This window comes from Nonomuraea sp. NPDC049486, from assembly GCF_040676925.1.
Lineage (GTDB): Bacteria > Actinomycetota > Actinomycetes > Streptosporangiales > Streptosporangiaceae > Nonomuraea > Nonomuraea ferruginea.
Window position 1 is genome coordinate 166,435 of the sequence record NZ_JBFAPV010000002.1, and the last position, 56,130, is coordinate 222,564.

At 72.7% G+C, this 56,130-nt stretch carries 51 protein-coding genes, 1 pseudogene and 1 riboswitch (2 of these 53 cut by a window edge); of the genes and pseudogenes, 29 read left to right on the forward strand and 23 right to left on the reverse strand.

Features of this window, described 5'->3' with window-relative positions:
- Positions 1 to 668, reverse strand: partial view of a DEDD exonuclease domain-containing protein gene (locus AB0K05_RS05695; RefSeq protein WP_364226979.1) — the beginning only. 1,057 nt of this gene lie to the left of the window's left edge; 668 of the gene's 1,725 nt are visible here — the first part of the coding sequence; its start codon is at positions 666 to 668; its stop codon lies beyond the left edge, outside the window.
- Between the two features lie 85 nt (positions 669 to 753).
- Between AB0K05_RS05695 and AB0K05_RS05700 the strand changes: the two genes are divergently transcribed.
- The 3 genes from AB0K05_RS05700 to AB0K05_RS05710 all read left to right on the forward strand — a co-directional run bounded on the left by AB0K05_RS05700 (position 754) and on the right by AB0K05_RS05710 (position 5,380).
- Entirely contained in the window at positions 754 to 2,262 is a 1,509-nt protein-coding gene (locus AB0K05_RS05700) for a serine/threonine-protein kinase (protein WP_271277926.1), read from the forward strand.
- Positions 2,252 to 3,703 carry a serine/threonine-protein kinase gene (locus AB0K05_RS05705; protein ID WP_364226982.1) on the forward strand — a complete coding sequence of 484 codons (1,452 nt, stop codon included), beginning with the start codon at positions 2,252 to 2,254 and terminating at the stop codon, positions 3,701 to 3,703. The genes AB0K05_RS05700 and AB0K05_RS05705 overlap by 11 nt, the downstream gene beginning before the upstream one ends.
- 192 nt (positions 3,704 to 3,895) lie before the next feature.
- Complete coding sequence (locus tag AB0K05_RS05710) at positions 3,896 to 5,380, forward strand: hypothetical protein (RefSeq protein ID WP_364226985.1); 1,485 nt, start codon at positions 3,896 to 3,898, stop codon at positions 5,378 to 5,380.
- Here AB0K05_RS05710 and AB0K05_RS05715 read toward each other — a convergent pair.
- The 5 genes from AB0K05_RS05715 to AB0K05_RS05735 form a co-directional block, all read right to left on the reverse strand.
- Entirely contained in the window at positions 5,377 to 8,367 is a 2,991-nt protein-coding gene (locus tag AB0K05_RS05715) for an FtsX-like permease family protein (RefSeq protein WP_364226988.1), read from the reverse strand. The genes AB0K05_RS05710 and AB0K05_RS05715 overlap by 4 nt on opposite strands.
- Positions 8,364 to 9,176 (reverse strand): ATP-binding cassette domain-containing protein, encoded by an 813-nt coding sequence (locus tag AB0K05_RS05720; RefSeq protein ID WP_364226991.1) that lies wholly within the window; start codon positions 9,174 to 9,176, stop codon positions 8,364 to 8,366. The genes AB0K05_RS05715 and AB0K05_RS05720 overlap by 4 nt, the downstream gene beginning before the upstream one ends.
- Entirely contained in the window at positions 9,173 to 9,817 is a 645-nt protein-coding gene (locus AB0K05_RS05725) for an ATP-binding cassette domain-containing protein (RefSeq protein ID WP_364226994.1), read from the reverse strand. The genes AB0K05_RS05720 and AB0K05_RS05725 overlap by 4 nt, the downstream gene beginning before the upstream one ends.
- Positions 9,818 to 10,020: 203 nt before the next feature.
- The gene (locus tag AB0K05_RS05730) at positions 10,021 to 10,407 is read right to left on the reverse strand and encodes a hypothetical protein (protein ID WP_271277920.1); all 387 of its coding nucleotides are present in this window, start codon (positions 10,405 to 10,407) and stop codon (positions 10,021 to 10,023) included.
- Between the two features lie 32 nt (positions 10,408 to 10,439).
- Positions 10,440 to 10,949 (reverse strand): PH domain-containing protein, encoded by a 510-nt coding sequence (locus AB0K05_RS05735; RefSeq protein WP_271277919.1) that lies wholly within the window; start codon positions 10,947 to 10,949, stop codon positions 10,440 to 10,442.
- Positions 10,950 to 11,061: 112 nt separating this feature from the next.
- Here AB0K05_RS05735 and AB0K05_RS05740 point away from each other — a divergent pair, with 112 nt between their 5' ends.
- The 8 genes from AB0K05_RS05740 to AB0K05_RS05775 all read left to right on the forward strand — a co-directional run bounded on the left by AB0K05_RS05740 (position 11,062) and on the right by AB0K05_RS05775 (position 20,147).
- Positions 11,062 to 12,270, forward strand: a complete 1,209-nt coding sequence (locus AB0K05_RS05740; protein WP_364226998.1) for a histidine kinase — start codon at positions 11,062 to 11,064, stop codon at positions 12,268 to 12,270.
- 46 nt (positions 12,271 to 12,316) lie between these two features.
- Entirely contained in the window at positions 12,317 to 12,985 is a 669-nt protein-coding gene (locus AB0K05_RS05745; RefSeq protein ID WP_364227001.1) for a response regulator transcription factor, read from the forward strand.
- Positions 12,986 to 13,281: 296 nt separating this feature from the next.
- Entirely contained in the window at positions 13,282 to 14,604 is a 1,323-nt protein-coding gene (locus tag AB0K05_RS05750) for an NYN domain-containing protein (protein ID WP_148032793.1), read from the forward strand.
- An 84-nt stretch (positions 14,605 to 14,688) separates the two neighbouring features.
- Positions 14,689 to 15,663 carry an NlpC/P60 family protein gene (locus tag AB0K05_RS05755; protein ID WP_364227005.1) on the forward strand — a complete coding sequence of 325 codons (975 nt, stop codon included), beginning with the start codon at positions 14,689 to 14,691 and terminating at the stop codon, positions 15,661 to 15,663.
- A 310-nt stretch (positions 15,664 to 15,973) separates the two neighbouring features.
- Positions 15,974 to 16,140, forward strand: a riboswitch (cyclic di-AMP (ydaO/yuaA leader).
- Positions 16,141 to 16,201: 61 nt separating this feature from the next.
- Entirely contained in the window at positions 16,202 to 16,750 is a 549-nt protein-coding gene (locus AB0K05_RS05760) for a C40 family peptidase (RefSeq protein ID WP_261808682.1), read from the forward strand.
- Positions 16,751 to 16,834: 84 nt separating this feature from the next.
- Entirely contained in the window at positions 16,835 to 17,656 is an 822-nt protein-coding gene (locus AB0K05_RS05765; protein WP_364227008.1) for a hypothetical protein, read from the forward strand.
- Positions 17,653 to 19,065: a M48 family metallopeptidase gene (locus AB0K05_RS05770; protein ID WP_364227011.1), complete on the forward strand. Its 1,413-nt coding sequence runs from the start codon at positions 17,653 to 17,655 to the stop codon at positions 19,063 to 19,065. The genes AB0K05_RS05765 and AB0K05_RS05770 overlap by 4 nt, the downstream gene beginning before the upstream one ends.
- On the forward strand, positions 19,062 to 20,147 hold the full coding sequence (locus AB0K05_RS05775; protein ID WP_364227014.1) for a glycosyltransferase family 4 protein: 1,086 nt from the start codon (positions 19,062 to 19,064) through the stop codon (positions 20,145 to 20,147). The genes AB0K05_RS05770 and AB0K05_RS05775 overlap by 4 nt, the downstream gene beginning before the upstream one ends.
- Before the next feature lies 1 nt (position 20,148).
- Here the strand turns inward: AB0K05_RS05775 and AB0K05_RS05780 are convergent, their stop codons facing one another.
- The 4 genes from AB0K05_RS05780 to AB0K05_RS05795 all read right to left on the reverse strand — a co-directional run bounded on the left by AB0K05_RS05780 (position 20,149) and on the right by AB0K05_RS05795 (position 25,152).
- Entirely contained in the window at positions 20,149 to 21,066 is a 918-nt protein-coding gene (locus tag AB0K05_RS05780) for a carbohydrate ABC transporter permease (RefSeq protein ID WP_148032789.1), read from the reverse strand.
- The gene (locus tag AB0K05_RS05785; RefSeq protein ID WP_219544658.1) at positions 21,063 to 21,935 is read right to left on the reverse strand and encodes a sugar ABC transporter permease; all 873 of its coding nucleotides are present in this window, start codon (positions 21,933 to 21,935) and stop codon (positions 21,063 to 21,065) included. The genes AB0K05_RS05780 and AB0K05_RS05785 overlap by 4 nt, the downstream gene beginning before the upstream one ends.
- The gene (locus tag AB0K05_RS05790) at positions 21,935 to 23,218 is read right to left on the reverse strand and encodes an ABC transporter substrate-binding protein (protein ID WP_364227019.1); all 1,284 of its coding nucleotides are present in this window, start codon (positions 23,216 to 23,218) and stop codon (positions 21,935 to 21,937) included. Before AB0K05_RS05790 ends, AB0K05_RS05785 begins: the two co-directional genes overlap by 1 nt.
- A 167-nt stretch (positions 23,219 to 23,385) precedes the next feature.
- Positions 23,386 to 25,152 carry an AMP-dependent synthetase/ligase gene (locus tag AB0K05_RS05795; RefSeq protein WP_364227022.1) on the reverse strand — a complete coding sequence of 589 codons (1,767 nt, stop codon included), beginning with the start codon at positions 25,150 to 25,152 and terminating at the stop codon, positions 23,386 to 23,388.
- A gap of 138 nt (positions 25,153 to 25,290) precedes the next feature.
- Here AB0K05_RS05795 and AB0K05_RS05800 point away from each other — a divergent pair, with 138 nt between their 5' ends.
- From AB0K05_RS05800 to AB0K05_RS05830, 7 genes are read left to right on the forward strand one after another with little or no spacing between them, the layout of a single operon-like run.
- Positions 25,291 to 26,058: a metallophosphoesterase gene (locus AB0K05_RS05800; RefSeq protein ID WP_271275367.1), complete on the forward strand. Its 768-nt coding sequence runs from the start codon at positions 25,291 to 25,293 to the stop codon at positions 26,056 to 26,058.
- 48 nt (positions 26,059 to 26,106) lie between these two features.
- Complete coding sequence (locus tag AB0K05_RS05805; RefSeq protein ID WP_271275366.1) at positions 26,107 to 26,544, forward strand: SRPBCC family protein; 438 nt, start codon at positions 26,107 to 26,109, stop codon at positions 26,542 to 26,544.
- Position 26,545: 1 nt separating this feature from the next.
- Positions 26,546 to 27,727 carry an ArsA family ATPase gene (locus AB0K05_RS05810; protein WP_148032783.1) on the forward strand — a complete coding sequence of 394 codons (1,182 nt, stop codon included), beginning with the start codon at positions 26,546 to 26,548 and terminating at the stop codon, positions 27,725 to 27,727.
- Positions 27,728 to 27,765: 38 nt separating this feature from the next.
- Complete coding sequence (locus AB0K05_RS05815; RefSeq protein WP_364227027.1) at positions 27,766 to 28,203, forward strand: hypothetical protein; 438 nt, start codon at positions 27,766 to 27,768, stop codon at positions 28,201 to 28,203.
- Between the two features lie 15 nt (positions 28,204 to 28,218).
- The gene (locus AB0K05_RS05820) at positions 28,219 to 29,151 is read left to right on the forward strand and encodes an ROK family glucokinase (RefSeq protein WP_364227030.1); all 933 of its coding nucleotides are present in this window, start codon (positions 28,219 to 28,221) and stop codon (positions 29,149 to 29,151) included.
- 5 nt (positions 29,152 to 29,156) lie between these two features.
- Positions 29,157 to 29,855, forward strand: a complete 699-nt coding sequence (locus AB0K05_RS05825) for an endonuclease/exonuclease/phosphatase family protein (protein WP_271275365.1) — start codon at positions 29,157 to 29,159, stop codon at positions 29,853 to 29,855.
- 38 nt (positions 29,856 to 29,893) lie between these two features.
- A complete protein-coding gene (locus AB0K05_RS05830; RefSeq protein WP_261808681.1) occupies positions 29,894 to 31,006 on the forward strand; it encodes a hypothetical protein in 1,113 nt (370 codons plus the stop codon).
- Here AB0K05_RS05830 and AB0K05_RS05835 read toward each other — a convergent pair.
- Both AB0K05_RS05835 and AB0K05_RS05840 read right to left on the reverse strand, forming a co-directional pair.
- The gene (locus tag AB0K05_RS05835) at positions 31,003 to 31,464 is read right to left on the reverse strand and encodes a hypothetical protein (RefSeq protein WP_148032779.1); all 462 of its coding nucleotides are present in this window, start codon (positions 31,462 to 31,464) and stop codon (positions 31,003 to 31,005) included. The two genes, AB0K05_RS05830 and AB0K05_RS05835, sit on opposite strands and share 4 nt — an antisense overlap.
- Positions 31,465 to 31,510: 46 nt before the next feature.
- Positions 31,511 to 32,269, reverse strand: coding sequence for an alpha/beta fold hydrolase (locus AB0K05_RS05840; RefSeq protein WP_148032778.1), 759 nt, complete (start codon positions 32,267 to 32,269; stop codon positions 31,511 to 31,513).
- Between the two features lie 148 nt (positions 32,270 to 32,417).
- Here AB0K05_RS05840 and AB0K05_RS05845 point away from each other — a divergent pair, with 148 nt between their 5' ends.
- Positions 32,418 to 33,125, forward strand: a complete 708-nt coding sequence (locus AB0K05_RS05845) for a lysophospholipid acyltransferase family protein (RefSeq protein WP_148032777.1) — start codon at positions 32,418 to 32,420, stop codon at positions 33,123 to 33,125.
- Positions 33,126 to 33,140: 15 nt separating this feature from the next.
- Here AB0K05_RS05845 and mmuM read toward each other — a convergent pair whose 3' ends face one another.
- The 4 genes and pseudogenes from mmuM to AB0K05_RS05865 all read right to left on the reverse strand — a co-directional run.
- Positions 33,141 to 33,998 carry a homocysteine S-methyltransferase gene (gene mmuM, locus AB0K05_RS05850; RefSeq protein WP_271275370.1) on the reverse strand — a complete coding sequence of 286 codons (858 nt, stop codon included), beginning with the start codon at positions 33,996 to 33,998 and terminating at the stop codon, positions 33,141 to 33,143.
- A gap of 688 nt (positions 33,999 to 34,686) precedes the next feature.
- Complete coding sequence (locus tag AB0K05_RS05855) at positions 34,687 to 37,005, reverse strand: VIT domain-containing protein (protein WP_364227036.1); 2,319 nt, start codon at positions 37,003 to 37,005, stop codon at positions 34,687 to 34,689.
- Positions 37,002 to 37,142 (reverse strand): hypothetical protein, encoded by a 141-nt coding sequence (locus AB0K05_RS05860; protein ID WP_271275371.1) that lies wholly within the window; start codon positions 37,140 to 37,142, stop codon positions 37,002 to 37,004. Before AB0K05_RS05860 ends, AB0K05_RS05855 begins: the two co-directional genes overlap by 4 nt.
- 789 nt (positions 37,143 to 37,931) lie before the next feature.
- Positions 37,932 to 38,186: pseudogene (locus AB0K05_RS05865) on the reverse strand (MerR family transcriptional regulator); the annotation flags it as partial.
- Between the two features lie 89 nt (positions 38,187 to 38,275).
- Here AB0K05_RS05865 and AB0K05_RS05870 point away from each other — a divergent pair.
- The gene (locus AB0K05_RS05870) at positions 38,276 to 38,743 is read left to right on the forward strand and encodes a DNA starvation/stationary phase protection protein (protein ID WP_148032775.1); all 468 of its coding nucleotides are present in this window, start codon (positions 38,276 to 38,278) and stop codon (positions 38,741 to 38,743) included.
- Positions 38,744 to 38,888: 145 nt separating this feature from the next.
- A complete protein-coding gene (locus AB0K05_RS05875) occupies positions 38,889 to 39,911 on the forward strand; it encodes an alkaline phosphatase PhoX (RefSeq protein WP_271275363.1) in 1,023 nt (340 codons plus the stop codon).
- On the opposite strand, the gene AB0K05_RS05880 is transcribed toward AB0K05_RS05875, so the two are convergent.
- Positions 39,875 to 40,492: a TetR/AcrR family transcriptional regulator gene (locus AB0K05_RS05880; RefSeq protein ID WP_364227040.1), complete on the reverse strand. Its 618-nt coding sequence runs from the start codon at positions 40,490 to 40,492 to the stop codon at positions 39,875 to 39,877. The genes AB0K05_RS05875 and AB0K05_RS05880 overlap by 37 nt on opposite strands.
- A gap of 93 nt (positions 40,493 to 40,585) precedes the next feature.
- On the opposite strand from AB0K05_RS05880, the gene AB0K05_RS05885 reads away from it, so the two are divergent.
- A complete protein-coding gene (locus tag AB0K05_RS05885) occupies positions 40,586 to 42,754 on the forward strand; it encodes an MMPL family transporter (protein WP_271275361.1) in 2,169 nt (722 codons plus the stop codon).
- Here AB0K05_RS05885 and AB0K05_RS05890 read toward each other — a convergent pair.
- Positions 42,711 to 43,634, reverse strand: a complete 924-nt coding sequence (locus tag AB0K05_RS05890) for a helix-turn-helix domain-containing GNAT family N-acetyltransferase (protein WP_219544647.1) — start codon at positions 43,632 to 43,634, stop codon at positions 42,711 to 42,713. The genes AB0K05_RS05885 and AB0K05_RS05890 overlap by 44 nt on opposite strands.
- 30 nt (positions 43,635 to 43,664) lie before the next feature.
- Between AB0K05_RS05890 and AB0K05_RS05895 the strand changes: the two genes are divergently transcribed.
- Positions 43,665 to 44,576: a beta-propeller fold lactonase family protein gene (locus AB0K05_RS05895; protein ID WP_271275360.1), complete on the forward strand. Its 912-nt coding sequence runs from the start codon at positions 43,665 to 43,667 to the stop codon at positions 44,574 to 44,576.
- Here the strand turns inward: AB0K05_RS05895 and AB0K05_RS05900 are convergent.
- A complete protein-coding gene (locus AB0K05_RS05900; protein WP_148032770.1) occupies positions 44,573 to 45,298 on the reverse strand; it encodes a Clp protease N-terminal domain-containing protein in 726 nt (241 codons plus the stop codon). The two genes, AB0K05_RS05895 and AB0K05_RS05900, sit on opposite strands and share 4 nt — an antisense overlap.
- Positions 45,299 to 45,329: 31 nt before the next feature.
- Positions 45,330 to 46,796, reverse strand: coding sequence for a glycerol kinase GlpK (gene glpK / locus AB0K05_RS05905; protein WP_271275359.1), 1,467 nt, complete (start codon positions 46,794 to 46,796; stop codon positions 45,330 to 45,332).
- Positions 46,797 to 46,912: 116 nt separating this feature from the next.
- Between glpK and AB0K05_RS05910 the strand changes: the two genes are divergently transcribed.
- Positions 46,913 to 47,938, forward strand: coding sequence for a 6-phosphofructokinase (locus tag AB0K05_RS05910; protein ID WP_148032768.1), 1,026 nt, complete (start codon positions 46,913 to 46,915; stop codon positions 47,936 to 47,938).
- Between the two features lie 148 nt (positions 47,939 to 48,086).
- Here AB0K05_RS05910 and AB0K05_RS05915 read toward each other — a convergent pair whose 3' ends face one another.
- Positions 48,087 to 48,914 (reverse strand): MHYT domain-containing protein, encoded by an 828-nt coding sequence (locus AB0K05_RS05915; protein WP_364227047.1) that lies wholly within the window; start codon positions 48,912 to 48,914, stop codon positions 48,087 to 48,089.
- 216 nt (positions 48,915 to 49,130) lie between these two features.
- Here AB0K05_RS05915 and thiI point away from each other — a divergent pair, with 216 nt between their 5' ends.
- The gene (gene thiI, locus AB0K05_RS05920) at positions 49,131 to 50,327 is read left to right on the forward strand and encodes a tRNA uracil 4-sulfurtransferase ThiI (protein WP_148032766.1); all 1,197 of its coding nucleotides are present in this window, start codon (positions 49,131 to 49,133) and stop codon (positions 50,325 to 50,327) included.
- A 35-nt stretch (positions 50,328 to 50,362) separates the two neighbouring features.
- Here the strand turns inward: thiI and aroF are convergent, their stop codons facing one another.
- The gene (gene aroF / locus AB0K05_RS05925) at positions 50,363 to 51,394 is read right to left on the reverse strand and encodes a 3-deoxy-7-phosphoheptulonate synthase (RefSeq protein ID WP_271275357.1); all 1,032 of its coding nucleotides are present in this window, start codon (positions 51,392 to 51,394) and stop codon (positions 50,363 to 50,365) included.
- Positions 51,395 to 51,642: 248 nt separating this feature from the next.
- On the opposite strand from aroF, the gene AB0K05_RS05930 reads away from it, so the two are divergent.
- The 3 genes from AB0K05_RS05930 to AB0K05_RS05940 all read left to right on the forward strand — a co-directional run bounded on the left by AB0K05_RS05930 (position 51,643) and on the right by AB0K05_RS05940 (position 54,228).
- Positions 51,643 to 52,239: a molybdopterin-dependent oxidoreductase gene (locus AB0K05_RS05930; protein ID WP_219543360.1), complete on the forward strand. Its 597-nt coding sequence runs from the start codon at positions 51,643 to 51,645 to the stop codon at positions 52,237 to 52,239.
- Positions 52,240 to 52,294: 55 nt separating this feature from the next.
- Complete coding sequence (locus AB0K05_RS05935; protein WP_148032763.1) at positions 52,295 to 53,422, forward strand: histidine kinase; 1,128 nt, start codon at positions 52,295 to 52,297, stop codon at positions 53,420 to 53,422.
- A gap of 65 nt (positions 53,423 to 53,487) precedes the next feature.
- Positions 53,488 to 54,228 carry a LytTR family DNA-binding domain-containing protein gene (locus tag AB0K05_RS05940; RefSeq protein ID WP_148032762.1) on the forward strand — a complete coding sequence of 247 codons (741 nt, stop codon included), beginning with the start codon at positions 53,488 to 53,490 and terminating at the stop codon, positions 54,226 to 54,228.
- 524 nt (positions 54,229 to 54,752) lie between these two features.
- On the opposite strand, the gene AB0K05_RS05945 is transcribed toward AB0K05_RS05940, so the two are convergent.
- A complete protein-coding gene (locus tag AB0K05_RS05945) occupies positions 54,753 to 55,595 on the reverse strand; it encodes a deoxyribonuclease IV (RefSeq protein WP_271275356.1) in 843 nt (280 codons plus the stop codon).
- A 158-nt stretch (positions 55,596 to 55,753) separates the two neighbouring features.
- Here AB0K05_RS05945 and uraD point away from each other — a divergent pair, with 158 nt between their 5' ends.
- Positions 55,754 to 56,130: the 5' portion of a 2-oxo-4-hydroxy-4-carboxy-5-ureidoimidazoline decarboxylase gene (gene uraD, locus AB0K05_RS05950; RefSeq protein WP_271275355.1), read on the forward strand. 133 nt of this gene lie beyond the right edge of the window; the window shows 377 of its 510 coding nt (coding positions 1-377); the start codon lies at positions 55,754 to 55,756; the stop codon falls past the right edge of the window.

The following is a 56,130-nucleotide window of genomic DNA, read 5'->3' on the forward strand; positions in this document are numbered from 1 at the left end:
ACGCCGGGCGCGTGCGGCACCGACTCGGCGAGGTGGCGCTTGCTCTGCTGCTCGGGCGTGGGGGCGCGGACGAACGACTTGAGCTCCTCCAGCGTGTGGACCTGGAAGGAGCCGGCCCGCTCGATGAGCCCGTGGAGCACGTCGACGGTGGCCCTGGCGTCGTGGAGCGCGCGGTGACACGGCTCCGTCGAGGCGCGGAAGAAGCGGGCCAGCGTGGACAGCTTGGCGTTGGGCGTCTCGTCACGGGTCAGCACGCGCCGGGCCAGGTCGACCGTGTCGACGACCGGGTTGGCCGGCGGGGGATAGCCGTGGGCGGCGCAGGCGGCCTTGAGGAAGCGGGTGTCGAAGCCCGCGTTGTGGGCGACGAGCGTGGCCCCTCTGATGAACTCCAGGAAGCTCGGCAGCACGGCCTCCACACGCGGCGCCGCCATGACCATCGCGTCGGTGATGCCCGTCAGCACCGAGATGAACGGCGGGATCGGGCCACCGGGATCGACCAGGGTGGAGAACTCGCCCAGCACCTCGCCCGCCCGGACCTTCACCGCGCCGATCTCGGTGATCTTGTGCTCGGCCGGTGACCCGCCGGTGGTCTCGAGGTCGAACACCACGAAAGTGACTTCGCTCAGCGGGGTGCCGAGCTCGTCGAGAGTGCCTTGAACGGGATCCACGAACCAAGACCATAGAGAGGGCCACCGACAGTTGCGGAGCCGAACGAATAACTATTCGGCCTGTTCCTTCGTTACGCTTCCCCTTGTGTCCCAGGAACGACTCGCCCGCCGTTACCTCCTGCTGCGGCCGCTCGGCAGCGGCGGCATGGGCCGGGTCTGGCTGGCCAGGGACGAGATGCTCGACCGCGAGGTGGCCGTCAAGGAGCTGACGCTGCCCGAAGGGCTGCCCCCGCAGGAGCGCGCCGAGCTGATCGCCAGGGCCGCGCGCGAGGCGCAGGCCACGGCCCAGCTCCGTCACCCCGGCATCGTGGCGCTGCACGACGTGGTCGTCGAGCACGACCGCCCCTGGCTGGTCATGGAGCTGCTGCGCGGCCGCACCCTGGGCGACGCGGTGCGCGAGCACGGCCCCATGCCGCAGGAGTACGCCGCCAGGATCGGCGCCGAGATGCTCGACGCGCTGTCCGCGGCCCACGCCCGCGGCCTCCAGCACCGCGACGTCAAGCCCGGCAACGTGTTCCTGACCGACAGCGGCAGGGTGGTGCTCACCGACTTCGGCATCGCCCGCCAGGAGGGCCAGGCGACGCTCACCGAGCAGGGCCTGATGATCGGCTCCCCGGGCTTCATCGCGCCCGAGCGGCTGGAGGGCGACCCGGGCGGCCCCGCCAGCGACGTGTGGTCGCTCGGCGCGACCCTGTTCACCGCGGTGACCGGCGCCCCCGCCTACGGCGGCACGGCGGCCGAGCGCATCCGGGCGACGCTCACCCGGCCGGTGCCGCACGCTCCCGGCCCGCTCGGCCCGGTGATCGCCGCCATGATGGCGCCCCATCCGGCCGCCCGCCCGCCCGCGCCGCAGCTGATCCAGGCGTTACGCCAGGTCGCGGCCGGTCAGCAGGCGCAGCTGCCCGCCCACCACGAGGCCACGACGCCCGTGCGGGTCAGGAAGCGCGGCAGGCCGCTGCTGTGGGTGGCCGTCGCCGCGGTCGCGGCCGTGGTGGTCGCCGCCGCCACGACCACCGTCCTGCTGATGCGCGACCGGGCCTCGGGCGGTGTCCCCGAGGCGTTCACCGCGCCGATGGACGTGTGCTCGCTGCTCGGCGAGGAGGAGGTCGGCCTCTTCCTGCGCACCCAGCAGCCGCCCAAGGCGACGCCCGGCTCCGACGAGGTCGGCCCCCGCTGTCAGTGGCCGATCCAGGGCAGCGGGGTGGAGCTCCAGGTGCAGAAGGACTCCGACACCCGGGACCCGTGGGCGATGACCCCCGAGACGGCCCGCACCCTCTTCGCCAACCAGCGGCGCTGGTGGGACACCCACGACAAGCTCGACTGGACGTGGCCCGAGATCGGGACCAAGGCCAGCGTCCCGGTGACCCGCACCCCCGTGCGGACGATCGCCGGCGTCGGCGAGGAGGCGTTCGCGTTCGAGCTGAAGGGCGGCACCGGCCGCATCCACACCGCCATCGTCCACTACCGCCTGTCCAACCTGGTGGTCTTCGTCGGCTACACGGCGCTGTCCGAGCGGCTCGGCGACGAGGACATCAAACAGGCGGCGGTCAAGGCCGCGCAGGCGACCGAGCGGGCGTTGCGCCATGCCGGTTGACGCCTACCTGCTGGCCGGCCGCTACCGGCTCGTGGAGCGGCTCGGCGAGGGCGGCGCCGGCACGGTGTGGCGAGCCCGCGACGAGACGCTCAACCGCGAGGTCGCGGTCAAGCAGGTGCGGATCCCGCCCCGGCTGACCCCGGCGCAGCGGGCCGAGTTCGCCGACCGGGCGATCTACGAGGCGCGGGCCGCCGGGCGGCTGCGCGACCCGGCCATCGTCGTGATCCACGACGTGGTGCTGGAGGCCGACCAGCCCTGGATCATCATGGACCTGGTCACCGGCCGCTCACTCGACCAGGCGATCAAGGACTTCGGTCCGCTGCCGCCGCCGAGCGTGGCCCGCATCGGCCTGAGCGTGCTGTCCGCACTGCAGGTCGCCCACTCGTACGGCATGGTCCACCAGGACGTCAAGCCGGCCAACATCCTCCTCGACGCCGACGGCTCGGCCATGCTCACCGACTTCGGGATCGCCGTCACCATGGGCGCCAAGGGCGACCGCTACGGCAGCGCCGGGTCGCCCGGCTACATGGCGCCGGAGCGGCTCAACGAGCAGCCGTCCGGCCCCGCCTCCGACCTGTGGTCCCTCGGCGCGAGCCTCTACACCGCCGTGGAGGGGCGGCCGCCCTTCGCACGGCCCAACCCGGCCGCGATGGCCGCCGCCGTGCTGCTGCACGACCCCCCGTTCCCCGTCAGGGCGGGTCGCGAGCTCGGCGGGCTGCTGATGGCGATGCTCGCCAAGGATCCTGCCGCGCGCCCCACCGCCGGGCAGGTCCGTCAGGCGCTGGAGCACGCCATCTCGCCGGGCCGTGCCCCCGCGCCGCCCGCGGGCCGGCGCCGGGTCCGGTGGCTGGCGCCGGTGCTGCTCGCCGCCGTCGCACTGCTCGGCACCGCGGGCTGGTACGGGTGGACGGCGCTCAACCAGGGCGAGCCGGGCCGTTACGCGGCCGCGCCCGACCCGTGCCGCCTGCTCACCGGAGCCCAGGCCGAGCAGGTGGTGGGAGGCGCCACGGGGGCGGAGAAGACCCGCGAGGGCGAGTGCCAGTGGCGTCTGCAGCAGGGCTCCCTGGTCACGCGCAGGGTGACCGTGCGCGTCTGGATCGAGCGGCCCGACGGCTCGCGCGGCGCCCCCGAGGTTGCTGCCCGCCGGTTCGACATGGAGCGCGCCAGCAGGCGGGCCGCCGAAGGCTCGGTGTTCCGCGAGCGGGTCGGCGAGGTGCGCGACGTGCCCGGTACGGGCGAGGCCGCGTTCGTGCAGTCCCGTTTCGAGCGCTACATCAACTCGCCCGATTCCGGCCGGGCCGACACCGCCGTGCTGCTGCGCGACAGCAACCTGATAGCCGAGGTGGTCTGGCACCGGACGGACGTCGGCATCGACGATCCCGCCGACGAGAAGACCGCCGTCGACGCCGCCGGGATGGTCTCGGGTGCGTTGCGAGGATGAGGTCGTTCAAGTGGCTTGCAACCGGGCTGACTAGCATGTCTCCCCGCAAGTCATGGCCAACCCCAGGAGTCACTGGTGCATCCCGGTAGCGAGAACCAGCCGCCGAACCCCTACCCGGCACCTGGCGGACCCTTCCAGCCACCGGCGGGTCCCCCGGGGCCGCACCCGCCGCCGCACCCGCCGATGCCGGTGATGCGGCAGATGCCTCAGATGCCGCAGAGCCTGCCGGGCCCGCCGCCCGGGCCGCCGCGCCCGCCCAGGCGCCGCCCGTGGCTGCTGCCGCTGCTGGCCGCCGCCGCCGTCGTGCTGGTGGGCGGGGGCGCGAGCGGCTATCTGGTGTACGGGCAGCTCTCGCGGGCGAGCGACCCCGCGCCCACGCGGCAGCAGGCGGGCCCCACCGCTTCCCAGGCGTCGGCCGGCGCGGCGGCGGTGGACGGCCCCGACGTCTGCGCGATGCTGCCCAAGGAGGAGGCCGACCGGCTGGTGCCCGGGGCGACCGTGGTCAAGGGCTCCCGGCAGCACCCGTCGGTCACCACGTTCACCTGTAACTGGGTGAACCAACGCATCTCGTACGGCGAGTTCTGGCGCAACCGCGAGGTGGACGTCAAGATCGGGCAGCACCTGGGCGACGGCGCGAAGACCGGCCGGGCCATGGCGCAGAGCTCCTACGAGTTCGACTACGGCGGCGCGAAGTACCGCGAGACGGCCAGGCCGACCCCGAAGAAGGGCGAGAAGGAACGCATCTCCCCGGTCACGGACATCCCCGGCGTCGGCGACGGCGCCTACGCCCAGTACACCTGGCGCCGCTCCGGCCAGCTGCTGTGGTACTCGTTCGGCCAGGCCTACGCCCGCGTCCACGACATGACGATCGAGGTCAAGTACCAAGCGGGCCAGCAGCGCAAGGATGCCCAGATCCTCAGCAACCAGACCACCCAGTCGATCACCGAGGAGAACGCGATCCGCGAGGTGACCGGCCTGATCAAGCACTTCGCCAAGGGCGTCGCCGACTGGAAGGCCAAGCACCCGAACGTCGTCGCCCAGCCGTACCCGACCGTCACGAGCACGCCGCAGGCCGCCCCCACCCCGACGCCGACGGAGCTGAAGATCTTCCCCGCCGCCTGTGAGTCGATCACCCGGGCCGCCACCGCGCTGGTGCCGGAGCCGGAGACCCGGGCGCGCGGCACCGAGACGGGCAACGACACCCAGACCGAGTGCCGCTGGCTCAACCGGGACGCGCCGGGCGTGGCGGGCAAGACCCGGGTCCGCAGCGTGCTGATCACCGTGCACAGCTTCACCAACCGGGCGGGCGTGGCCGACAAGACCGCGGCCGGGTCCTACTACTCGACCCAGCGCGGCCAGGACAACAGCACCGAGAACTCGTCGTTCAGCGGCATCGTGTTCGGCGACGTCCGCGACGTCGAAGGGCTCGGCGAGGCCGCCTACGGCCGCTACGTCCAGACCCGGCGCGGCGACGTGCACGCCGGCAGCGGCAGCGTGACGGCGCGGCAGGGCTCGCTGGTCGTGGTGGTCGACTACGCGGGCGCCGACCGGCCCGAGGGCAAGCCCGCCGACGCGCCCGAGGCCGAGATGCTCCCGGAGAAGGAGGCCCGTGACGGCGCGCTCACGATGGCCAAGGCGTTCCTGGCCGCGCTGGCCCAGAAGCCGATCGGCAGCTAGGCGGGGGTGTCGCGCAGGCGTTCCACCCGTACGCCGCGCAGCAGCAGCTCGGAGACCAGCAGCGCGCACAGCAGCGTGGCCGCCAGCGCGGCGCCGGTGACGAGCGCCACGGGCGCCGCCGCGACCTCGTGCGGCAGCGGCGGCGTCACCACCGGCTCGGCGAACTGCGGGATGCGGCCCAGCGCCGCCTCGGCGGCGACCAGCCCGGCCACCAGCCCGGCCAGCGTGCCGGTCACGACCGTGATCGCCTGTTCGAGCAGCAGCGACAGCCGCAGTGCCGGCGCCTTCGCGCCGGCCGCCTCCAGCGCGGCCAGCTCGTAGCCACGCCGCCGCGCCGCCGTGTGCAGGGCCAGCACGGTCCTGCCGAGCGCGAGCACGGCCGCGGCCAGCGCCGACACCAGCAGCAGCATGAGCGCCAGCCCCGGCCCCTCGGCGGCGTATCCGGCCTCCAGATCCGCGGCGCGCACCGTGGACACCACCGTCAGCCCTTCCCTGGCCAGCGCCGCCTCCAGCGCCGCGGTGCCGGACTGGCGGGTCCACACCTGGAACTGGGCCTTCTCGTCCACCCCGTACGCGATCCTGTCGGCCTGTTCGAGATCCATCAGGACGCCGGCGCCGGTGATGCCCGGCGCGGCCGCGGCCGTGACCGCGGGCCGGACGCGGTAGGCGAAGGCGTTGTCCAGCCCCGGCACCGCCTTCGCGCCCACCTCGCCGACCACGATCCCGGCGGGCTCCTGCTCGTAGGTGGCCGGCCGCAGCACCTGCATGCCCGTGTCGGACACGCCGAAGCTGCCGTCCGTCCGGCTCGGGTCCTGGTCCACCCGCCAGGCGGGCGCCGGCACCGGCTGCCAGGCGCCGTCCCGCAGCACCTCCATGCTCTCCACCCGCACCTCGACGAAGGCCCCGCCTTCCACGCTCCCCAGGGCGTTCAGGTCGGCGTGGATCCTGCGCAGCTCGCAGGGCACCTGGCGGCAGGGCAGGGGCAGGTTCCACTCGTACGCGCCGCCGGCGCCGCGGAGCTCGCCCATGGTGATCGAGACCGGGCCCACCCTGCCGGTGATCCGGAAGGCGGCCTTGACCTGCGCCGCCCAGTTCTCGGTCAGCTCGCTGTGGGCCAGCCGCAGCCGGAATCGCTCGCCGCGAACCCACACCCGGGCGGCGTCGGGGCCCGGCAGCGCGGCCATCGCCTCGGCCAAGTCCTTGCCGCCCGCCAGCTCGGGATCCCAGTGCGCCACCCGCGCCAGCCGGTCGGGGTCGGAGACCACGAGCTGCGGCGTACCCGGCATCTTGATCACCGGCGCGGCGAGCGAGCCTCCGGGGTCGGCGGCCTCGACCGCGGCGGCCAGCTCGCCAGGCTCGACCGGCTGGACGGTGATGGCGGTGGGAGCGCCGTTGTGGAAGGCCGCCACCCGCGCGTAGTCGTCGCTCGTCGCCGTCCACGCCGCCACGGCGAAGGTGGCCAGCCCGAACGCGGTGCCCAGGACGATCACACTGCCCGCCGTCACGGGACCCCTGGCCACCTGGCGCAGCGCCAGGAAGGGCCCCAGCCCGCCGCGCCGCCGGGTGAGACCGAACAGCCACCCGCTCGCCACCGGCAGCACACGGCTGGCCAGCAGCGCGACGCCGAGCGCCATCAGCCCGGGCACGGCCATCGCGCCGGCGCTCTCCCCGGAGGCATCGGTGATCACACCGGCCGCCAGCAGCTCCGTCAGCCCCAGCGCCGTCACGGCCAGCACCACCGCGTCCAGCGCCCAGCCGCGGGCGCTCCTGCGCGGCGTGCGCCGCCACTCCTCGGTGACCGGCCGGGTGGCGACGCGCCAGGCCGACGCGGTCGCGGCCAGCACCCCGCCGAGCGTGGCCGCCAGCCCGGCCGCGACCGCCGCCGGCGGGAACGTGGTGGGGACGCCCGCGGGCAGCAGCGCGCCGATCATCAGGCTCGCCGCCGCGAACCCCGCCGCGAGGCCCAGCGGCACCGCCAGCAGGAGCAGCAGCAACGGCTCGGCGAGCGCGAACCGCCACACCCGCACCCTGCCGTGGCCGCGGAGCCTGGCCAGCGCGATCTCCGGCCCCCGGGCGCGCACCAGGTCGCCGACCGTCTGGAACAGCAGCAGCCAGCCCAGCCCGACGAGCTGCGCCGCCACCAGCAGCGCGGGCACGCCCAGCGTGCCGGCGTTGGCGTTCATCGTCCGCAGCGTGTCGGCCATCCGGGAGAACACGATGGCGTCGGTGGTCCGGCCCGTGGCCTCGGCCAGCGCCTGCATCTCCGCCAGCAACGGCAGGTCCGTGCCGGTCAGCCGGTCCGGATTGACGCGGATCAGGGCGTAGTCGGTCCAGGCCTGCTCCCCGAGGCCCGAGCCGACGTAGTAGGTGACGGAGCGGGTCTCGCGCGCCGTGAACAGCGCGTCCGCCTTGTTCTGGCTGGGCTGCCCCTGCGGGTCGAACAGTGTCCTGCCGAACCAGAACGGGTCCGCGGGGTCGCCCGGCCGGTAGACGCCGACGACCTCCAGCGGGGCCGTCTCCAGCGTGGCCGAGCCCGGACGCGCGGACCGGAGCGACCTCAGGCGCACGACGTCGCCGGTCTCCAGCCCGGACGCCTCGCTGGCCATCACCTCCCCGGCGGCGGCGGGGCAGCGCCCCCGGGCCGGCTCCAGGTGCTCGCACTGGCCGTCCTGCCACACCACCGTGTACGCGCGACGGTCGTCCTGGTCGGCGCTGCCGCTGGACACCTCCATGCCGAACACCGGCGGGTCGGTGAAGCCGGCGCCCGCCGTGAAGCCGGCCACCTTGGGCTCGATAGTGCCGCCGGACGTGGTGTAGCGCCAGCCGCGGCCTTCCACCGGCGCCTCGCGTATCGCGTCGCGGACGATCGTGGTCAGCGCGCCCGCCGAGTAGATCGGCGCCACGGCGGCCGAGGCGATCGGCACGACCGCGATCAGCAGCACCACCAGGGCGAGCGTGCGGCGTTCCCACAGGCCTCGCAGGATCACGGCTCCACCCTTCGCAGCACGACCCCGTCCTCCACCGCCTCGATCCTGGCCATGGAACCGGGGGGCAGCAGGTGGTGGTACTCGGGCGGCACCTGCACCGCGCCCTCCCTGCCGACCACCACGAAGTCCTCGCCGTGACGGCCCTCGGCGCCGACCCGGCCGTCCCTGATCGTCACCGTGCGGCCCAGCGCCTCGCTGACGCCCGGGTCGTGCGTCACCACCACCGCCGTGGTGCCCTCGGCCTCGGCGGACTCCTTGATCAGATCGATCACCCGCTGCCCGGAACCGGCGTCGAGCTGGCTGGTGGGCTCGTCGGCCAGCAGCAGCCTGGGGGAGTTGGCCAGCGCCACGGCCAGCGCCAGCCGCTGCTGCTCGCCGCCCGACATCCGGCCCGCGGGCCGGTCGCCGACGTCTCCCAGCCCGACGCGGGCCAGCAGGTCACGGACCCGGCGCCGGTCGCGTTTCACCGCGCGCTGGGCGAACGCGACGTTCTGGGCGGCCGGGAGGTAGCCGATCAGGTTGCGCGACGGGTTCTGCAGGACCACGCCGATGCGCGACGCCCGCAGCCGGTCGAGCCCGCGCTGGTCGAGCCGGCCCACGTCGGTCCCGTCGAGCCACAGCCGGCCGGCGCTGGGCCGCAGCAGCCCCGCGAGCAGCCACAACAGCGTCGACTTGCCCGCGCCCGAGGGGCCCAGCAGCGCCACCGTCTCGCCGGGGTCGATCACCAGGTCGACGTCGCGCAGCGCCACCACCTCGACGTCCTGTGCCCGGTAGATCTGCACGATCCCGTCGCAGCGCACCATGCTCATCGGTGGACCGCCGCGCGCAGCTCGACGACCCGGTCGCAGCGTTCGGCCACCTCCGGGTCGTGGGTGGCGATCACCAGCGTGGTGCCGTCCGCGCCGACGGCGAGCAGCTCGTCCAGCACCACCTCGCGGTGGACCGCGTCCTGCTCGGCGGTCGGCTCGTCGGCCAGCAGCACCTTGGGGCGCAGCGCCAGCGCCCTGGCCACGGCCACCCGCTGCTGCTGCCCGCCGGACAGCTCCTCCACCAGGTGATCGGCGAACCTGGCCACCCGCAGCCGCTCCAGCGCCGCCGCCGCCAGCCGCATCGCCTCACGCGGCGGCCGGCCCGCCGCGCGCAGCGCCACCTCCACGTTCTCCGCCGCCGTCAGCAGGCTCAGCAGACCGTACGACTGGAAGACGAGGGCCAGGCCGGCCCGCAGCTCCGGCTGCTCGTCGAGCGGCACGCCGCCCACCAGGACGCGCCCCTCGGCGGGCGGCGCCAGCCCGGCCAGCGTCGTGAGCAGCGTCGTCTTGCCTGAGCCGGACGGGCCCATGAGCGCGACCCGCTCGCCCTCGTCCAGTTCGAGTGTGAGGTCGTCGATGAGTTTCCTGCCCGCGACGACGCAGGAGAGCGCGCGACAGGAGATGGCAGGTGGGGGCACCACGCGCGGATCATCCTCCGGGGGGCGGCTTGACGTCAACCGTCAACGACCTCGCAAGTCCGCTGCAAGCACGCCGCATACCGTGGTGCCGGCAGGCGACACGTGAGCCGCGCGAGCAGAGCCGCCCAGCACAGGGGCCTGGGCGGGCAGGAGTGGGGGAGCCGCGCGGCTCACCGCCGTCTCCGTCCCACCCCCTGAGCCGTGACCTACTTGTGATCTTGTGACCGTGGCCCCGGGCGCCGGATCAGGAACGGTTCCAGCAGGCCGGGGGCCGCACGCGCCGCCAGCTCCAGAACCTCGCCGCGAGCCGCGCCCGGTAGGCGTCGGCCGCCAGCCAGAGCGCGACCGGCGCCGCGGCCACCACCGCCGCCCCGAGCACCGGCCAGAACGGCCCCGCCCACCAGGTCCCCGGCGCAGGCCGCGACGACCGCGCCCGGTGGCCAGTCCAGCCCTGCCAGCACGCGCGCCGGCACCGTCACCGCGGGCACCGCGACGGCCAGGGACTTGACAGCGGCCGCCCGCAGGTTGCCGCGAGGCAGCTCCTGCCACTCCTGCCACTCCTCCTCCGGCTCGGGCACGACGGTCTCGCCCATGTCACATCCCTCCGTGCGCGCGGGCCCGGGAGTCATGTGGCGTCGCCCGGGGTGGACTGGGTGACGGCTGTCAGGCGGGCGGCCAACGAGGCGGCCACGGCCTCGTCGAGGCCCTCGATCCTGACGGCGCCCGCCGCCGAGGCCGTGGTCACCGTGACGTCCGCCAGCCCGAACAGCCGCTGCACCGGCCCCCGCGCGGTGTCGACCGTCTGGACGCGCGACATCGGCGCCACCCGCCAGGTGTGGGTCAGCCAGCCCCTGCGCGTGTAGACCGCCTCGCCGGTGACCTCCCAGCGCTGGACCCGGTAGTACGCGTGCGGTGCCACCAGAGCCACCGCCAGGCATCCCACCGCGGAGGCCGTCGCCGCCACGCCCAGCCACAACGGCCGGTCGGTCAGGAACCAGAACGCCGCGACCGCGCTCCCGCCGATCGGCAGCATGAACAGCAGCCACTGCACCGTCCACCAGGACACCGCCCGGGGATCCGCCTGGTCGCGGGGCGGGCGCAGCGCGGTCTCGCGCGCATCGACAACCACGTCCATGGCCGTCAAGGGTGGCCGAGCCCCGCGGACCCGCGCGTCGGCCCGAGGGCTCGCGCGCCATCGACTTTGGTCGCTGTTCGATCGCCATCGGTAGCGCCTAACCTCGTGAGACGTGACCCCGACGAGCGAGCCGCACCAGGAGTACCGATGGGTGCTCCCGTCCGTGCTGCTCGGCGACGGCGGCGGGGGCGGGCCGGTGCGGCGCTCCACCCGTGACTGGATCGTCGACATCGCCATGTTCCTGCTGGCCTGCGGGCTCACTCTGATGACCGCGCTGGAGATCGACGGGCCGACGCCGCTGGTGGCCGCGGAACAGGTGGTGGGCGTGATCTCCTGCCTGTCGGTGTGGCTGCGCCGCCGCTGGCCGGTCGGCCTCGCGCTCGTCACCACCGTGGCCTCGGGCTACTTCGAGATGGTCGGCGGGGCGTCCGTGGTGGCGCTGTTCACGGTGGCGGTGCACCGGCCGTTCAAGATCTCCGGCACGATCGCCGGGCTCGGGCTGCTCGTGATCGTGCCGTTCTACTTCCTCCGCCCGGACGTGGATCTCGGCGGGCCGACGTACGCGATCCTCGCCCTCGCGATCGTGCTGACCACCTTCGCCTGGGGCATCGTCGTCCGGGCCAGGCGCCAGCTCATCTGGTCGCTCAGGCAGCGGGCCGACGGAGCCGCCGAGGAGGCCAAGCGGCTGGAGCGGGAGCGGATCGCCAGGGAGATGCACGACGTGCTCGCGCACCGGCTGTCCATGCTCAGCCTGCACGCGGGCGCGCTGGAGTTCCGGCCCGGCGCGCCTCCCGACGAGGTCGCCAGGGCCGCCGGGGCCATCAGGGCCAGCGCCCACCTCGCGCTGCAGGACCTGCGTGAGGTGATCGGCGTGCTGCGTCACCACGATGCGGACGCGGAGGTTCCCGACCGGCCCCAGCCCACGCTCGCCGACCTGCCCGCGCTGGTGGCGGAGTGCGAGCAGGCGGGCATGGACGTGAGCCTGCGACTCAAGGCCGGCGAGGTGCCGGAGAAGCCGGGGCGCAACCTCTACCGCATCGTCCAGGAGGCGCTCACCAACGCGCGCAAACACGCGGCGGGCGCACCGGTCACCGTGACCGTCACCGGTGGGCCGGGTGAGGGGGTGTCGGCCGAGGTGCGCAACTGGCTGCCCGCGCGCCACGGCCCCCGCATCCCCGGCGTCCAGATCCCCGGCGCCGGGGCCGGGCTCATCGGCCTGACGGAGCGCGCCGCGCTGGCGGGCGGGCGGCTGGAGCACGGCCCGACCCCTGAGGGTGAGTACGTGGTCCGCGCCTGGCTACCCTGGCCGGCGCGGACATGACGGCGAGGGGCGGGGAGGCGCTGGTGAAGGGCTGGTGGCAGGACGGATGACGACGCCAGGGGCGCGGCCGGTCAGGGTGCTGATCGTCGACGACGACGCGCTCGTCCGGGCAGGGCTGTCGATGATCCTCGGCGGCGCCGGCGACATCGCGATCGTCGGTGAGGCGGGCGACGGCGCCGAGGTGCCGGCGATGGTCGCCCGGCACCGGCCGGACGTGGTGCTGATGGACATCCGGATGCCGGACGTCGACGGGCTGACCGCGACCGAGGCGCTGCGCGCCGCCCAGTCGCCGCCCGAGGTCCTCGTGCTGACCACGTTCCACGCCGACGCGCAGGTGCTGCGGGCGTTGCGCGCGGGCGCGGCCGGGTTCCTGCTCAAGGACATCCCGCCCGTCGAGCTGGTGGCCGCCATCAGGAAGGTGGCGGCGGGGGAGCCGATCCTGTCGCCCGCCGTGACCCGGCAGCTCATCGCCCACGTCTCCAACGGCGGCGCCGGTGGCCGCGCGGACCGGGCCAGGGCCCTGATCGGCCGGCTCAGTGAGCGCGAGCGGGAGGTGGCGCTGGCCGTGGGGCGGGGCAGGTCCAACGCGGAGATCGGGCGCGAGCTGTTCATGAGCGTCCCCACGGTCAAGGCGCACGTCTCGCGCATCCTGACGAAGCTCGAACTGAACAACAGGGTGCAGGTGGCCCTGCTGGTCTACGACGCCAGTCTCTGACGCACGTCCTGGAGTTCCAGGTTTTGCCCGGCCTTTCCCTTGCGGGCCGGTCCCGTACGGGAGTGACTCCACGCAGGTACGGGCCACACACGCACCGTCGGAACCGCTCGCCTCGTCCGGACGGCGCGAGAGGACGCGCCCGAGTTCCCGAGGAGACGCCTCGCAGGTCGGCGCTGGGGCAGGGGGTGGAAACGGCCGCGGGACCGAGCGCTTACCCGGAAAAGGATGCCCGTTACGGACAGGTACCCGGCAGCCGTACCCTTGTCTGAAAGAGCATGTCATGAAGGGACAGTGGGATGAGCTCAGCGGGTGAAGGCCTGTCTCGCCCGCTTCCCGAGCAGGTGCGACTCAACGTCGTCGACCTGGCCGCCCAGGTTCTCGGCTCGATGCCCGCCGCCGCCGTCCCGCCGCCGCTGCGCGGCATCGCCAAGTTCGATCCGCGCAAGCGTGCCCGCCTGGGTGGCGCGCCCATCGCCGCCCAGCTGGAGAACGACAAGGACTTCCGCGTGGCCGTCGCGGAGCACGTGACCGCCGGGTGGCCGGAGCTCGTCTCGTCGCTGGCCGAGGGCAACGTCCCGCCGGCCGCCGATCCCGTGCTCGTCGCCGCGGCCGCCTACCTCACCCGCCCGCCGGGGTGGGAGGAGATGATCGAGGCCGCCAGGACCGACCTGGAGAGGAACGCCGCCGCCGCCGAGGGCGCGGAGCGCGAGGAGGTCGTGTCCCGGCTGCGCGAGCAGCTCGCCGCGCAGAAGTCGGCGGCCAAGGAGGAGGTCGACCGGCTGCGCGAGCAGCTCAAGGCCGCCCGGGGGGAGAACTCCGACCTGCGCCGCAAGCTCCACGACGCCCGGGAGCGGGCGAAGGCGGCCGTGCAGCGGGCCGAGGCGATGGAACAGACCGCCCAGGACGCCAGGGCCGCGGCCACGGCCGCCGGCAGCGCCGGTGAGACCGAGCTGCGCCGGCTGCGCGAGCGCCTGGCCGACGTGGAGAAACAGCTCGAAGCCTCGCGCAGGGCCGCCCGCGAGGGGCGCAGCATCGAGGACGCCCGCATACGGGTGCTGCTCGACGCGCTGCAGGACGCCTCCGCCGGGCTGCGCAGGGAGCTGGCGCTGCCCACCACCATCTCCAGGCCCGCCGACTCGGTGGCCGCCGTCGCCGGGGAGACGCCGGGCGTGCGGGGGGTGCCGGCCCGCGCACTGGCCGACGACGACCCGCAGCTGCTCGACCAGCTCCTCGCCCTGCCGCAGGTCCATCTGATCATAGACGGCTACAACGTGACCAAGACCGGTTACGGCACTCTCACGCTGGCCGACCAGCGCAACCGGCTGATGACCGGGCTCGGCGGCCTGGTCGCGCAGACCAGGGTCGAGGTGACCGTGGTGTTCGACGGCGCGGAGCTGAACGCGCCGGTGCAGGTCGTCGCGCCGCGCGGGGTGCGGGTGCTGTTCAGCGCGCCGGGGGAGATCGCCGACGACCTGATCCGCCAGCTCGTACGCGCCGAGCCGCCGGGCCGCGCCATGGCCGTGGTCTCCTCCGACCGCGAGGTGGCCGAATCCGTCCGGCGCATGGGAGCCAGACCCGTTTCGTCTGCTTTGCTGCTGCGCAGGCTCGGCCGCGCCTAGATTACAAATCAGTGTTTGGGTGAGACCTCACCTTCCACTTCTGTACTATTTCGCCCCAGATGTATTCCCCCTGGGAGGCGAGCTGTGAGGTTGGGCCGGGCGCCACTGGCCGCGGGTCTCGTGATCGGGCTGATCACTCTCCCCACGGGAGGAGTGGCCGCCGACCCGCAACCGACGATCAGTCAGGCCAAGGCCAAGCTCGAGAAGCTCAACGACAAGGCCGACAAGGTCGTCGATCGCTACAACACGGCGACGGAGAACTACAAGGCCGCCAAGAAGCGCTACGACAAGCTCAACGCCGGCTACAAGCGCAAGCTCGCCACCGTCGCCGAGCTGCGCCAGCAGGTCGTCACGATGGCCGTCGACGGCTACAAGATGGGCCGCGACCTGACCTCGATGCCGACCATGGTGACCGCCGAGAACCCGGGTGACCTGCTCTACCAGATGGCGCTGACGGAGCGGCTGACCGCCGACCGCGCCGGCAGGCTGGCCGCCTTCGACCGGGAGAACCGCGGGCTCAAGACCGAGCGTGACAAGGCCCAGGAGGCTCTGGGCGAGGCCGACGAGGAGCGCGACAAGGTCAAGAAGGAGCGCTCCGAGATCGAGAAGCTGATCGCCCAGCAGAAGAAGCTGCTCAACCGCCTCGGGGCCTACCGCGTCGGCGACCCGAACAGCACCGGCGTCAAGTACACCGGCCCCGCCTCGGGGAGCGCGGCGGCGGTGCTCAACTTCGCGTACGCGCAGATCGGCAAGCCCTACCAGTTCGGCGGCACCGGCCCCGGCGGCTGGGACTGCTCCGGCCTGACGCAGGCCTCGTGGCGCGCGGCCGGCGTCTCCCTGCCGCGTACGACGTGGCAGCAGTGGGCCTGGGGCGCGAGCCGGAGGGTGTCGCTGGACGCCCTGGAGCCCGGTGACCTCATCTTCAGCGAGGGGCTGGGCCACGTGAGCATCTATGCGGGAAACGGCAAGATCGTGCACGCGCCGCAGACCGGTGACGTGGTCAAGGTCGTCCCGCTCTCCGCGTACGGGCGCCGGCTCGTCGGCGCGGTACGCCCGTGAGCCGCTGAAACGTCTGTGACTGATGTGACAGAAGGGCTCTGACACATCGTCAGGGCGGCAAGTGTGAGTATGGTCACATCTGGGTAACGGGACTGGCTTGCCAGCAGGGATCCGCGGGTCTGACAGCGGGCTTGTCAGATCGTCATGTGCTTACCGTGCCTTTGCCAGCCCATGACTTCAGGCGTAGGTTCTGGCGTCGCGGCGGACACTCCATGCCCGCCGCCGGCCATCGCCGCCGCGCCGCCGGCGCCGCGACGTGGACGAACAAGAATCCGCCGGTCACCGCCGCATCTCCGGGAACCTTCACCCGGGTGGTGGCCTGCCGAATCCGTGCAGCCAGGAGGCACGGAGCCGGGGAACCATAGATCCCGTCATTTCAGGGCGGGATCAGGGGTGAATCGGCGCGGCGACGCGCCGTAGGGCGACTTCCAGGCCCGAATCCGTCAGCTAACCCGGTAGGCGTTCGTGGAAGACTCAAGGAGCAATCCTGTCTACCTCCCCTAAGAACCCCCGTCTGTCTCGCCTTGCCGTCAGTGGCGTGGCGCTCAGCATGACCGTGACGGCCGGAGGGCTGGCCCTCCACGTCCCGGCGGCGCAGGCGGACACGGTGATCGCCCCGGCCGGAGCTTCGGTGACGACGGTCGAGGCCGTCAAGACCACTGCTTCCAAGAAGGCGACTTCGAAGAAGGTCCTGTCCAAGAAGCAGGCGAAGGCGGCCCGCCAGAAGGTGAAGGCCCACAAGGCCGTCGCGGTGGCCAAGAAGCAGATCGGTGACCCGTACCGCTACGGGGCCACCGGGCCGCACGCCTTCGACTGCTCAGGTCTCGTCCAGTTCGCCTGGCGGAAGGCCGGGGTCAAGATCCCGCGCGTGACGAACAGCCAGTTCGCGGGCATCAGGAAGAAGGTCTCCTACAAGAACCTGAAGCCGGGTGACCTGATGTTCTTCCGCGGGCTCGGCCACGTGGGCATGTACATCGGCAAGGGCAAGATGGTGCACTCGCCGAGCTCGGGCAAGACGGTGCGCGTCGAGAAGCTGAACGGATGGCGCAAGTCGTCGTTCGCCGGCGCGGTACGCCCCGGTCTGTGACCGATCGCGAAGGCCCCGCCCCTGACTGGGGGCGGGGCCTTCGTGATGCGTGGGACGGGCGTCCCGCCGCTAGCATCGGACAGCATGTCCGGGATCGTGGGCCGTCGAGCGGTGGTGACGGGGCTGGTCCTCGCCGTGGCCGCGGCCGGCGGGGCGGCGCCGGAGTCGTGGTCCGCCGGGGTGCCCGACGAGCTGGCCGGGGTGCGGGAGCTGTGGCGGGGCGAGCTGGGCGTCGCGCGCGGCGAGCGGGCGCTGGTCGCCGGGCAGCGGGCCGATCCCGGGCTGCTGGCCGATCTGGCGCGGCGGGCCGACGCGGCGGGGCGACGGGTGTCGGGCGTGCTGGGCCGGCCCGTGCGCCCGCTGGTGCTGGTGCCCGCGTCAGGAGAGCAGGCCGCGCGGCTGGCCGGCGTCGCCGACGTGCGCGGGCTGGCGGCGGTGGCCGACGGGCGGCGGGTGATCGTGGTGCCCGAGGGTTTCGCGCGGCTCAACCCGACCGGCAGGGACGTGGTGCTCGCCCATGAGCTCACGCACGTCGCCGCTGGCACCGACGGGCTGCCCGGCTGGCTGTACGAGGGATTCGCCGACTACGTGGCCTATCGGGACGCGGGGCTGGCGGTCACCGTGGCGGCGGCCGAACTGGCGGCCGAGGTGCGGGCGGGGCGGCTGCCGGACGAGCTGCCCGGGGCCGGTGACTTCGGCTCCCGGGGGGACGCGCTGGCGCGGGCGTACCAGGAGGCGTGGCTGGCGTGTCGGTTCCTGGCCGAGAGCGCGGGCGAGGGGACTCTGGTGAGGCTCTACCGTGATGCCCAGAGTGTCGGCACCGACCGGGCACTCGCCGCGCGGGGGCTCACGCTCGGCGGCCTGACCCGGGGGTGGCGCGCGTACGTGCGGGACCAGCTGGGGTGAGAGGACGCGAAGTGGACGACGGCCACGACAGGAACGCCGCCGCGGGCGAGCAGGCCGGGACCCGATCCGGCGGCGAATCCGCCCACGAGAACGGTCCGCGCCCGGATGACGGACAGACGCCCCCAACGGACGGCGGGCCGGAGCCCAAGGACGGTGGGGCTGGCCGGAGGGGGCGGCGGCAGGCTGGGGTGGCCGGGGTCGTGCTGGGGGTCGGGATCCTCGTGGTGGTGGGGCTGACGACGCCGTGGCAGGCGCTGCCGGGGGCGCCGGAGGTGGCCGCCGACCCGGCCGCGGACTTCACCGCCGGGCAGATCGCCCGCGCGCAGGCGTTCGACGCGGCCACCGGCATGCCCGGCTACCTGTCGCTCGGCCTGACGCTGGTGTTCGCGGGCCTGCTCGTCGCCACCCCGCTGGGCGCCAGAATCCTCGGGGTGCTGCGCGGGCCGTGGTGGGTGCGGGTCCTGCTGGGGGTGCTCGTGCTCACGGTCGTCGAGGAGGCGCTGCGCTGGCCGCTCGGCGTCTGGTTCGAGACCGTGCTGCGCGACTACGGCCTCTCCACGCAGGACTGGGCGTCCTGGACGGGCGACCGGCTCAAGAGCATCGCCATCAACACGGCTCTGCTGGGCGTGATGGTCGTGGCGGTGGTGGCGCTGGCCCGGCGGTTCAGGCGCTGGTGGATCCCCGCCGCGGCGGGGGCGTTCGCGCTCACCGTGGCGGCCTCCTTCGTCTACCCGGTGGTGTTCGAGCCGGTGTTCAACGACTTCAGGTCCATGCCCGAAGGCCCGCTGCGGACGAACCTGCTGGCGATGGCCGAGCGCGACGGGGTGCCGGTGGAGGACGTGCTGGTGGCCGACGCCTCCCGCCGCACCACCGCGCTGAACGCCTACGTGTCCGGGTTCGGCGCCACCCGCCGCATCGTGGTCTACGACAACCTGCTCAAGGCCCCGCAGCCCGAGGTCGAGCTGGTGGTGGCGCACGAGCTGGGCCACGCGGGGGAGAACGACGTGCTCTACGGCACGCTCGTCGGCGCGCTGGGCGCGGCGCTCGGCGCGATCCTGCTGTTCCTGGTCTTCGGGCCGGTACGCCGGCGCGCCGGGGTCACGTCGATCGCCGACTGGCGCGCGGCGGGCGCGATCCTGGGGTTGATGACGCTGGCGACGTTCCTGTCCGGCCCCGCGCAGAACTTCGTCAGCCGCCACATCGAGGCTAGGGCCGACGCCCACGCCCTGAACCTGACGCGGGATCCGGTCACGTTCGCCGCGATGCAAAAACGCCTGGCAACAGCCAATATTTCCGACTTGTCGCCCGATGCAGTGGAATATGTGCTCTATGCCTCCCATCCCACGGCACCGGAACGGATCGCGATGGCCCGCTCCTGGGCGAAGCTGAACGGCGTCCCCGGCCCGTGACCCGAGTCGTCTTCGTCACCAACGACTTCCCGCCCCGCCCGGGCGGCATCCAGTCGTTCGTGCACGGCCTGGCCCAGCGCACCCCGGGCGCGGTCGTCTACGCCCCCGCCTGGCGCGGGTGCGCCGAGTTCGACCGCCGTCAGCCGTACCCCGTCGTCCGTCACCCCGGGCGGCTCATGCTGCCCGTCCCGTCCGTCGCCCGTACGGCGGCCGAGCTGGTGGCCGGGCACGGCGCGGACACCGTCGTGTTCGGCGCGGCGGCGCCGCTCGGCCTGCTCGCGCCGCGCCTGCGCGCGGCGGGCGCGCGGCGCGTGGTGATGCTCACCCACGGCCACGAGGCGTCGTGGGCGAGCGCGCCAGGTTTCCGCGCGGTGCTGCGCCGCATCGGCGCGCACGCCGACGTGGTCACCTACCTGGGCGAGTACACGCGCGCGCGGCTGGCCCGGGCCATCCCGCAGGACAAGCTGGTACGGCTCGCGCCCGGCGTCGACACCGGCCTGTTCCACCCGGGGGCGGCCAAGGCGGAGCTGGGGCTGGCGGGCAGGCCGGTGGTGGCGTGCGTGTCCAGGCTGGTGCCGCGCAAGGGCCAGGACCGGCTCATCAGGGCCTGGCCGGAGGTGCTCGGCGCGGTGCCGGACGCCGTGCTGCTCCTGGTCGGCGGCGGGCCGCACCGGCGCGCGCTGGAGAAGCTGGCCGGCGGGCACCCGTCGATCGTCTTCACCGGCACCGTCCCGGCCGCCGACCTGCCCGGCTACTACGCCGCCGCCGACGTCTTCGCCATGCCGTGCCGTACCCGATGGGGCGGGATCGACGTGGAGGGGCTCGGCATCGTGTTCCTGGAGGCGGCCGCGACCGGCCTGCCGGTCGTGGCCGGCCGCTCGGGCGGCGCGCCCGAGGCCGTACGCGACGGCGAGACCGGCCTGGTCGTCGACGGCGCGGACCCGGCCCCCGCGGCCCGCGCCGTCGTCGAGCTGCTGACCCGTCCCGAGCAGGCGCGGAAGATGGGCGAGACCGGCCGCGACTGGGTCGTCGGCGAGTGGTCCTGGGACCGGGTCGCCGCCCGCTTCCACGCCCTGCTCTGATTCATCCCTTCGTCGAGCCGAGCGTCAGCCCGGCCACGAAATGCTTGTGCAGCAGCTGGAACACGATCAGCGTCGGCAGCGCCACCAGCACCGATCCGGCGGCCAGCAGGTTGTAGTCGGTGAAGAACTGGCCGCGCAGGTTGTTCAGCGCCGAGGTGACGGGCAGCTTGTCGCCCGACACCATGAGCACCAGCGCCCACAGGAAGTCGTTGTACATCCAGGTGAACTGCAGCGTGCCCAGCGCCGCCAGCACGGGCCTGCACAGCGGCAGCGTCAGCGTCCAGTAGCGGCGCCACAGGCTCGCCCCGTCGACCAGCGCCGCCTCGGAGATCTCCTCGGGGATCGTGCGCATGAAGTTCGCGATGACGAACACGCAGAACCCGAACTGGAACGCCACGTGGATCAGGATCAGCCCCAGGTACGAGTCGTACAGGGACTGCGAGTCCGACAGCCACGCGGGCAGCGGGATCAGCGTGTAGAGCGAGTACAGCGGGGTGATGAGGACCTGTGGCGGCAGCAGGTTGCCCGCGGTGAACACGATGAGCAGCGTCTTGCGGCCGGGGATGCGCGCCCGCGCGATGGCGAACGCCACGAACGAGGCCAGGAACAGCGTCAGCACCAGCGCCGGGATCACGATGATCAGCGTGTTCAGGTAGTAGCGGGGCAGCTCGGCCTGGCTCCACGCCTGCCCGTAGTAGTCGAGCGTGAGCTGCTCGGGCAGCGAGAAGTAGCCCAGGCGGGCGGTCTCGTCGTACGGGCGCAGCGACGCGTACACGGCCAGCAGGAGCGGCATCAGCCAGCCGAGGGCCACCACCGCCAGGAAGGCGTGCAGCAGCCAGCGCAGCGGCCGGGCCCCGCGCCGGGGCGGCGGCGCCGCCTCGCGTTCCGGGCTGGTGCCGACGGGCGCGGTCAGCGTCATCGTTCCTCCCTGAACAGCTGCGACAGGTAGGTGACGATGAACCCGAGCGAGATCACCAGCAGGATCACCGCGATGGCCGAGCCGAACCCGATCCGGCTGGCCTCGCCCACGATGTTCTCGGTGACCAGCACCGACAGCAGTTCGAGCCCGTTCCTGCCCTTGTTGATGGCGTAGACGATGTCGAACGCGCGCAGCGCCTCGATCACCGTGATCACCAGCACGATCACGTTGACCGGCCGCAGCGTCGGGAACACCACCCGGAAGAACGCCTGCCTCTCGTTGGCCCCGTCGATGGCGGCGGCCTCCTTGAGCGCCGGGTCCACCGCCTTCAGCCCGGCCAGATAGATGATCATGACGTAGCCGACGTGCCGCCAGGCCGCCGCCACCATGACCACCCAGATGTTGATCGACCGGTCGCCGAGCCAGTCGGCCGACAGCCCGGTGACGGCGTTCAGCACGCCGTAGTCGTGCGAGTAGACGAGCTGGGCGATGAACCCGACCACCGCCAGCGACAGCACGACCGGCATGTACAGGGCGCTCTGGTAGAAGCGCGAGCCGCGCAGCCGCCGGTCCAGCAGCACCGCGCAGAACAGCCCGAACGGGGTCGCGACCAGCCCGAGGAAGACCAGCCAGAGGATGTTGTTGCGGACGGCCGACCAGAACGGCGGATACTCGCCGGCCAGGTCGGAGTAGTTCCGCCCGCCGATCCACTCGATCGGCCCGAAGCCGTTCCAGTCGGTGGCGGACAGGGCGACGGAGGCCAGCGTGGGCCCCCAGATGAGGCCCACGTTGACGATGACGGCCACCCCCACCCCGATGACCAGCACGGTCACGTCACGGGCGGAGTAGCGACGGGTCTTGACGGTCATCAGCGGAAGATGTTGGCCTTCTGCTGTTCGATGCTCGTGAGTAAGGAGTCGATCTCGGCGGGCTTGTCGACGAACGACTGCAGCGACGGGATCATCACCGTGGAGGCGAAGTCCGGCCGCGTGTCACGGTCGAGGAACTGGGCGATGTGCGAGGCCTGCGACACCAGTTCGGCGCCGCGCTTCTGCAGCGCGCTGTAGCCGCTGGTGTCGGCCTTGGAGCTGGCCGCGAGGGTGCCGGGGTCCAGCTCGGTGGCGATGTCCTGCGACGACGCCTGGGCGAGGTGCTTGACGAGCGCCTTGGCCCCGTCGACGTTCTTGGCCTTGGCGGAGACCATGTAGCCGTCGATGGGGGCGTCGATGGAGTCGGTGCCGTAGGTGGGGTTGATCTCCGGGAAGGTGAAGAAGTCCAGGTCGGCCAGGTCCTCCTCGGGGAACTGCTGGGCCACGAACATGCCGAGCAGGTACATGCCGCTCTTCTTCTGCACCAGCGACTGCGCGGCCTCCTGCCAGGTGCGGCCCAGCGACGCCGGCTGGTGATACTCCATCAGCCCGCGCCAGGTGTCGAACACCTGCTTGACCCGCGGGTCCGTCCACGACTCCTTGCCCGCCATGAGCGAGATGTGGAAGTCGTAGCCGTTCATCCGCATGTTGATGATGTCGAACGTGCCCATGGCGGGCCAGCCGTCCTTGTCGGCGAACGCGATCGGGACGAGGTCGTCGCCCTGCATCTTCTTGGCCAGCGCGGTCAGCTCGTCGAGCGTCTTGGGCGGCTCGTAGCCCTTCTCCTCCCACACGCTCTTGCGGTAGAAGACCGCCCACGGGTAGTAGGTGAACGGGATGAAGTACTGCTTGCCATCGACGCCGGTGGAGGCGTCCTTGAACGCCTGCGTGTAGTCGCCGCCGATCTCCTGCCACACGTCCGAGATGTCGGTGGCCAGGCCCTGCTCGGCGAAGAACTGCATCCGGTAGCCGGCGAACCAGGTGAACACGTCGTCGGGCGTGCCCCTGAGGTAGCGGTTGATGTTCTCCTGGAAGGTGTTGTGGTCGACGGTGTTGATCCGCACGCTCGCCTGGGTGAACTTCTCGATCACGGTGGCGAGCGACTTCTTCGGCACCTCGTCGGAGGCGTTGGATCCCAGGGTGACTGCGCCGAGGTTGCCGGAGGTGCTGCCGGGGCTCGGCTGTTCGGAGCCGCCGCATCCTGCCAGCACGGCGGGCACGCCGAAGGCGGCGGCCGTGCCGAGCAGCAGATTGCGGCGGGAGATCGGCGGACGGTGGTCCATGGTGGTTCCTCCTTGGCCGGACCCTCAGATTCCCCCGAGTTCGATCACCCTTCATCGAAAAGCCAACTTTTCAAACTGTCAACGGACATATGCCAAAAGGCCGCCAGGGCGTCCTGGCGGCCTTCCGGGTGATCGTGAGTTGCGGGAGTGGCGTTTGTGGGGCTTGATCAGCCCTTCGTGGCGTACAGCGCCTCGATGTCGGCCTCGAAGTCGCGCATCACGACACCCCGCTTGACCTTGAGCGTCGGGGTCAGGTGACCGCTCTCCTCGGTGATGTCCGCGGCCAGCACGGTGAACTTCTTGATCTGCTCGGCCTTGGACACCATGCTGTTGGCCCGGTCGACCGCGCCCTGCACCTCGGCCAGCACGCGCGGGTCGGTGCGCAGCTCCGCGGCCGTGGCCGGGGCGTACGGCTCCAGCGCCTCGGGATCGAGGGTGACGAGCGCGCTGACGAACGGCCGCCCGTCGCCGATCACCATCGCCTGGGAGACGAGCGGGTGCGCGCGCAGCGCGTCCTCCAGCGGGCCGGGGGCGACGTTCTTGCCCGCGGCCGTCACCAGGATCTCCTTCTTGCGCCCGGTGATGCGCAGGTAGCCGTCGTCGTCCAGCTCGCCCACGTCGCCGGTGTGGAACCAGCCCTCGGCGTCGAGGACCTCGCCTGTGGCCCGGTCGTCGTTCCAGTAGCCGGTGAAGACGTTGCGTCCCCTGGCCAGGATCTCGCCGTCGTCGGCGACGCGCAGGGTGACGCCGGGCAGCGGCCGCCCCACGGTGCCGATCTTGTTGCCGCCCGGCAGGTTGACCGAGCACGGGGCGGACGTCTCGGTCAGGCCGTAGCCCTCGAACACCTCGATGCCGACGCCGCGGAAGAAGTGGCCCAGCCGGTCGCCCAGCGCCGACCCGCCCGACACCGCCGCCGACAGCCGGCCGCCCGTGGCCTCGCGGAGCTTGGCGTACACCAGCTTGTCGAACACGGCGTGCTGGAGCCGCAGCCCGAGCCCGGCGCCACCGCCGGCGCGGGCCTTGCTCCAGGCGACCGCCACGTCGACGGCGCGGGCGAAGATCTTGCCCTTGCCGCCCGCGATGGCCTTCTGCTCGGCGGCGTTGTAGACCTTCTCGAACACGCGCGGCACGCCCAGCAGGAACGTCGGCCGGAACTCCTGGAGGTCGGGCGCGACGTTCTTCATGTTGGGGGTGTGCGCCATGATCGCGCCCGCCTCCAGCAGCACGACCTGGATCATCCGCGCGAAGATGTGTGCCAGCGGCAGGAACAGCAGCGCGGCGGGAGCGCCGGTGAACAGCGGCCGCAGCGGCCCGCGCAGCACGTTCAGCGCGGTGAACAGCAGGTTGTCGTGGGTGATGAGGCAGCCCTTGGGCCTGCCCGTGGTGCCGGAGGTGTAGACGATCGTCGCCAGGTCGGACCCGCTCACCCGGGACCTGAGCTCCTCCAGGGCGGCGTCGTCCACATCGCCGGGGGCGAGCGAGCCGTCCAGCGCGGCCTCCACCCGCCAGACGTCCTTCAGCCCGGGCGCCGCCTCGCGCACCGTGCGCTCGTGCGTGTCGAGCTCGGTGAAGGCGGCCTTGGCCCCGCTGTCGGAGATGATCCACCTGACCTGTTCGGCCGAGGAGGTCTCGTAGATCGGCACGGTGACCGCGCCGATCGTCCAGAGCGCGTAGTCGACGAGCGTCCACTCGTAGCGGGTGCGCGACATCAGCGCCACCCGGTCGCCGTGCCCGACGCCCGCCGCGGTGAGCCCCTTGGCCAGCGCGGCCACCTGGTCGCGGAACTCTCCCGCGGTGACCTCGGGCCAGCCGTCGCCGGTCTTGCGTGCCATGATCACCCGGTCGGGCTCGTCCCGGCCCCGTTGGAACACGGTGTCGGCCAGCGAGGCAGAGGCGGGGACATCCACCAGTACGGGGACGCTGTACTCGCGCACGGATCAACTCCTCCGGGTGCACGCTTCGGGTCGACCCGGACGTTACCGCGATATGTTACCTAGCGGTAGGTTTCGTCATCCAGGCGTTATGTGGAACGAATCATCACGCTAGCAGGCGTAACTCGTAGGATTTCCCGCATGAGGGTCCATGTGGTCAGTGACGTACACGGCAGGGCCGACGCACTGGCGACCGCGGGAGACGGCGCCGACGCGCTGATCTGTCTCGGTGATCTCATCCTGTTCATCGACTACGACGACCACGGCCAGGGCATCTTCGCCGATTTGTTCGGCGCCGAACGGGCCGGGGAGTTCATCGCCCTGCGCACCGCCAAGCGCTTCGACGAGGCCAGGGCGATGTCGGCCAAGCTGTGGGCGAGCCTCGACGGCGACCCCCGCGACCACATCGAGCGCCACGTGCGCGCCCAGTACGCCGAGCTGTTCACCGCCATGCCCGCGCCGGCCTACCTGACCTACGGCAACGTGGACGTGCCCCGCCTGGGCGGCGACTACCTCAGGCCCGGCCACCGGGTGCTCGACGGGGAGACGGTGGAGATCGGCGGGCTGCGCTTCGGCTTCGTCGGCGGCGGGCTCAAGACCGACTACCGCACCCCCAACGAGATCAGCGACGAGGAGTTCGCCGCCAAGGTGGAGGCGGTCGGAGAGGTGGACGTGCTGTGCTGCCACATCCCGCCCGCCGTGCCCGAACTGCTCTACGACGTGGTGGCCCGGCGCTTCGAGCGGGGCAGCGAGGCCACGCTGGAGCTGATCAGGCGCACCCAGCCCCGTTACGCCCTGTTCGGGCACGTCCACCAGCCGCTCCACCGCCGCACCCGCATCGGCCGCACCGAGTGCGTCAACGTCGGCCACTTCAGGGGCAGGGGCGTGCCGTACGTCCTCGAGTGGTGACCCGGGCCGCTCCGCCGCTGAGGCGGGTTTCTGCACTACTTTGGTCCCATGGCTGATCGCACCAGTTCGAGTATCACCGTCGACGCCGACCGCGCCCGCGTGATGGCGGTCATCGCGGACCTTCCCTCGTACCCCGAATGGGCAGGTCAGGTCAAGAGCGCCGAGGTCCTCAGCAGCGGCCCCGACGGCAGGCCGGAGACCGTGCGGTTCGTGCTCGACGCCGGCGTGATCAGCGACACCTACACCCTCGCCTACACCTGGAACGGCGACGAGAGCGTCACCTGGCACGTGTCCGAGCCCGGCAAGATGGTCTCCGAGCTCGACGGGCGTTACCTCCTGGCTGACACGGGCAGGGGTGTCGAGGTGACGTACGAGCTCGCCGTCGGCCTCGCCGTCCCCATGATCGGCATGATCAAGCGGAAGGCGGAGAAGGTGATCGTCGACACGGCGCTCAAGGGTCTCAAGAAGCGTGTCGAAGGTCGTTGAGGTGACTCCGCGCGTTCTGCTCTTCACCGGCAAGGGCGGCGTCGGCAAGACCACCGCCGCGGCCGCCACCGCCACCCTCGCGGCCCGGCGCGGGCTCAAGACGCTCATCGTCTCCACCGACACCGCCCACTCCCTGGCCGACGCGCTCGCCGCCGAGCCCGGCGAGATCGCCCCGGGCCTCCACCTGCACCAGGTCGACACCCAGCGCACGCTCGAACGCCACTGGGGAGAGCTGCGGGAGTACGCCCGCGGCGTGCTCGTCGAGCTGGGCCTCGACGAGATCACCTCCGAGGAGATCACCGTCCTGCCCGGCGCCGAGGAGATCATCGCCCTGCTGGAGCTGCGCGAGCACGCCCGCGAGGGCCGCTGGGACGTCATCGTCGTCGACTGCGCGCCCACCGCCGAGACGCTGCGCCTGCTCGCCCTGCCCGAGGCGCTCGACTGGCACGTCAACCGGCTGCTGCCGGTCGGCCGCAGGCTCATGCGGCTGGCCGCCCCGCTGGTGCGCGGCGTGGCCAGGGTCAGCACGCCGGGCGAGGAGGTGATGAGCGCCGGCGAGCGCTTCCACCGCGGGCTGCTGGAGGTGCGCGAGCTGCTCACCGGCGACCACGCCTCGGTGCGCCTCGTGCTCACGCCGGAGGCGGTGGTGCTCGCCGAGGCCAGGCGCACCCTCACCTCGCTCAACCTGTACGGGTACCGCGTCGACGCGGTCATCGCCAACCGGATCTTCCCCGGCGAGGACGCCGACGAGTGGCGCGCCCGCTGGGTGGCCGCCCAGTCGCGGCTGCTGGCCGAGGCCGAGGAGTCGTTCGCGCCGCTGCCCGTGCACACCGTGCCCTACCTGCCCGCCGAGCCCGTCGGCCGGCACGCGCTCGCGGCCGTCGGCGAGGCGCTGTACGGCGAGTGCGACCCGTTCGCGCCGCCCTCGGTGGAGCCCCCGCTGCGGCTGTCGGCCGACGAGCTCACCCTGGCCCTGCCCGGGGCCGAACGGGGCGAGGTCGACCTGGCGCGCAAGGGCGACGAACTGATCATCACCGCGGGCCCGTACCGGCGCATCCTGGCCTTGCCCATGGCGCTGGCGCGAAGGAAGATCAGTGGGGCCGTGCTCCGCGACGGCCTGCTCCGGGTACGGTTCACCTCGGAGGCGGAAACCGACGAAGCGCACGGCCGGGACGGCACGTGAGCGAAGAGGGCGGACGCCGTACCGACCGGGAGGGTCCCATGACCGAGAACACTCGCAACACAGAGAACGACAGAGATCCCATCGGCGCCGTCGCCGAGGAGGCGCGCAAGCTCTTCGACAGCTTGCAGGGCCGCGCCACCCGGCATGTCGGGAAGTCCGTCTTCCACTCGTTCACCGGTGGCGGCGGTCGATCCGAGAAGGACGTGTGGAGCGAGGCCGTCGCCGAGCCCGACGACGAGTACATCTGCCGCGCCTGCCCGGTCTGCCGGGCCATCGCCGCGCAGCGCGAGTCGGGCGTCGGCCGCGCCCCCGAGGGCACCGCCGACGTCGCCACCCACCTCGTGGCCGCCGGCGGCGAGCTGTTCGCGGCCTTCCGCGGCGCGCTCGACGTGCTCGGCAGCCGCCCCGAGCCGCGTCAGCGGGACGACAGGGGGCGCGACGACCGCGACAATGTGGAACACATAGACCTGGACTAGCTGAGGGGATGCGTCATGCTCACGATCGGTGTGGACATCGGCGGCACCAAGGTGGCAGCGGGCGTGGTGGACGACGACGGCGTGATCGTCGAGCAGACCCTCAGGCCCACCGACGCCGAACACCCCGATCTGGTCGCCGAGACCGTCGCCGCCTGCGTCCGCGAGCTGGGCGCCGGGCGGGAGATCGAGGCGGTGGGCATCGGCGCGGCCGGGTTCGTCGACGAGTCCCGCTCGGTCGTGCGCTTCGCGCCCAACCTGGCCTGGCGGGAGGAGCCGCTGCAGAAGCGGATCAGCGGCCTGGTCGGGCTGCCCGTCGTGGTGGAGAACGACGCCAACGCCATGGCCTGGGGAGAGTTCAGGTACGGCGCGGGGCGCGGCCAGTCGCACATCGTCTGCCTGACCATCGGCACCGGCATCGGCGGCGGCATCGTCCTCGACGGCGCCCTCTACCGCGGCCGCTGGGGGATGGGCGCCGAGCTGGGCCACACGCAGATGGTGCCCGGCGGGCGGCTGTGCGGCTGCGGCCTGCACGGCTGCTGGGAGCAGTACGCGAGCGGCAACGCGCTGGTCGTCGAGGCCAGGGAGATCGCCGCCGCGCACCCCGAACGGGCCGAGATCCTGCTCGGGCTGGCCGGCGGCAAGATCGACGGCGAGGAGGTGACCGAGGCGGCGCGCCGGGGCGACGACGCCTCGCTGTCCGCCTTCGCCGTCCTCGCCGACGGGCTCGGCCAGGGCATGGCCGATCTGGCCGCCGTGCTCGACCCCGGCTGCTTCATCCTCGGCGGCGGCGTGTCCAGGGCGGCCGACCTGTTCGTCGACCGCGCCAGGAAGGCCTTCGAGGAACGGCTGACCGGCAGGGGCCACCGGCCGGTGGCCGAGGTGCGGCTGGCCGAGCTCGGTCCCTCCGCCGGCCTGGTGGGCGCGGCCGACCTGGCCCGCCGGCGCTGAGCCGGTTGACCACCCTCAGGATCGGCACGTACAACCTGCGCGGGCTGCGGGACGACGTGCCCGCGCTGGTCCGCGTGATCAGCGCGATGGGCGCCGACCTGGTCTGCCTGCAGGAGGCTCCCCGGCTGGCCGGCTGGCGGGCCCGCTGCCGCGCGCTGGCGGCCCGTTGCGGGCTGCGCCTGGTGGCGGGCCAGGGCGTGGCCGGGGTGGCGGTGCTGGCCGCCCCCTGGGTGCGGCTGGTGCACGCGGAGAGCCGCCTGCTGCGGGTCTTCCTCGGCCTGGAGCCGCGCGGGCTGGCCATGGCCGTCGTGCGGGCGGGCCCGGCGCTCCTGGCCGTCGGCTCGGTCCACCTCGACCTCGACGGCCGGGCCAGGCTCCACCACGCCGCCGAGGCGGTGGCCCGCCTGCGCCGGATGGCGGCACCGTACGGCGCGCCCGTCGTGCTGGGCGGGGACGTGAACGAGAGCCCGCACCAGCCCGCCTGGCGCTACCTCGCAGGGCAACTGACCGACTGCTACGCCGCCGCGCCCCGGGGCGACGGGCTGACCTTCAGCTCCAGGCGGCCCCTGCACCGCATCGACGGGCTGTTCGCCGCGCCCGGGATCCGGGTGGTGTCCTGCGGCGGCGTGGACGCCTCCGGCGCCGATCTGGCCGGTGCCACCGACCATCTGCCCGTCGTCGCCGAGGTCCGACTTGGAGAGTGAAGGGTGATCGGCGTCGCGCAACCCGTAGCATTTCCCTCATGACCCGTCGCTCTCGGCGGCGTGCGCTCACCATGATCCTGGCGGCCGTCCTGGCCGTACCCGGCCTCCCGACCGCCGCGCATGCCGATCCACGTCCACGCCCCGCCGCCAACGACGCGTGGCAGCGGACCACGAGCGTGCAGCTGCCGGTCGATGGGTCGCTCTCCGACGTGCTCGCGCTGTCGCCCGGCGACGTGTGGGCCGTCGGCCAGCAGCAGATCTGGGACGTGTGGAAGAACCGCGGCACCATCCGCCACTGGAACGGCGAGCGGTGGAGCGAGATCGGCATCCGCGACGCCACCGGCGCCGGCAACCTGCGGTCGGTCTCGGCGGCCAAGGCGGGCGAGGTGTGGGCGGTCGGCGACGGCCACGACGGGGTGCCCTACATCGCCCACGGCAACGTCGGCGGCTTCGACCGGATCAGGCCCCAGGGGCTGCGCAGCGGCGACTGGCTCGGCGGCGTCGAGGCGGGCGCCGACCGGGTCGTGGGCGTCGGCAGCCGCGGCAAGCACGCGCTCGTCGTCACCCGCGAAGACGGCGACTGGCTCGTCCGCGAGACCGGCGAGAAGGGCGCTCTCTACGCCGTCGACGGTGACTTCGCCGTCGGCGACACCGGCACCGGACCGTTGATCATGAAGCGGTCCGGCAGCTCGTGGAAGCGGGTGAAGACGCCGGCCATCGCCGGCGGCTACCTGCGCGACGTGCACACCGACAGCGCCAAGCGGGCGCTCGCCGTCGGCGGCGTATACCACGGCCCCGGCGAGGTCGAGCCGCTCGCGCTCACGTGGAACGGCAAGCAGTGGCGGCGCCTGCCCGTCCCGACCGGCGCGGCCCGGCTCTACGGGGTGACCGGCGACGGCAAGGGCCACTACTGGATCTCCGGCTACGACCCCGGCCACGCCGCCGAGGCCTACATGCTGCGCTGCGGCAGGCGTTCCTGCGACGTCGTGCGGGGCAAGGCGGCCGACGGCAGGAGCAGCGTCCGCCTGCAGGCCGTCACCTACCTGGCGGGCAGCCAGGCGGTGTGGGCGGTCGGCCACGCCGTCGACGCCCAGGAGCGCTACACCGACGTGGTGGAGTCCTTCGGGCCGCGCGATCCGAAGAAGTCCTAGAGACGGGCGCCGTCGTCCCACCCGGAGTCGCCGCTGGGGCCGTCGCCCATGCGCACCACCAGCGCCACGAACCCGCCGATGAACGCCGCCACCGCGGTGAACAGCGCCCAGCCCTCCATGTGCCAGTCGGCGATCGCGGCGATCAGGAGGTAGGCCGGGCCGCCGAACAGCGCCACCCAGGCGAGCTTGGCCGGCAGGTCGAGCTTCGGCAGCGGGGGAGGAGGCGGCGGCACGTAGTGGTCGTCGTCCTCGTGGGGCTTCTCGTCATCGTCGTCGTCGGCGCCGTGCTCGTCGTCCTCGGCGAACTCCTCCGGCGGCCTGACCACCCGCCGCCCGGGCTCGACCGGGACGTTCTCGCTGTCCGGCCAGGGCTGATCGGCCGAGTCGCGCTCGGCGGTGTCGTTGAAGGACGCGACGATCTGCCGCCAGACCTCGTCCTCGTCACTCTGGGGCGTCACCTAGATGGGCCTCTCCACAGCGATCGCGACTTCCCCCTGGGTGCGATCAGTCCCTCTGCAAGGGTACCGAGGCATGGGTTCGGATGAAGTCGAGGCTCCCGGCAAAGATCCTGTCGGCATCGTTGTCCAGCGTCGCAACATGGTAACTATCGGCCAGCTCCTCGATCGTGGCCTGCGGGACCTTCTCACGGATGATGGCCACGGAGGCGGGTTTCACCACATGGTCGTCGGTGCTGTGGTAGACGAGCACCGGCTGCGTCAGCTTGTCCAGGTCGGCCTGCACCAGCGACCAGAGCTCGGGCAGCGACGCCGCCGCCTTCACCGGCGTGCGGCTGTAGCCCAGCTCGGTGACCCCCGGCTTCTTCACGTCGTTGGCCACGCCGGGCACCGACGGGACGAACCACTTGAGCAGCGGCGCCAGCTTCATCAGCCACACGTCGTTGGTGATCGACGGGTTGACCACCACCACGCCGCGCACGCCGTCGCCGTGCATCTCGGCCAGCCGCAGCGCCAGGCAGCCGCCCAGCGACAGCCCCGCGGTGAACACCTCGGCGCAGCGACCCTGGAGGTCCTCGAACGCCTTCTCCACCTCGGCGTACCAGTCCTCCCAGCGGGTGCGGTTCATCTCCTGCCAGGTGGTGCCGTGACCGGGCTGCCGCGGCAGCGACACGGTGAGCCCGCGCGCGGCCAGATACTCGGCCCACGGGCGCAGCGACTGCGGCGTGCCGGTGAAGCCGTGGCACAGCAGCACGCCGATCGGACCTGCTCGGTGGTGATAGGGCTCGGCGCCTGGCATGAGCGGCATAACAGCTCCTCCATGCTTTTTCATCCCGGAACTGCCCGATCGTCGCACGATCCAGGGCATTTGTGCGAGAGCTGGTGTAGGAGCATCCACCGAGGGATGGGAAGATGACTACGCGTTGCCGACCGTCGCGTGAGGAAGAGGTGGCCGGGTGTTCTACTGGGTGGTCAAGGCCATCTTGGGGCCGATCCTCCACATCGTCTTCCGGCCGTGGGCCGAAGGCGTCGACAACGTGCCCAAGGAAGGGCCCGCGATCCTCGCCGGCAACCACCTCTCCTTCGCCGACCACTTCTTCGGCCCGCTCCACCTCCGCCGCAAGGTCATCAGCCTGGGCAAGTCCGACTACTTCACCGGGCGCGGCATCAAAGGCTTCTTCACCCGCATGTTCTTCAGCGGGGTCGGCACCGTCCCGATCGACCGCTCCGGCGGCAAGGCCAGCGAGGCCGCGCTCCGCACCGGTCTTCGCGTGCTGCGCGAGGGCCACCTGCTCGGGATCTACCCCGAGGGCACCCGCTCGCCCGACGGCCGCCTCTACAAGGGCAAGACCGGCGTGGCCAGGCTGGCGCTGGAGTCGCGGGCCCCGGTCATCCCGTGGGCCATGGTCAACACCTTCGAGATGATGCCGCCGGGCCGCCCGCTGCCGAAGTTCGGCATCCGGCCCGAGGTGCGGTTCGGCAAGCCGCTCGACTTCTCCCGCTACTACGGCATGGAGGACGACCGGCTGGTGCTCCGCGCGGTGACGGACGAGATCATGTACGCCCTGATGGAGCTGTCGGGGCAGGAGTACGTTGACAAGTACGCCGCCAGCGCCAGGGTCGAGATGGAGCGCGCGGCCAGGGCCGCGGCCAAGGGCGAGTGACCCGGCTCCCGCCTGTCAGGGCAGGTGGACGACGATCTGCCGGATGTGCTCTGGAGTCGTACGGCAGCAGCCGCCGATCAGCGAGGCCCCCGCCGCCTGCCACTCCTTGGCCGCCTGACCGTACTCGATCGGGTCGGCCAGGCCGCGCCAGCGGCGTTCGGCGGCGTCCCAGGTCTCGCCGGAGTTCGGGTAGACCACGATGGGCAGGCCGCCGCGGAGCGCGGCGATGAGGCCGGGGATGTGCCGCGGGGCGGTGCAGTTGGCGCCGACGGCCACCACCTGCGGGTTGCCGGCGAACAGGGCCGCGGCCTCGGTGATCGGGGTGCCGTCGCTGATGTGGGCGGCGTCGCGGCAGGAGAAGCTCACCCACACCTTGACCGACGGCGTCTCGGCCAGCAGCCTGGCCAGCGCCCGCGCCTCCGCGAACGACGGGATGGTCTCGCAGGCGAGCATGTCGGCCTCCGAGGAGGCGAGGATCTCCCAGCGGGGGCGGTGCCAGGCCAGCAGGGCGTCTTCGTCGATGCCGTAGTCGCCGGTGTATTCGGCGCCGTTGGCGAGGTAGGCGCCGTAGGGGCCGATCGAGGCGGCGACGAGCCCGTGGCCCGCCTCGTCGCGGGCCTGCGCGGCCACCTCCACCGAGGCGCGGATCAGGCGCTCGGCCTGGCCGCGGTCGAGGCCCCGGCGCACGAAGCCGGGGACGGACGCCTGGTAGCTGGCGGTCGTGGCCACGTCGGCGCCGGCCGCGAAGTAGGCGGCGTGCGCCTGGCGGATCAGGCCGGGGTCGTCGAGGAGCAGGCGCGCCGTCCAGAGCTCGTCGCCGAGGTCGGCGCCGAGCGCACTGAGCTGGGTGGAGAGCCCACCGTCCAGAACCATCGTGGTCACCCGTCCAGAATATGGTCCGGACGGGGTTGTCCGGCCCCTCAGGCATGCGTTTTCCCGGGACCGTCATCCGCTCGTTTGTCAGCCGTCCCCGAGGAGACCCCGCCCCCGGGTGGGAGGAATCGGACCCTGCAGGACACCCTCCCCGCAGGGCGTACGAAGAGGCGAAAGGCCTGCTGAAGCCGGTGTAATACCGCAGCAAGCGTTCTCCCGACATTCAGGGTCTGGAGGATGTCAAGACTGTGAGAAATCACCCCAAACAAAGCCCTTCGGCGCGTCGCCGCGCAACACGGCGAGGCTCTCCGGCGGTGCGCGTCGTCCGGCCGCGTGGCTTTATGGCGGTGCGCGCCGTCCGGGGCCCCGCGCGGCTCTCGGGTTTGGCCGGGCGGAGCTGCGTCGTCGGGCGGCGCCGCTCGGCTCTTGGGCCTGGCCGCGTTCCCGGTGGGGCGGGTCGTCGGGTGGCACCGCGCGGCTCTTCGGCCTGGCCGAGTTTCGGGCGGGGCCCGTCGTCGGGCAGACCGGGCGGCTCTCCGGCCCGACCGGGGTACCCGGCCGGGCCGGAGCGACGGCGGACTCGACGCGCCGGGCGCCGCCCGTCAGGACCGCTTCAGAACGGGCGGCGCTCCGCGCCGGGCGGTGCCGTCAGGGGCGCTTCCAGAACGGGCGGCGCGCCGGGGCGCCGTCAGGGGCGCTTCCAGAAGGGGCGGCGGGCGTCGCCGGGGTTTCCCGGGGGAGGGCCGCCGGTGAGGGCGGTGAGCACCTCGATGGCCCGCTGCCTGAGGGACTCGGGGTCGGTTCCGGGACGCTCGGCCGATTCCAGTTCGCGGGCCAGCGCCGACAGCTCGGCGTGCCCGCCGAGGTACGCCGACAGGGCGGCCAGGCGGGAGCCGAGGTCCGCCAGGTAGAGGGCGTTCGGCGCGTGCAGCGCCTTCAGCCGGTCCAGCTCGGCGACGAGCTGGACCCTGACGGTGTCCAGGCCCCGCGTCGCCCGGGGCGCGGGCGCGGGACGGGCGGACATGGGACCGCGAGGCATCCCCGCGGGCCTGCCGGACACCGGGCCGCGCGGTCCCGCCGCGCCGCCCGCCAGGAAGTCGGGCACGTCCAGGTCGTCGAAACCGGCCGAGCTCATCCGGGCCACCGCCGGCGCGATCGCGCCGGGAGCCGGGCCCGCCATCGCGGTGAGCCCGAACGCCATCGGTGCGGCGGGCGTCTCCCACCCGCTCGGCAGCTCCACCGGCTGGATCACCCGGTGCTCGGGGCCGCCCTCGGCCGCCGGCCGGGAGTCGACCGCGACGTAGGCGGTGAACCGGCACAGCACGCCGTGCTCCAGCGAGACCCGGACGATCTCCCGCTCCAGCTCCCGCTCGCCCATCGCGTACCGGTCCTCCAGCTCGCGCAGATGGGCCCGCGCCCAGACGGCGCGCAGCGCGGGGCTGTCGGCGACGGTGCCCGGCACCCGCTCCTCCCACGGCGCGCCGGACGCCAGCCCGCGCACGGTCACCGACGAGCCGCCCCGGCACCGCCCGTACACCCGCAGCGGCACCCCCGGGAAGATCGACCCCAGCCGGGTGACCGTGCCCGGCTCCACGTCCAGGTCCTTCAGCGACAGGTCCGTCACCATCGGCGCGCCGATCCGGCGGTGGATCTGCTCCATCGCCGCGTCCAGCCGGTCCTCCGACTCGACCAGCTCGCTGCGGCCCGCGCCGAGACCGGCCAGCCTGCCCAGGAAACCCGCGTTCACCGCCCGGTCGATGCCGACCGTGTGCACCCGCATCGCCGACAGCGCGCCGCCGGTCAGCTCCAGGATGTGGTCCTCGTTGCCCACCTGGCCGTCGGTGACCAGCACCAGGACGCGTTCCCTGCCCTGCTCGCCGTCCAGCAGGCCGATCGCCCGGCGCAGCGGCTCCAGCAGCTCGGTGCCGCCGCGCGCGTCCACCCTGGCCAGGTGCTCGACCGCGCGGTAGCGGTTGCGGTCGGACCCCTCGGCCAGGCCCTCGAACGCCTCCTCCACCACCGAGTCGAACGCCAGCACAGCGAACCGGTCGCGCGGCGTGAGCGTGTCCACGATCCGGGCCGCCGCCCTGCGGGCCGCGACCATCTTCCAGCCCGCCATGCTGCCCGAACGGTCCAGCAGCAGGACGAGGTCGCGCGGCTGCCTGTCGGCCTCCAGCTCGGGCGGGACCACGAACAGCGCGAACGTGCCCGCGCCGTCGAACTGCAGGGACGTGGACGCGGCGAACGACATCCGCAGGATGAAGTCCCGGTCCAGCCGTTCACCGGCGCGCAGTCGTACGATGTCGCCTTCTTCCTCGACCACGTGCAGGCTGGAGGCCAGCTCGCGCAGCTCCAGCCCGGCGGCGTCGATCCTGGCCGAAAGGGACAGGCGGACGGGGTTCGGGAAGCCGGGCAGCAGCACCGGGGGAGTGATGCGGGAGGCGTCCGGGACCGCGTCGGTGTCCGGCGCGGCGCCCGAGCCCGCAGGCTCGCCGTCGATCGGCTCGCCGGGGATGTAGCGGGGCGCCACCACCAGCGGGAAGCGGAACGTCGCCGCGCCGTCCTCGTACGGCAGCGGCTGGCTCAGCGTCAGCCGGACCGTCACCCGCTCGCCGGGCAGGATGTTGCCCACGCGGATGGTGAACACGTCCGGCCGGTCCTCCTCGGCGATCGCCGCCCGCCTGCCCTCTCGCAGCGCCCGGTCGTAGTCGGCGCGGGCCTGGCCGCGCTCCTTCAGCACGCCCTCGACGACGCGGTCGTCCGCCTCCATCCGGAACGCGGTGACGGCCGCCCTGTCGGGCAGCGGGAAGACGTACGTGGCCTCCAGCGTGACGTCGAACGGGTTGCGGAAGCCCTGGGCCACCTCGACGCCGGCGACCAGGCCCGAGATCGTCGCGTGCACGTCGACGCTCTCCAGCGGCAGGTTGCCGCGCTCGGTCCGCAGCGCGCCGATCCCCGCGTCGGGCTCCGGCACGCATCGGGCGGGCTCGAGCGATGTGATCTTCATGTGAGTCCCCTCTCTTCGAGCACCGCGAGCAGCGGCGCCGCGGCCGCGAGTAGTGCCCGCACGTCGTCGTCTCCCGGCGCCGGGCCCGTCCCGTCGAGCACCAGCACCACCCCGGCCGCCAGTCGCACCCCGTGCACGGCACCCGGCACCTTCTCTTGTACGGGCCGGTCCGCCCCTTCCGCAGCCCGATCCGCCTCCTGCGCCGTCCGATCCGTCCAGAACCTGGCCCGTACCCCCGGATTCCCGTCCCCTCGGTACGCACCCTCACCCCCGCCTTCGGTAAGCCCCCCTGGCGGGGTCACCCCACCAGAGGGAACCACCGAGTTCCCCCGGCGACCCGTTCCCGGCCCAAGAACCCGCGCCGCATCCGCTCCTGCGGAGTGCGGGGGAGGTGGTGCGGGGGCCTGCGTCGGGTCTGTCCCGGTGGGGTGTGGAGGGCGCGGCCGGGAGGTTTGTGACGCATCCGCTCCCGTGGAGTGCGGGAGAGCCGGTGCGGGGGCCTGCGTCGGGTCTGTCCCGGTGGGGTGTGGAGCGCGCGGCCGGGAGGTTTGTGACGCATCCGCTCCTGCGGAGTGTGGGGGAGCCGGTGCGGGGATCTGCGCCGGGTCCCGTCCCGCGAGGTGCGGAGCGCCCGGTCCAGAAGTTTGCGCCGTGTCCGATCCCGTGGGGTGCTGAGCTCTCGGTGGGGTGGGTTCCGTGGCGTGCGACTGGTCTGCCCTTGCGGCCTGTGGCGTGCCGGGGCCCGATGAAGGCCGGGGGGTGTGCGGAGCCGCTATGGCGGGGGCCGGGGGCAAGGGCGTGGTGCGGGCCGGTTGGTGGGGGTCTGGGGTGGGGTGGCCGGGGTCCGGACCCGGGACGGGCCAATGGTCGGTGGGGAGGCGGGCGGTGGCTTCGAGGGTGGTGTCCGCGGCGCCGGCGAGGGCGATCTGGATGTCGGCGATCGACATGCCCTCCGCCTGCAGCCGCTTGACGGCCACGAGTTGCAGCAGGTGACGGCGCCCGTACCGGGCGATCCGGCCGCGCCGGGTCAGGGGCGGGTCGACCAGCCCGATCGTGGTGTACCACCTGATGAGCCGCTCGCCCGGCACCTCGCGGACCCGGCCGTTGAGCGGCCGCGCGTGCGCGCGCAGCGCGTCGGCCGCGCGCTCCGCCAGCTCGCCGATGGTCCAGGTGTCGCTCATGTCCTCACAGTGACACTGTCACAATTACAGTGTCAAGGGGAATTCGGATAAGACGAATGAAAGGGACATCTACGGGGAGGAGGTACACCATGGCTCCGATTACCAGCCCGCTTTCGGGCGAAGCTAAGACCACCACCGCGAAGTGCCTGCAGGGCGCCCTGATGGACCTGATCGACCTGTCCCTGGTCGGCAAGCAGCTGCACTGGAACGTCATCGGCCCGAACTTCCGTTCGGTCCACCTGCAGCTCGACGAGGTCGTCTCGCTGGCCCGCGCGCACACCGACATCGTCGCCGAGCGCCTGGTCGCGCTGGGCGCCAACGCCGACGGCAGGGCCGCCACGGTGTCCAAGTCCACCAAGCTGACGCAGCCGGAGTCCGGCTGGATCGAGTCGGGCAAGGTGGCGGCGACGATGACCGACATCCTCGACGGCGTCAGCAAGCGGATGCGCGAGCGCATCGACCTGACCGATGAGACGGACCAGGCGACGCAGGACATCATCATCGCGGTCACCCAGGAGATCGAGAAGCAGCGCTGGATGTTCCAGGCCATGAGCTGATGTGTGCGGTCACCAGCCCGGGAGCCGAGCGGCCCCGGGCTTCCGCATGTCCGGCGCGGGCAGTTCGCATTCTGTTCGATCCCGGAGTCCTCGCCATTCATGTCCGTGCGGTCCACTAGCGTGGCACCCAGAGGGAGGCCTCAAGATGTCCCGCAAGACTCTCCTCCGCACGGGCCCGCTCTCCCAGGGCGGCGCGGGCCCCTACGGACCTGTCGAGGAGCCCGTCGCCGGCGGGCTGACCCTGCCCGCGGGGTTCGGCGGCAGGGTGGTGGCCAGTTCCGGGAGCAAGGTGGCCGGGCTGACGTGGCACGCCGCGCCCGACGGGGGTGCCTGCTTCCCCGACGGCGACGGCTGGATCTACGTGTCCAACTCCGAGCTGTCGCTGCTCGGCGGCGCGGCGGCGATCCGCTTCCGGCCGGACGGCTCCGTCGGCGACGCCTACCGCATCCTGTCCGGCACCGAGCTCAACCGCGCCGGCGGCGCCACGCCCTGGAACACGTGGCTGTCGTGCGAGCTCGGCCACCGGGGCCGGGTGTTCGAGTGCGACCCGTACGGCGCCCGCGCGCCGCGGCCCCGGCTGGCCATGGGCCGGTTCAAGCACGAGGCGGCCGCCTGCGACCCCGACCGTCGGGTGGTCTACCTGACCGAGGGCGAGCCCGACGGCTGCTTCTACCGGTTCCGTCCGTACGACTGGGGCGACCTGACCGAGGGCGCGCTCGAGGTGCTGTGCGGCTCGGGCCGGTGGGAGCCGGTGCCGTGGCCGGCCGCGCTGCTCAAGGGCACCCGCCACCAGGTGCGCGGGGCGCGCCGGTTCGACCGCGCGGACGCCTGCCACTACGCGGGCGGCGTGTGCTTCTTCACCACCAGGGGCGACGGCGCGCTGTGGGCCTACGACGCCCAGACCTCGGCGGTGGAGCGGCTGTGCGACGGCGTGCGCGCCGTCACCGCGGCCCCGTCCGGCGACCTGTACGTGACCAGGCGGACCACGCGGATCGACGTGATCACTCCCGACCGCGAGATCGCCCCGTTCCTCACCCTCGCCGGTCACGCGGGCGCCGAGCTGACCGGGCTGGCGTTCGCGCCGGGCGGTGACCGGCTCTACTTCTCCGCCAGGCGGGGCTCGGATGAGGGTCACACGTTCGAGGTCACCGGCCCGTTCCGCAGATAGGCCACCAGCGCCCTCTTGAGCTCGGCGACGAGCTCGGCCGCCCGCGCCGGTCCGGTGGCGGAGACCAGCGGCATCACGGCCTTGACCATGGCCACCGCCATCGTGCCCATGAGCAGGGCGCGCGCCTCGTCCAGACCGGGGGAGCGGCGCCGCAGCATGGCCGCCACCTGCCCGGCGATCGCCTGGTGCAGCTGTTGTGAGGCCGCCGCCAGCTTGTCGCCGGTCGCGGAGCCGTACAGCAGCGACCAGTACGCGGGCGAGCGCGCCTTGAACGCCACGCTCTCGTCCACCACCCCGTCGACCAGGGCCTCCAGCGGCACCTCCGGGGTGACGGCGGCCAGCCGCGACTCCCAGAAGTCCCGCCGGCCGTCGGTGTAGCGGGTCACCAGGCCGTCGAGGATCTCCTCCTTGTTGCGGAAGAACTGGTAGAGCGAGCCCGGTGACAGCCCGGCGCGGGCCGCGACCTGGTTCGTGGTCATGTCCGGGTAGCCGATCTCGGCGATCACCTGTTCGGCCGCGTCGAGGATCTCCGCCATCCGTTTCAGGCCTCGCGCCTGACGGCGCACCGTGCGCTCAGCCATGGCACCCCACATTGACAAATGCGAGCATTCACTTGTATTTCTGGGTCGGCGAACAAAACACGAGTAGTTTACCGAGTTTCAGGGGTGGATGGAGTGCTGATCACGGAGCGCGCGCCGGTGCGGCGCGATGCCGGGCCGCCGCTGCGCAGGCTGGGGTTCTTCCTGGTACGCAGGCGGCGGGCGGTCCTGGGGCTGGCCCTGGCGCTGTTCGTGCTGGCGGGGGCGCTGGCGGCGGGGGCGGTGCCGCGGCTGTCGCTGGCCAGGTTCGAGGCGCCGGGTTCGGAGTCCGACCGGGCGCAGGCCGAGCTGGCCGAGCGGTTCGGCACCGGCAGCCCGGACATGATCTTCCTGGTCACGGCCCGGCGGGGCACCGTGGATGACGAGGCCGTCGCCGCCCAGGGCCGGGAACTGGCGGCGCGGGTGGCCGGGCACGAGGGCGTGGCCGGGGTGGAGTCCTACTGGAGCCGGGGCCGGCCGCCCACGCTGCGCAGCGAGGACGGCCGGCACGCGCTGATCCTGGTGCGCGTCCCCGGCGACGCCGGGCACGTCCGGGCCACCGTGCTGCCCGCGCTGGTCCCCGAGATCACCGAGGGGACGGAACTCCTGGAGGTCCGCTCCGGCGGCGGCGAGGAGGTGTTCCGGGCGACCGTCCCGCTGGCCAGGCAGGACTTCGTCCGGGCCGAGCTGGTGATCTTCCCGCTGGCGTTCGCGCTGCTCTGGCTGTACCTGCGCCGGGCGGCGGCCGCGCTGGTGCCGATCCTGGCCGGGGTGTTCGCCATGGTGGCCGGGCTGGCGCTGCTTCGGGTCCCGCTCACGTACACCGATGTCTCCACTTTCGCGCTCAACCTGACCTTGGCCATGGGGCTCGGGCTGGGCATCGACTACAGCCTGTTCGTGATCGCCCGCTTCCGCGAGGAGGTGCGCGCCGGGCGCGACCGCGCCGCCGCCGTGGCCGGGGCGGTCGAGCACGCCGGGCGCACCGTGCTGTTCAGCGGGCTGACCGTCGCGGCCTCCCTCGCGGTCCTGTTCGCGCTGCCCTTCGACTTCCTGCGCTCGTTCGCGTACGCGGGCATCGCCGTGGTCGCCGGCGGTGTCGTGGCGGCGGTGGTCGTGCTGCCCGCCGTGCTCGCCGCGATCGGCGGCCGGATGCTGCCGCGGCGGGAGCGGCCGGCCCGGCCCGGCGGGTTCTGGGCGGCGCTGGCGGTGCGGGTGATGCGGCGGCCCCTGGCGTACGGCGGCGCGGCGGCGGCGCTGCTGCTCCTGCTGGCCTCGCCGTTCCTGAGCCTGCGCTTCGGCGTCGCCGACGACCGCGTCCTGCCGCCCGACGCCGCGCCCCGGCAGACCCAGGACATCATCCGCCAGGGCTTCCCCGCCGAGGAGACGGACGCCGTCCAGATCGTCTCCGCCGGCGCGGCGGGCGGGGACGTGACCCGGTACGCCGCCGCGCTGTCCCAGGTGCCGGGCGTCGCCCAGGTCGACTCCGCCGCCGGGATCTTCGCGGGCGGGCAGCGGGCGGGGGACGGCGACGTGTCCCGGTTCGCCGGGGAAGGGACCTGGCTGTCCGTGGTGCCCTCCGCCGAGGCGCTGGCCGACGACCCCGTCCGGCTGGTCGAGGCGGTGCGCGCGGTGCCGCCGCCGTTCGAGGTGCTGGTCGGCGGCTATCCGGCCGAGCTGGCCGACTACCGCGCCTCCGTGGTCGACCGGCTGCCGCTGCTGCTCGCGCTCATGCTCGGCGTGACGTTCGCCGTGCTGCTCGCCATGACCCGCAGCGTCCTGCTGCCCGTCAAGGCGACGCTGCTCAACGTGCTGAGCCTGGGTGTCATGCTCGGCGCCCTGGTCTGGGTCTTCCAGGAGGGCAACCTGTCGGGGGTGCTCGGGTTCACGCCGACCGGCTCGCTCGACCCGAGCATCCCCATCCTCATGCTCTGCGTGGCGTACGGGCTGTCGATGGACTACGAGGTGTTCCTCCTGTCGCGGATCAAGGAGGAGTACGACAGGACCGGCGACACCGAGCGGGCGGTGGCGTCCGGGCTGCAGGGCGGCGCCCCTCTGATCACCGCCGCCGGCGGCATCCTGGCGCTCACGTTCGCCGCCTACGCCACGGCCTCGGTCTCGTTCGTGCAGATGCTGGGCGTCGGCATGGCGGTCGTGGTGCTGGTGGACGCGACCTTGATCAGGGCGGTGCTGGTGCCGAGCCTGATGCGGCTGGCGGGCCCGCTCAACTGGTGGCCGCGAGGTCGAGCGACCACATCTCCTCGTTGAGCTCGATCCCGTTCTCCATCCCCTTCTCCTGGGAGTCGAGCCGGAACCCGGCGGCCTCGTAGACGCGCCGCGCGCTGGTCAGGCAGTCGCGGGTCCACAGCACCAGCCGCTCGCACCCGTCGGCCCTGGCGTGCCGCACGCACTCGTCCACCAGCCGCCGGCCCAGGCCCAGGCCGCGCGCGGACGGCTCCACCAGCAGCAGCCTGAGCTGCCCCGTGGTGTCGTCCTTGCGCATGTAGAAGACGGAGCCGGCGGGCCGGCCGCCGACCTCGGCGATCCAGGCCGTGTCGCGCGACGGGTCGAAGGCGGCGACGATCCGCGCCACCAACAGCTCGAAATCCCTGCCCCAGCCGTACTCCCTGGCGTAGAGCACGCCGTGCCGGTGGACCACCCAGCTCAGGTCGCCGTCCCTGAGCGGCCTGATCAGGCAGGACTCCGGCCCGGCGGGCGGGTCGAGCACGTCCCTGATCGCGCGCATGCCGGTGACCAGGCGCTCCCTGGCGTCCTCCGGCAATCCGGCGAGCAGGCGCTCGATGTCCTCGTTCGAGGCCTGGTCGAGCGTCTCGAACGCCTTCCGCCCCGCCGGGCTGAGCCGTACCACGTGTTTGCGCGCGTCGGCGGCCGAGCGCTCCCTGACGATCAGCCCGTCGCCGTCGAACCTGGCCAGGATCCGGCTCAGGTAGCCCGCGTCCAGGTCGAGCAGCGCCCGCAGCTCGCCGGTCCCGATCGAGTCCGCGTGCGCGACCTCGAACAGCACTCTGCCCTCGGTGAGCGAGTACGGCAGGTGGTGCATGCCGGCCTGCAGCACTCCGATGACCTTGGTGTAGAAGCGGTTGAAGGCCCGGACCTCAGAAACTCTTGCCTCTGTCAACGAATTCATTGCCTCAGTCAACCATGAGAGGATGGCCGTGTGAAGAGGCACCTTTACATAGGCGGCTACGGCCCCGGCATCATCGAGCCCGGAGGCGAGCTGACCCGCCTCGCCGCCCCCTCCTTCCTGGCGCGCCATCCCTCGCTTCCCGTGATCTACGCGGTGGGCGAGCTGGCCCAGGGCTGGATCACCGCCTTCGGCGCCGGAGGGCGCAGGCTGTCGCCGTGGGACGAGCGTTCCAGCGGGGGAGACAGCCCGTGCCACCTGGCCGTCCACCCGTCCGGGTCGCTCCTCGCGGTGGCCAACTACGGCGACGGCGCCGCCGCCCTCCACCGGCTCGACTCGCGCGGCGTGTTCGACGGCGACCCGATCGTGCTCCGCCACCACGGCTCCGGGCCCCACCCCGAGCGCCAGCGGGGGCCGCACGCCCACCAGGCCGTCTTCCACGAGGACCTGCTGTACGTCTCCGACCTCGGCACCGACGAGATCCGCCGCTACACCCTGGAGGGGGAGGCGCTGGAGCCGATCAGGCTGCCGCCGGGCACCGGCCCGCGCCACTTCGCCTTCGCCGGCTCGACCCTCTACGTCGCGGGCGAGCTCGACGGCACCGTCACCCGCCTGGCCGCCGGCGAGGACGGCATCCGGGTGCGCGCCTCCACCACCGTGACGGACAACGCCCCGTCCCACCTGGAGCTCGCCGGAGACCTGGTCTACGTGGCCAACCGCGGCCCCGACACGATCTCCGTCCTGCGGGCCGACGACCTGTCGCAGGTGGCGGAGGTGCCGTCGGGCGGCGCGTGGCCGCGCCACTTCGCGATCGACGGCGACCGCATGTACGTGGCCAACCAGCATTCGGGGAGCGTGGCGGAGTTCGCGCTCGCCGGCGGCGTCCCCGAGCCGACGGGTGAGGTGATCGAGGCCGAGGGCGCGTCCTGCGTGCTGCCCGCCTAGCCGGTCCCGCCTCTGATCACGAGCTCCGTCAGCATCCGCTTGAGCTGCTCCTCGGCGGCCTCCTTGGTCAGCCCGAGCCCGGCCAGCGCCTGCGCGGCCGGGTCCTCGTCCAGCGTGAGCAGGGCGAGCAGCAGGTGCTCTGTGCCGACGTAGTTGTGGCCGAGCCGCAGCGCCTCGCGCAGCGTCAGCTCCAGCGCCTTCCTGCCCTGCGCGGAGAACGGCGGCGTGGCCGGCGGGGCGTCGCCGCCCGGGCCGAGCGCGCTCTCCACCGCCTGCCTGACCTCGGCGAGCGGCGCGCCGAGCGTCACCATGGCCTTGGCCGCCAGCCCTTCGGGCTCGTGCAGCAGGCCGAGCACGAGGTGACCGGGGCCGATGTGGTCGTGCCCGAGGCGGCGCGCCTCCTCCTGTGACTTGACGATCACCACGCGGGCGCGGGCGGTGTAGCGCGCGTAGCTGCTCAGGTCCTCGGCGAGCGAGCCCTCCTTGGGCACGAACCGCTTCTGCGCCGCCTGCTTGGACACCCCCATGCTGCGGCCGATGTCGGTCCAGGACGCGCCGGAGTGGCGGGCCCTGTCGACGAAGTGGCCGATCAGATGGTCGGCCACTTCGCCCAGGTGCTCGCCCAGGGTGACCGCGTCGGACAGCTCGCCGAGCGGGTCGCCATCGGGGTAGCGGCTCTTGATGACCTCGATGAGGTCGTCGAGACGAACGGTGTGTTCCATGCGTCAACCATAGGTTGACGGCAAGTGACCGTCAACCCTCGGTTGACGCCATGGCCAGCTCCACCGCCTTCCGCCAGCGGTCGTACAGGGCGTCGTCCCGCCCGCCCGGCTCGAAACGGCGGTCGAGCTGCCAGGTCTTGCGCAGCTCTTCCCGCGAGCCCCACACCCCGGCGCCCAGCCCGGCCAGGAACGCCGCGCCCAGCGCCGTCGTCTCCTGGATCACCGGCCGCTCCACCGGCGTGCCGAGCTGGTCGGCCTGGAACTGCATGAGCAGGTCGTTGCCGCTGGCCCCGCCGTCGGCCTTGAGCACCGGCGGCCGGCCCTCGGCCGACGCCTCCACCACGTCACGCACCTCGAACGCGATCGCCTCCAGCGTGGCCCGCACCAGGTGCGCCCGGGTGGTGCCGCGGGTGATGCCGGTGATGAGCCCGCGCGCCTCCGGATCCCAGTGCGGCGCGCCCAGCCCGGTCAGCGCGGGCACGAACACCACGCCGCCGCTGTCGGGCACCGTGCGCGCGATCGCCTCGGACTCCGGGGCGGTGCCGATCAGCCCGAGCCCGTCGCGGAGCCACTGGATGGCCGCCCCGGTCACGAACACCGACCCCTCCAGCGCGTAGGTCCGCTCTCCCGAGGGCGCCTGCCAGGCCACGGTGGTCAGCAGCCCCGACTCCGAGCGGACGATCTCCCCGCCGGTGTTGGTCAGGATGAACGAGCCCGTCCCGTAGGTGCACTTGACCTCGCCCGCCGCGTAACAGGTCTGCCCGAACAGCGCCGCCTGCTGGTCGCCCGCCACCCCGCTGATTGGCAGCTCCAGCCCGAGGAACGCGCCCGGGTCCGTACGCCCGAGCTCCCCGAAGTTGGGCACCACCTCGGGCAGCGCCGACTCGGGCACCCCGAACAGCTCGCACAGCTCCGGCTCCCACGCGCCGGACTCCAGCCCGTACAGCAGCGTGCGCGAGGCGTTGGACGGGTCGGTCACGTGGCGCGCGCCCGCAGTGAGCCGGGCGATCAGGTAGGCGTCGACGGTGCCCACGACCACCCGGCCCGAGGTGACGCCCTCCCACACGGCCGGGTCGTTCTCGGCCAGCCAGGTGAGCTTGGAACCGGTGAAGTACGGGTCGAGGCGCAGCCCGGTCAGCTCGGCCACCCTCGGCTCGTGCCCGGCCGAGCGCAGTCGCTCGCAGATGCCGGCCGTGCGCCGGTCCTGCCACACGACGGCGCGGCGCGGCGCGGCCAGCGACCGGCGGTCCCACAGCACGGCCGTCTCACGCTGGTTGGTGATGCCGACGCAGGCCGGCGTCGTCGACGCCCCGGCCAGGGCGGCGGCGCAGGCGCTCAGCGTGGCCTGCCAGATGTCCTCGGGGTTGTGCTCCACCCAGCCCGGCCGCGGGAAGTGCTGGGCGAACTCCTCGTACCCCCTCGACTCGATCCGGCCGTCCTCGGTCACGACGAGTGCCGTAACACCCGTCGTTCCCGCGTCGATGGCCAACACACTCACGAAATCGCCTCCTGAACCGGGTTTGGGCCGCTACGCTCGCGTTTGGTCTAGACCAATGCCCGCTATGACGGGCACAATGCGATTCTGGTCGTGAACCACATCGGGAGGAACCCGCCATGCGTATAGGAGTGCTCACCGGGGGCGGAGACTGCCCCGGGCTGAACGCCGTGATCAGGGGCGTAGTCCGCAAGGGGGTGAGCGTCTACGGGCATGAGTTCGTCGGCTTCCGCGACGGCTGGCGCGGCCCCCTGGAGGGCGAGACCATGCCGCTCGACATCCAGGCCGTCCGGGGCATCCTGCCGCGCGGCGGCACGATACTCGGCTCCTCCAGGACCAACCCGCTCAAGATCGAGGGCGGCGTCGACCGGATCAAGGAGAACCTGGCGGCCACCGGGGTCGACGCGCTGATCGCCATCGGCGGCGAGGACACCCTCGGCGTCGCCAAGCAGCTCTTCGACCGCGACGTCAGGGTCGTCGGCGTGCCCAAGACGATCGACAACGACCTGTCGGGCACCGACTACACCTTCGGCTTCGACACCGCCGTCAACATCGCCACCGAGGCGATCGACCGGCTCCACACCACCGCCGAGTCCCACCACCGGGCGCTCATCTGCGAGGTCATGGGCCGCCACGCCGGGTGGATAGCGCTGCACGCCGGCATGGCCGGCGGCGCCAACGTCATCCTCATCCCGGAGAAGCCGTTCGACATCGACCGCGTCTGCGAGTACGTCGAGTCCCGCTTCCGCACCCGCTACTCGCCGATAATCGTGGTCGCCGAGGGCGCCCACCCGATCGAGGGGCAGATGCAGCTGCAGGCCGGCGAGCTGGACGCGTTCGGCCACGTCCGCCTGGGCGGCATCGGGGAGACGCTGGCCAAGGAGATCGAGAAGCGCACCGGCAAGGAGGCCCGCACGACCGTGCTCGGCCACATCCAGCGCGGCGGCACGCCCACCGCGTTCGACCGGGTGCTGGCCACCAGGTTCGGCCTGCAGGCGATCGACGCGGTGCACGACGGCGACTTCGGCAAGATGGTGGCGCTGCGCGGCACGGACATCGTCCGCATCGGGCTCGACGAGGCCACCGCCGAGCTCAAGACGGTCCCGGTCGAGCGTTACGCCGAGGCCGAGGTCTTCTTCGGCTGAGTGTCGCCGGGCTGTAAGTGACTTGCAAGCGGCCGGCCGTACCTTCTGGAGCAGCGGGGTTACCGCTACAACCCCCCTTCAGGGTACGGCTTGCGCCGCGGCGAGTCGGCGGCCCACCACGCGTCGCAAGCCGTACCTAGGAGATAGCTCAACCGCGGGGCGTGCCGAAGTAGTCCACATCCGGCGCGCCCTCGCCGTCGCGCGGGTGGGGGCCGGCCGCGCGGGTGAGGTACTCCTGCTCGTGGCGGAGCTCCCGCTCGCTGGGGGAGAGCATGACGGCCAGCAGCAGGCCCACCGTGACGACGGTGATGCCGACGAGCAGCGGCAGCAGGAAGTCGATGCCCGGCGTGCCCCCCACCGGCCCGGGGGTGTGGTGCGGCTCCACGGACATCCCCAGCATGCCGGTGTAGTGCATGCCCGACACCGCCACGCCCATGAGCAGGGCGGCGGCGCCGATCTTCAGCGCCCCGGTGACCCGACCGGCGAACCAGAGCGCCGCGGTGGCGGCGGCGATGGCGATGAGCACGGACAGGGCGACCGTGACCGGGTCGTAGGACACGTGCGCGGACATCCGCATCGCGGCCATGCCCAGGTAGTGCATGCCGGCCACGCCGACGCCGGCCAGCACGCCGCCGCTCAGCAGGAACGCCGGCCGCTGCCTGCCGTGGTGGGCCAGGAACAGGCTGGCGCCGACGACCACGATGGCCAGCAGGGCGGACGCGGCGGTGAGCGGCACGTCGTACTGGATCACGGTGCCGGCGACCGAGAAGCCCATCATGGCGATGAAGTGCATGGTCCAGATGCCGGTGCCGCCGATGGCGACGGCCGCGCCGATCAGCCAGTAGGCGCTCTCGCGTCCTTCCGCGAGCCGCGCGCGGGAGCTGAGCAGCAGGCCGAGCATGCAGCCCAGGCTGGACATGGCGTAGGCGAGGACGGGCGTGAGCCCGCCGTGCGCGAAGTGGTCGATCGGCGACATATCCCGCCCCTTGGTTCGGTTGGCAGGAGTATGCGGGCGGGGTAGATGAAAGCGCAACTAACGATTTCGTGTCGGCCGAAAGGGTTCCCACCTGGGAGAGGGCCGGCAAAGGCGAGGCAAGCTCACGACGTTCGCGAGCGTCCCGCGCGGACTAAACTCGATGCCGCGAGGCGTTGTTTCTACCGCGCATCCCCTGTCTCCCCCGGAGGTTCCACCATGACGATGCCAGCCCTGGGCGAGCCGTGCGTTCTGCTCAAACTGGGCGAGATCGTCCTCAAGGGCAAGAACCGCGAGCTGTTCGAACGCCGACTCATCGGCAACATCCGCCAGGCGCTCAAGGAGTTCGACCTCAAGGTCGACGTGCGCAGGCGCCACGGCGTCATCGCGATCTTCCTGCCCGAAGGCACCACCGCCGAGCAGGCGCATGCCGTGGCCGAGCGGGTCGCCGACGTGCCCGGCCTGGTGTGGATCCACCCCGCCTGGCGGGTCGCCAAGGACCCCGAGACCGTGCTCAAGGCCGGGCTCGCGCTGTTCGCCGAGCGCGAGGAGGTCAAGCGCAAGGCCAGCTTCGCGGTCCGCTCCCGCCGCCGCGACAAGCGCTTCCCGCTGCGCTCCAACGAGCTCGACCGGCTCGTCGGCGGCGCCATCAACGACGAGTACGGCCTGCCGGTCGACCTGAAGAACCCCGAGCTGACCCTCTTCGTCGAGGTCGACAGGGACGAGGTGTTCGTCTTCACCGGCGGCCTGCCCGGCCAGGGCGGGCTCCCGGTCGGCAGCAGCGGCCGGGCGCTGGTGCTCATGTCCGGAGGCATCGACTCGCCGGTGGCCGCCTACCGCATGATGCGGCGCGGGCTGCACGTCGACTTCCTCCACTTCTCCGGCATCCCGTTCACCACGTCCGAGTCCATCTACAAGGCCTACGCGCTGGTCAGGAAGCTCGACCGGTTCCAGGGCGGGGCGCGGCTCTGGGTGGTGCCGTTCGGCAAGGCCCAGCAGTCGATCCGCAACTCCGGCCAGGACCGGCTCGCCGTGATCGCCCAGCGGCGGCTGATGCTCAAGACGGCCGAGGAGGTCGCCCACCGCATCCGCGCCGGGGCCCTGATCACCGGCGACGCGCTCGGCCAGGTGTCCTCCCAGACGCTGGCCAACATCACCGCCCAGGACCACGCCGTCGACCTGCCGATCCTGCGTCCCCTGGTGGGCTGGGACAAGACCGAGATCATGGCCGAGGCCCGGCGCATCGGCACGCTGGAGATCTCCGAGCTGCCCGACGAGGACTGCTGCTCGCTCCTCGCCCCGCGCCGCGCCGAGACCCGCGCCAAGATCGAGGATCTCAAGCAGATCGAGAAGCGCCTCGACGCCGAGGAGCTGGCCGTCCAGCTCGCCGACTCCATCCAGGAATACAAGCTCTGACATCGGCGGGGCCCGTGGCGGGCCCCGCCGGGGTCTCAGACCGTCAGCGCGGCGGCGGCCGTCTTGCCCAGCAGCGGCGGGAAGTCGCGCATCACCTGGGCCAGCTCGCCCAGGTCGGTGTCGACCAGCGCCTGCGGCCCGTCACACAGCGCCTGCTCCGGCCGCGGGTGCACGTCGATGATCACCCCGTCGGCGCCGGCCGCGATGGCCGCCCTGCTCAGCGGCAGCACCAGGTCGCGCCGGCCGCCCGAGTGGGACGGGTCCACGATCACCGGCAGGTGCGACAGGCGCTGCGCCACCGGCACCGCCGACACGTCCAGCGTGTTGCGGGTGGCGGTCTCGAAGGTCCTGATGCCCCGCTCGCACAGCACCACGTCCAGGTTGCCGCGCTGCGCGATGTACTCGGCCGCCATCAGCCACTCCTCCATGGTGCTGCTCATGCCGCGCTTGAGCAGCACCGGCTTCCCGGCCGCGCCGACCGCCTGCAGCAGCCCGAAGTTCTGCGCGTTGCGGGTGCCGACCTGCAGCATGTCCACGTACGAGGCCACCAGCGGCACGTCCTGGGCCTCCACCACCTCGGTCACGATCGGCAGCCCGGTCCGCTCGCGCACGTCGGCCAGAATGCGCAGCCCCGCCTCACCCAGCCCCTGGAACGCGTAGGGCGAGGTGCGCGGCTTGTAGGCGCCGCCGCGCAGCAGCGTCGCCCCGGCGGCCTGGGCCATCCTGGCCGCGTCCAGCGTCTGCTCCGGCGTCTCCACCGCGCACGGCCCGGCGATCAGTGTCACCGTGCCCGGCCCGATCGGCACCCCGCTCACGTGGACCGTCGAGCGTTCGGGATGGTTCTCCCTGCTGACCAGCTTGTACGGGGTCGAGACGCGCATCACGTCGCGCACCCCCGCCATGCCGCGCAGGCTGGCGGCGTCGAGCTGGGTCACGTCGCCTACCAGGCCGACGATCGTGCGCTGCACCCCCTTGCTCACGAACGCCTCCACACCGGCCGACTGCACGACGCCGACGACGGTCGCCACGTGCGCGGAGGTGGCCTCCGGGCCCATCACGATGACCATGTGTACTCCTTCGGGAAACGCAGAAGGCCCCGGGTCCTGTCGGACCCGGGGCCTTCGTGCTCGCCTATGTCTGCTAGCGCAGCGCTAGGTGGCGAACGGTCCGACCGATGGGTCCGTCGCCATACCAAAACAGGAACGCGGTGCGCATAGTGCCGCAATAGTACCCCACCTCGACCCGCTGCCGAGCCGCACACCGACCGGTGGGAGGATGGCACCCGACCGCGATACCGGTGAGGGGAGCAGTAATCGTGGAGGAGACGCGCCTGCCGCCAGGCCAGTACGTCCCCCGCGGCCTACCTGTGATCCACTACGGCCGGGTGCCCCCGTTCAAGCCGGAGTCGTGGGACTTCCAGGTGTTCGGCGCCACCGCCTCGGGCGAGGAGCGCCGCTTCGGCTGGGAGGAGTTCGCCGGCCTGCCCCGCGTGACCCGGGTCGCCGACTTCCACTGTGTGACCAAGTTCTCCGTGCCGGGCCTGGAGTGGAGCGGCGTGCCGCCGGCCGCCCTCGCCGCGGCCGTGCCGCCCGACCCGGGCGTGCGCCACGTGATGATCTGGGCCGAGTACGGCTACAGCGCCAACCTCCGGTGGTCCGACTTCACCGCGCCCGCCACGCTCTTCGCCACCGAGCTGGCCGAGAAGCCGCTCTCCGCCGAGCACGGCGCGCCCGTCCGCCTCGTGGTGCCCCATCTCTACGGGTGGAAGAGCGTCAAGTGGGTGCGCGCGATCGAGTATCTCCTGGAGGACCGCCGGGGCTTCTGGGAGGAACGCGGCTACCACAACGTCGCCGACCCCTGGCGCGAACAGCGCTACTCCTACCAGGAGGATCCGGGCGACGGCCCCCCATGAGGTGACCTGCGGGTTTCCGCCCACGCCTGGGTGGTTGTTGGCTACGGTTGCCCGCATGCTGACCACCGCCTGCGTGGTGCTCCCCTGTCTCGCCTTCATCCTCGGCCACACCCTTGCCCGGCGCCGCGCCGTGCCCGAACGCCGCCCGGACCGGGAGGCGACCTTCACGACCCTGCACCTCGCCGCCCTGGCGGCCCCCGCCCTGCGGGCCGGGCTCAACCGCGACTCCGCGCGCAGGGCCGTACGCCATCTGCACGCCCTGCTCGGCACGTACGCGGTCGCGATCACCTCCACCGAGGCCGCGCTGGCGTGGGACGGCCCCTGCACCGACGAGGTCCTCACCTACGCCAGGTCGGCGCTCGCCTCGGGGCGGGCGCAGGTGTTCGCCGGCGAGCCGTACGGCGCGGTCGTGGTGCCGCTGACCGTCGACGGCAGGATCGTCGGGACGCTGGCGGCCTTCGACGACGAGCTCAGCGCCGGCCTGGTGCGCACCGTCGGCGAGGTCGGCCGATGGATGTCGGGCCAGCTGGAGCTGGCCGAGCTGGACTCCTCGCGGCGGCGCGCGCTGGAGGCCGACAGGCGGGCGCTGCGCGCGCAGATCTCGCCGCACTTCGTCTACAACGCGCTCACCACCATCGCCTCGTTCGTCCGCACCGACCCCAAGCGCGCCCGGGAGCTGCTGCTCGACTTCGCGGACTTCGCCCGGTACGCGCTGCGCCGGGCGCACGACTTCACCACCCTCGCCGACGAGCTCACCTGCGTCGACCGCTACCTGCTCCTGGAACGTGCCAGGTTCGGCGACAAGCTGCGCTTCAGCCTCCAGGTGGCGCCCGAGGTGCTGCCCGTGCCCGTCCCGTTCCTGTGCCTGCAGCCGCTGGTCGAGAACGCCATCAAGCACGGCATGCGGGGCCGCGCCGGTGAGGTGCGGATCGTCGCCCGCGACGCCGGGCCGGAGGCGCACATCACGGTCGAGGACGACGGCGCCGGGATGGACCCCGAATGCGCCAGGCGCGTCCTGGACGACGACCCCGGCCGCGAGGGCACCGGCATCGGCCTGGCCAACGTGGACCTGCGCCTGCGCCAGATCTACGGCGACGGCTACGGGCTGGTGGTCGAGACGGCGCTGGGCGCGGGCACGAAAGTGCGGCTGCGGGTGCCCAAGGCACAGTTGACCTCTCTGTGACGCGATTGTGACGCAGCGTGTTCTTGGGCCTTGTGGGGCAGGCGTTTCTGGTGCAGCGTAGTGACATGCTTCGTGTTCTGGCCGTCGACGACGAGGTGCCCGCGCTGGAGGAGCTCGCCTACCTGCTGCGCCAGGACAGCCGCGTCGAGCAGGTGCTGACCGCCTCCGACGGGGTCGCGGCGCTGCAGGACATGGTCCAGATGGTGGCCTCGGGCGAGCGGCTCGACGCCGTGTTCCTCGACATCCGCATGCCCGGCCTCGACGGCCTCGACCTGGCCCGGCTGGTCGGCGGCTTCCCCAGCCCGCCGAAGCTGGTGTTCGTCACCGCCCACGACGAGTGCGCGGTGCAGGCCTTCGAGCTGGAGGCCGTCGACTACCTCCTCAAGCCCGTCAGGGCGGAGCGGCTGTCGGAGGCGGTGCGCAGGCTGGAGGTCTCCTCCTCGCCGCCCGCCGACCCCTGCCACGACGACGTGATCCCGGTCGAGCTGGGCGGCCGCACCCGGTTCGTGCCGCAGCAGGCCGTGCGCTTCGCCGAGGCGCAGGGCGACTACGTGCGCCTGCACACCGTGGACGGCAGCTACCTCGTCCGCATGTCCCTGGCGGCGCTGGAGCGCCGCTGGGCGGACGCCGGGTTCATCCGGGTCCACCGCAGCACACTGGTCTCCAGCCGCCACGTGAGCGAGCTCCGGTTCGAGGGCGGCCGCGTCACCCTGACCGTCGGCACCGAGACCCTCCAGGTCAGCCGCAGGCACAGCAGGCAGGTCCGCGAGCAGCTGGTCCGCCAGCACCGCGGCGTCATGTCCTGACCCCCGCTCGTCCCCGGGCGGGCGTGAACGAGAAGCCGCCGCACACCCGTCCGCCGGGCTGCCCGGGTCCGTTGACGATCGTGATTTCCCAGGTCACACGGCCTCGCGCGGCCTCATCGCGGACCCACCGGGAACCCCAGGGGAGACCCGGGGCGGGCACGGAGCGACCGCTCGACGCGCCCCGGTGACCGCTCGTCGTGCGCGCACTCTCCGCACATCGATGGCTACACGCCGTTCAGCGAGCTGTCAGCCAAGGGGGTTTCCCCAGGTAGATCACGACCGTAGTGTTTCGGCATCGGAGCCACCCGGCGCATCTGGGGGGACGAGCCGGAAGGCTCACCGCATGTGCCGGATCCATGGTGACCACCAGGTCACCTCGGCTGTCGGGCCCTCAACCGGGGGGTTGGGCCCGCCGGCCGGACACGTGCAGGGGCGCCCGCCGGGGCCGCGGCAAGACCGCGATCCGGCCACACGGGGGCGGCCGGATCCCACCGGCGGGCGCCCCTTGCACGTAAGACGCCTCGTCAGCCCTCGTCGCGCAGGCGCTTCAGAGTGGCGATGTCCTCGCGGTGCTTGTCGGCCTTGCCGGGGGTCTCGATGCACAGGGGCACGCCCGCGGCCGCCGGATGACGCATCAGCTCGGCGAAGGGGCGGGTGCCGATGTGGCCCGCGCCGATGTTCTCATGACGGTCCTTCTTGGCGCCGCACACGTCCTTGGAGTCGTTGGCGTGGACGAGCTTCAGGCGGCCGGGCGCGATCTTGTAGAGCAGGTCGAGCGTGGCGCCGACGCCGCCCTCCGCGGCCAGGTCGTGGCCGGCGGCGAAGGCGTGGCAGGTGTCGAGGCAGACGCCGGCCCGCGGATGCCAGTCGAGCGCCGCCAGGTAGGGCTCCAGGTCGTCGACCGTGGCGCAGAGCATCGCACCCTGCCCCGCCATCGGCTCCAGCAGCAGGTCGGGCCCGCCGTCGGGGATCTCGTCGAGCAGCGGCAGCAGGTGCTCGCGGAGCTGACGCATCGCGTCGTCGCGCGGCTGCGACACCGCCGACCCGGTGTGCACCACGACGCCCTTGGCCCCGATGTCGGCGCCGCGCCGCAGCGTGTGGCGGACCACCGCCACCGAGTTGGCCAGCGTCTCGGCGCTGGGCGAGCCGAAGTTGGCCAGATACGGGACGTGGACGAAGGTCTCGACACCGGACTCGGCGAGCGCCGCGTCCTGGTCGGGCTTGCCGGGATTGAGCGCCCAGCCGCGCGGGTTGGTGACGAAAACCTGGATCATCTCGGCGCCGATGTCGGCCATGTAGGCGAGGCCGCCCTTGGCCAGGCCGCCGGTGACGAGCACGTGGCCGCCGATGAGAGAGCGTGAGGTCATGATGACCCCCAGTCTACGGGCGGGGAGAGTCCGCGCTGGTCAGCGGCCAGGAGCCCGCCGGGGTTGGAGCATGACACGAAAAGTCTTGGCCAACCCGGGCGCCGGTTCGGAGTTCTCGCGGATGGACCGGGCACGACCGGCGTGTGTGTACTCGTCTCATGCCGCACACGCCCGCGGGTCTGGCCGCCTTCAACGCCCTGGACCGGGAGGGCGCGGAGAAGGAGCTGCTCGCCTGCTGCGCCTCCCGCGCCTTCGCCCGGGAGGTCGCCGCGGGCCGCCCGTACCCGGACCAGGACAGGCTGGCCGACGCCGCCGGGCGGGCCGTGCTGGCGCTCGGCTGGCCCGACGTGCTGGAGGCGCTGGGCGCGCACCCGCGCATCGGCGAGCGGCCGGCCGGCGACTCGCGCGAGTCCGCCTGGTCCCGCCGCGAGCAGGCCGGGGTCGAGGACGGGCTGCGCGCCGCGCTCGCCGAGGGCAACCGCGCCTACGAGGACCGCTTCGGGCACGTCTACCTCGTCTGCGCCACCGGCCTGAC

Bases quoted from the DNA above. Each gene is read 5' to 3' on its own strand.
- AB0K05_RS05705 (WP_364226982.1), top strand. From the start codon at position 2,252: ATGCCGGTTGACGCCTACCTGCTGGCCGGCCGCTACCGGCTCGTGGAG.
- AB0K05_RS05710 (WP_364226985.1), top strand. From the start codon at position 3,896: ATGCGGCAGATGCCTCAGATGCCGCAGAGCCTGCCGGGCCCGCCGCCC.
- AB0K05_RS05720 (WP_364226991.1), bottom strand. From the start codon at position 9,176: ATGAGCATGGTGCGCTGCGACGGGATCGTGCAGATCTACCGGGCACAG.
- AB0K05_RS05730 (WP_271277920.1), bottom strand. From the start codon at position 10,407: ATGGGCGAGACCGTCGTGCCCGAGCCGGAGGAGGAGTGGCAGGAGTGG.
- AB0K05_RS05735 (WP_271277919.1), bottom strand. From the start codon at position 10,949: ATGGACGTGGTTGTCGATGCGCGCGAGACCGCGCTGCGCCCGCCCCGC.
- AB0K05_RS05745 (WP_364227001.1), top strand. From the start codon at position 12,317: ATGACGACGCCAGGGGCGCGGCCGGTCAGGGTGCTGATCGTCGACGAC.
- AB0K05_RS05750 (WP_148032793.1), top strand. From the start codon at position 13,282: ATGAGCTCAGCGGGTGAAGGCCTGTCTCGCCCGCTTCCCGAGCAGGTG.
- AB0K05_RS05765 (WP_364227008.1), top strand. From the start codon at position 16,835: ATGTCCGGGATCGTGGGCCGTCGAGCGGTGGTGACGGGGCTGGTCCTC.
- AB0K05_RS05780 (WP_148032789.1), bottom strand. From the start codon at position 21,066: ATGACGCTGACCGCGCCCGTCGGCACCAGCCCGGAACGCGAGGCGGCG.
- AB0K05_RS05785 (WP_219544658.1), bottom strand. From the start codon at position 21,935: ATGACCGTCAAGACCCGTCGCTACTCCGCCCGTGACGTGACCGTGCTG.
- AB0K05_RS05790 (WP_364227019.1), bottom strand. From the start codon at position 23,218: ATGGACCACCGTCCGCCGATCTCCCGCCGCAATCTGCTGCTCGGCACG.
- AB0K05_RS05800 (WP_271275367.1), top strand. From the start codon at position 25,291: ATGAGGGTCCATGTGGTCAGTGACGTACACGGCAGGGCCGACGCACTG.
- AB0K05_RS05805 (WP_271275366.1), top strand. From the start codon at position 26,107: ATGGCTGATCGCACCAGTTCGAGTATCACCGTCGACGCCGACCGCGCC.
- AB0K05_RS05815 (WP_364227027.1), top strand. From the start codon at position 27,766: ATGACCGAGAACACTCGCAACACAGAGAACGACAGAGATCCCATCGGC.
- AB0K05_RS05820 (WP_364227030.1), top strand. From the start codon at position 28,219: ATGCTCACGATCGGTGTGGACATCGGCGGCACCAAGGTGGCAGCGGGC.
- AB0K05_RS05830 (WP_261808681.1), top strand. From the start codon at position 29,894: ATGACCCGTCGCTCTCGGCGGCGTGCGCTCACCATGATCCTGGCGGCC.
- AB0K05_RS05840 (WP_148032778.1), bottom strand. From the start codon at position 32,269: ATGCCGCTCATGCCAGGCGCCGAGCCCTATCACCACCGAGCAGGTCCG.
- mmuM (WP_271275370.1), bottom strand. From the start codon at position 33,998: ATGGTTCTGGACGGTGGGCTCTCCACCCAGCTCAGTGCGCTCGGCGCC.
- AB0K05_RS05855 (WP_364227036.1), bottom strand. From the start codon at position 37,005: ATGAAGATCACATCGCTCGAGCCCGCCCGATGCGTGCCGGAGCCCGAC.
- AB0K05_RS05870 (WP_148032775.1), top strand. From the start codon at position 38,276: ATGGCTCCGATTACCAGCCCGCTTTCGGGCGAAGCTAAGACCACCACC.
- AB0K05_RS05875 (WP_271275363.1), top strand. From the start codon at position 38,889: ATGTCCCGCAAGACTCTCCTCCGCACGGGCCCGCTCTCCCAGGGCGGC.
- AB0K05_RS05880 (WP_364227040.1), bottom strand. From the start codon at position 40,492: ATGGCTGAGCGCACGGTGCGCCGTCAGGCGCGAGGCCTGAAACGGATG.
- AB0K05_RS05890 (WP_219544647.1), bottom strand. From the start codon at position 43,634: ATGAATTCGTTGACAGAGGCAAGAGTTTCTGAGGTCCGGGCCTTCAAC.
- AB0K05_RS05900 (WP_148032770.1), bottom strand. From the start codon at position 45,298: ATGGAACACACCGTTCGTCTCGACGACCTCATCGAGGTCATCAAGAGC.
- AB0K05_RS05910 (WP_148032768.1), top strand. From the start codon at position 46,913: ATGCGTATAGGAGTGCTCACCGGGGGCGGAGACTGCCCCGGGCTGAAC.
- AB0K05_RS05915 (WP_364227047.1), bottom strand. From the start codon at position 48,914: ATGTCGCCGATCGACCACTTCGCGCACGGCGGGCTCACGCCCGTCCTC.
- thiI (WP_148032766.1), top strand. From the start codon at position 49,131: ATGACGATGCCAGCCCTGGGCGAGCCGTGCGTTCTGCTCAAACTGGGC.
- aroF (WP_271275357.1), bottom strand. From the start codon at position 51,394: ATGGTCATCGTGATGGGCCCGGAGGCCACCTCCGCGCACGTGGCGACC.
- AB0K05_RS05935 (WP_148032763.1), top strand. From the start codon at position 52,295: ATGCTGACCACCGCCTGCGTGGTGCTCCCCTGTCTCGCCTTCATCCTC.
- AB0K05_RS05940 (WP_148032762.1), top strand. From the start codon at position 53,488: ATGCTTCGTGTTCTGGCCGTCGACGACGAGGTGCCCGCGCTGGAGGAG.
- AB0K05_RS05945 (WP_271275356.1), bottom strand. From the start codon at position 55,595: ATGACCTCACGCTCTCTCATCGGCGGCCACGTGCTCGTCACCGGCGGC.